Below are 55,721 nucleotides of genomic sequence, written 5' to 3' on the forward strand. Positions count from 1 at the left end.
GGGTTGTCCAGCTTCGCGCCGGCGGGCGGGTTGGACGGCTCGGGGCCAATCTTGGCCGCGGGCGTGTCCGTAGGCGCCCCCTTCGGAGGCGGCTGCGCATCACCGGTGGGCTTCTTCGTGTCGTTGTCGCTCACTGCTCGACCTCGCCGCCGATCATGTTGATGGTGTCAAACGTAGGGATGAGGTCCGCCAGCATCTTGCCTTCGATGATGTGGGGGACGGCCGCGAGCACCGGGAAGCCCGGGGCGCGAACGTGGACCTTGTAGGGACGGCCGCGGCCGTCGCTCACCAGGTACCAGCCCAGCTCGCCGTTGGAGGCCTCGGTGGCGTCGTACACCTCACCGGCGGGCACCTGGATGCCCTCCATCACCAGCTTGAAGTGCGACATCACGCCTTCGATGGTGCCGTAGACCTCGGGCTTGGGCGGCAGCGCGATGCGCCAGTCATCCACAATGATGGGGCCCGCGGGGATGGTGTCCATGGCCTGGCGCAGGATGCGGATGGACTGACGCATCTCCTCGAGCCGGACCAGGTAGCGGTCGTAGTTGTCGCCGTGCTCGCCCACCGGGATGTCGAAGTCGAACCGGTCGTAGACCCAGTAGGGCTTCGTCTTGCGGATGTCGTAGTCCACGCCGCACGCGCGCAGGGCGGGGCCGGTGTAGCCGAACTCGATGGCGTCCTCGGCGCTGATGACACCCGTGCCCTTCGTGCGGTCCACGAAGATTCGGTTGTTCGTCAGCAGGCCTTCCATCTCGTCGAGCAGCGCCAGGCCCTGGTCCAGCGTCTTGTGGACGCGGGGAATCCAGCCCTCGGGCAGGTCGCGGTTGCTGCCACCCACGCGGCCGAAGCTGGTGGTGAGGCGCGCGCCGGTCAGCTCGGCGGTGCGGTCATGGAGCAGCTCGCGGAACTCCATGGCGAGGAGGAACGGCGCGAAGCCGCCCATCTCCAGGCCGGTGGCGCCCACGCACGTCAGGTGGTCCGTCAGGCGGTGGAGCTCGGAGCCGATGACGCGGATGTACTGGGCGCGCTCGGGAATCTCCAGGCCGATGAGCTTCTCCACGGCGTTGAGGAACCCGAAGTTGTTCATCATCGCGGACAGGTAGTTGAGCCGGTCCGTGTAGGGCAGGCACTGCGTCCACGTGACGTTCTCGCAGCTCTTCTGGAAGCCGCGGTGCAGGAAGCCGATCTCAGGGTCGATCTTGACGATCGTCTCACCCTCGAGCTCCACCTTCAGCCGCACGGTGCCGTGCGTGGCCGGGTGGGAGGGGCCCATGTTGATGACCATCCGCTTGGTCTGGAGGTGGGCGTCCAGCTCCGACTCGTGGGCGTACGCGTCGGTGTCGGGGTTCGGCGCTTCGGGCTTGAGGGTGTCAGCCATGGATGTCCTCGCTCAGGAGAGCCCGCTGGTGCCGGGACCGCGGAAGATGTCCTTGATGGGGCGCTCGGGGATGAGCGGCTGCCGGTCACGCAGCGCGTAGTCCTTGCGCAGGGGGTGCCCCTCGAACTCGTCGTAGAGGAGGATGCGGCGCAGGTCCGGGTGCCCGTCGAAGCGGATGCCGTAGAAGTCGAAGGTCAGCCGCTCCCACCAGTTGGCGCCGCGGAAGAGCGGCACCAGGGTGGGCACCACCGGGTTGGCTTCGCTCACCCGCACCTTGAGCCGCACGTGCTCGTGCCGCTTGAGGGAGTAGAGGAAGTAGACGACCTCGAAGCGAGGGTCGTTCTCCGCCAGGTGCAGCCGATCCACGGCGTCGATGGAGCCGAACAGCTTGAACTCCAGCTCCGGGTCGTTCTTCAGGAACGCGGCGACCTTCGGGAGCGAGTCTGCATGGATGACGGCCCAGGCGCCTCCGGTCCGATCCACGTAGCGATCCGCCACCGCCTCTGGGAGCTGGGCGGAGACCCTGTCCAACGCGAAAGTGCTCAAGGGTGCCCCAATGACTAAGGGAGAAGAATCCGCGGCTTTATAAGGAGCCCTCGGCGGGTGCGTCAACGTAAACCCTCAACCATGTAGCCCACTTAGGAGGCCCAGAAGCGGGCGTTGCGCGAAACCGGGTGGGAGGATGGGCGGCGGCCCGGACAGGGGGTGGATCAGCCGGCCGCGAGCGCGACTCCGGGGTGTCCTACACTGGGCGCAAAGGTGGCCACGGGCAGTCGCTAGCGGGGCACCAAGGTGGGGGCCGCCGGCATCCAGGCGAAGGTCCCGGCTGTCATCGGGATGAGCACCGTGAGGTGATGCAGGGCCTCGCTGGCTGCCCGTCGAGGCGGAGTCAAGGCCGTCCATTCTGCAAGGCCCTCGCGCGGAGCGCACGTTGGCGAGGGGCGGTCGTCCGACCGGCACACGCCTGTTTCAATCGGGTATAGAAGAGGAGGTCATGCCCGAATCCCCCCCTTCCGGCATTCTCCGTTCCTGGTGGCCGCGCCTGCTCGTGGGGGCCGTGCTGGGTGTGTTGCTGTTCGCCGCCGAGTCGTGGCTGCTGCTGCGCTCGGGTGTCGTGGGCATGGACATCCCGGTGGATGGCCCCTACGCCGCGTTGATGGCGGCCGTGCGGCCTGTCCTCCCTGGCCTGCTGTTGCGGATCGCGGCCGTGTATGCCGTGGCCGGCATGGTGCTGGCCGTGGCGGGGACATTGCTTGCGCGTGCCTGGGGACGGGGCGGCGCGTGGGCGACGTTGGGGCAGGGGCTGCTGCTGTTCGTGCTGCTGGCGTGGGACCGGGCCATCGCGCGTCCGGCCCTGTTCGATGACCTGCCCGCGCTCCGGTCCCTGCTGGCCTGGCTGGTGGATCATGGCGAGCCCTGGCATCCCCGCGCGGTGCTGGCGGCCTGGCTGGTGGCGCACGCGGCGGTGTGGGTGGCGCGCACGCGGCAGTGGCGACGCGCGGGATGGGCAGGCGCGGCGCTGGCGGGCATGGCGGGGCTGCTGGCGGTGGGGAAGGGGATGGCTGGACGCGGCGCGCCCGAGCATCCGCTGGTGGTCGTCATCGGCATCGATGCGTTCCGGCCGGACCGGCTGAAGTCGCAGGGGGGCTCGGGCGAGGTGGCGCCCCATGTGGAGCGCCTGCTGGAGGAGGCCACGCTCTTCACCCGCGCGTACACACCCATTGCTCAGACGGAGCCCGCGTGGCGTTCGCTGCTCACCGCGCGGTGGCCGCACGAGACGGGCGTGCGCTACTCGCTGACGTCCGACTCGCGGATGCAGCTCCAGCGAACCTTCGCGGAGTCCTTCTCCCAGGCGGGGTGGCGCACGGTGTTCGCCACCGACTGCTCGCGCTTCCACGCGGAGGGGCCCGCGTCCGGCTTCGAGACGCGCCTGCAGCCGCCGCGCGGGGCGGTGAATTTCCTCCTGGAGAAGCTGCGTTACCGCGCGCTGGGCATGTTCGCCGACCACGCGTTGGGCGCCGCCTGGTTGCCCGAGTTCATCGACAACCGCGCGCTGGCCGGCATCCATGACCCCATGGGCTACGCGGAGCGGCTGGCCTCGCGGCTGGTGGACGAGGCGAGCCAGGGCCCCACGTTGTTCGCCTTCCATGCGACGGCGGCGCACTTCCCGGGCGACCCGGTGCATCCGTTCTATCGCCGCTTCGTGCCCGCCTCGGAGCCGCTGGAGCGCCGGCTGCGCATGCACTTCGCCCCGGTGTCTCCAGGCGCGAAGGGCGGCTGGAACCGGGCGGGCGCGGAGGCGCTCTACGACGAGCTGATTGCACAGGCGGACGCGCAGGTGGGGACGCTGCTGGACGCGCTGCGCCGCTCCGGGCGCTATGACGATGCGCTCATCCTCCTGCTGTCGGACCATGGCGAGAGCTTCCACGCGGACCGCGAGGACCTCGCGGGCGCCACGCCGGTGCATGGCGCGCGGCTGTCGGAGGAGGAGAACCGCATCCTCCTGGCGGTGAAGCCGCCCAAGGGGCGGGGGACGACGCCAGCCCTGGTGGATTCGCTGGTGCGGTTGGTGGACGTGGGGCCCACGCTGCTGGAGCTGTCCGGGCTGCCGGGCCTGTCGGATGTGGACGGCGTGTCGCTGGCGCCGCTGCTGCGCGGCGAGGACCTGGGCCCACTGTCGCTGTACGCGGAGACGGGCTTCACCCATGTGCTGCCGGAGGTGTTCGACCCGGGGCACTGGCCGGGGGCGCCTCGCTCCTTCGACGCGTACCGCATCCGTCCGGATGGCGTGGTGGAGATGGGGCCCGCGGCCCACGCCCGCATCCTCCAGGAGAAGGACGTGGGCGCCTTCGACGGCCAGCGCTGGTGGGTGGACCGGCCCCAGGCCAACGGCACGGTGCTTCGCGCCTGCCAGGGCGACTGTGAAGGGCCGGACGCCCTGGCGCTGGAGGCGTGGTTCGACCGCGTGCAGGGTCGGACGGCGGCGGGAGGCTGGCGTAAGGTGGCCGGCCATGTCGACGACTCCGGACACCCAGAGCCTTCAGGAACGCTACGCGCCCCAAAACAGCTGCTTCGGATGCGGCCCGGCCAACGCCCAGGGCCTGCGCATCCGCAGCCGCGTGGAGGGTGATGCCGTCGTCGCGGAGTGGACGCCGCAAGAGCACCACCACGCCTTCGACGGCGTGCTCAGCGGCGGCATCGTCGGCACGCTGCTGGACTGTCACTGCAACTGGACAGCGGCCTACCACCTGATGCGCGCGCAGGGCGGGGACGCGCCGCCGTGCACCGTCACCGCCGAGTACGCCATCACCCTCAAGCGTCCCACGCCCATGGCCGGGCCGCTGCGCCTGGAGGCGAAGCCGGTGGACATCCAGGGGGACCGCGCCGTCATCGAAGGCACGCTCACCGCGGGAGGGAAGGTGACGGCCACCTGCCGGGGCACCTTCGTCGCCGTGAAGCCGGGCCACCCCGCGTACCACCGCTGGTAGTGGCGCCAGAAATACCAAGGCCCCGGCGCTTCCACCGACTGAGGCGGGAAGCGGGCGGGGCCCTGGCGGTACCGCGCGTGGGGCGCGTTACTTGTTCATGGACAGCAGCAGGTTGTGCCGCGCGGCCGTGGGGTTGGCCTCCTCGCGGTCCGCGATGCGGTGGACCTGGTTGCCAATCTTGTCCTGCAGCAGCATCAGGCCGTCGAGCACCTGCTCCGGGCGCGGAGGGCAGCCGGGGATGTAGACGTCCACCGGGATGATGCGGTCGATGCCCTGGAGCACCGCGTAGTTGTCGTAGAAGCCGCCCGAGGACGCGCACACGCCGAAGGCCACGACCCACTTGGGCTCGGCCATCTGCTCATAGACGCGCTTGAGGATGGGGGCCTGCTTCAGGTTGATGGTGCCCACCACCATCAGCAGGTCCGCCTGGCGCGGCGAGAAGCGGGGGAACTCCGCGCCGAAGCGGGAGATGTCGTGCCGGCTGGCGGCCACGGACATGTACTCCATGCCGCAGCAGGCCGTGGCGTACGGATAGGTGAAGAGCGAGTACTTGCGCGCCCAACCCAGGCCCTTCGAGACGATGGACTGGAGCCAGCCCATGGACTCGTCACGGCGGGTCGTCACGATGTTTGCGAGGTCAGCGTCAGCCATGATGTCTCAGCTCTCCCAGTCCAGGGCGCCCTTCTTCCAGATGTAGATAAGGCCGACCACCAGCGTCACGGCGAAAACCAGCATCTCCACGTACCCGAACCAGCCGAGCGCCTGGAAGTTCACCGCCCAGGGGTACAGGAACACCGCTTCCACGTCGAACACGATGAACAGCAGGGCCACGACGTAGAACTTCACCGCGAAGCGCTGCCGCGCCGGGCCGCTCGACTCGGAGCCGGCCTCGAAGCTGGTCGCCTTGATGGCGCTCGGGCGGCGAGGACCCAGCCGCGTGGTGATCTGGGGAATGAGCATCGCCATGCCACCCGCCAGCAGCAGGACGACGGCCAGCGGCAGGTATGGCGTGAGGGGAGTCGGAGTCATCGCGCGCGGAACCTAATGACACCGTGCTCGCAATGTCAAAGGGAAAGTCCAGGGAGCAGCGCGCCAACCCCTTGAGATGACGGCGAAAAGCGGTGTTCATGGGACCCCGGGGCGCGCCTGGCGTGGATCAGCCGCCCGCAGGGCTCCGGTCTGGTCGGCCGGTTTGACGCTCCGCGAAGGGACGCCTACCGTCCGAGAACCGTCGGTATCCATCCGGCGTGGAACTTTCTCACCGGGGAGATGGCAAGCATGTGGGGCCGGCTCGGCTTGCGGACGCAGGTGGCCATCGCGGTGCTCGTGCCGTGCCTGGCGGTGGTGAGCTTCTGCGTCGTGTACTTCCCCATGCACCAGCGGGAAGTCACGCTGGAATTGCTGCAGAAGCGGGTGCGGGTGGTGGCGCGGCTGATATCGCAGCACCCCGCGCTCCTGTCCGCGGACAGCACGCCGGAATCCACGGCCCGGGTGCGGGACGTGTTGTCGATGCTGGAGGCCCCGGAGGCGCTGAACGAGCGCAGCGGCTTCACCCTGCGCTACCAGGGGCTGGTGTCGGCGGAAGGCACCGTGCTCCATGGGCGCGGCTCCATTCCCACGGCCATCCGCTCGCTCGGCGTGGAGGGGCTGGAGGGCTGCGCCACGTCCACCCAACACGACGAGGTGTCGGTCCGCTGCGCCAGTGGTGAGCGCATCTACGTGGCGGGCTTCGGCGTCCAGGAAGCGCTCAGCTCGGTGGATGACATGCGGGGCGCGGTGCTGGCCGGACTGGCGGGCGCGCTGGTGCTGGGGCTGGCCTTGTCGTTGTTCATCAGCCGCGCCATCGCCGAACCGGTGGCCCGGGTGACGGAGGTGGTGCGGGACGTGGCCCGGGGCGACATGTCGCGCGGGGAGCTGGATGTGCCGGCCACGGGCGAAGTGCGCCTCATGGCGCAGTCCTTCAACAAGATGCTGGGCACGCTGCGCACCTCGGTGATGGAGATGGTTTCGCGCACGGAGCAGCTGTCCGGCGCGTCGCGGGGCCTGTTGGGGGCGTCCGCGGACCAGGAGCACGTCATCAGCCAGCAGGCGGCGTACGCGCAGCAGATTGCCGCCACGTTCGAGGAGCTGAGCCGCACGGCCGAGCAGATTTCCAGCTCCACGGAGGTGGTGGAGTCGAGCGCGCGGCGCACCCACGAGGCCGTGGCGGAGGCCATGGCGGTGGTTGCGCAGGTGGTGGCGGGCATCAACGACATCCGCACCGAGTCCAAAGGCGTGGCGGACGCGATTGTCGGCCTCAACCAGGACCTGCAGCAGGTGTCGAAGATTGCCCAGGTCATCAACCAGGTGGCGGAGCGCTCCGACTTGCTGGCGCTGAACGCGGCGCTGGAGGGCACCAAGGCGGGCGAGGTGGGGCGGGGCTTCTCGCTGGTGGCCGCGGAGATGCGCAAGCTGGCGGAGAACGTGTCCGCATCCGCGCGTGACATCGCCCGCATCGTGGAGAAGGTGCAGGACTCCGGCGAGGAAGCGGCGGCCAAGGCCCGCGTGGGCATGGCCACCAGCGACCGGGGCGTGGAGGTGGCCGAGCAGGCCTCCTCCGTGTTCCAGCGAATCGTCGAGCTGGCGCGCGGCACCAGCGAGGCGGCGCGGCAGATCACCATCGCCACCCGTCAGCAGCGCCAGTCCAGCGAGCAGGCCGTGCAGGGCGCCCGCAACGTCGCGGAGCTGGTGAAGCAAGGCGTGGACGCGACGGGACGCACCACGCGCATCGCCCAGGACCTGCAGGCGGTGGCCGAGGGGCTCACCGCCGTCACCAGCCGCTTCAAGACGACGCGGAACTGAGGCTCACTCCCGCTGCCAGCGCAGCTGGAACTCGACCTCGTCCACGCCGCCCTCGCGCTCGTGCTCGATGTTGAAGAGCGCGTCGGCGGGGATGCGCAGGCGCTCGCCAGCGACCTGGATGTTGAAGGCCTTGCCCTCCTCGATGGCGTCGGCCAACCGCCGCAGCTTCGCGACGAAGTCCTTGCGCGGGTACGTCTTCTCCAGGTCTCGGTTCGCTCGCTTCGCCTTCTTCTGCGCCATCGTTGAGGGCTCTTTCGTCCAGGGTTTCCCTGGATGATGGCATCGCCCGCGATGAATGCGCAGCCTGAATCAGCGCGGCAGTCGAGGCACGCGTCAGCTCATCAGCCGGTGGAGGCTGAGGTCCAGGCGGCTCTGGACCAGGCCCAGGAGGCTCTCCACCTCGCGCCCGTCCAGTTTCAGCCGAGCGGCCAGCTCTCGGTGGGTCTGCTTCAGGAGCCGCTCACGGGCCTGGGCCACGTGGCGTGCCACGCTGGAGCGGGGCTCCGCGTACAGCGTGGCGATGCGGTCCATGGTGAGGCCGTGGAGATGGTGCAGGCGCAAGAGCGCGCGCTCCCGTTCGGACAACGTCGCCAGCGCAGCCTGCAGGGATTCGGACAGGGCTTGCCGGGAGTGGGCCTGGAGCACGTTTCGCTCGGGGTCGTCCCGGGACAACAGCTGCTCCAAGGCCTCCGGAGGTGTGGAGGACTGCTCGTGGCGGCCGGTCTGCTCCAGCAGCTCGCCGCCGATGCGCGAGGCGACGATTCGCACCCAGCCGCCCAGCGAGCCCCGGCCCGAGTACTCCGCGATTTTCGGCGCGCCGCCGTGAACGCCCAGCAGGAGCCGCTGGCGCGTCACCTGGAGCACTTCGTCCACCATCGCCGTGAGGTGCCGGGACAGTCGTGCGGCGGCTTTCTGGAGGACGTGCTTCTCGAAGAGCTGCAACGCCTGGGGCTCTCCCTGGGCACAGGCACACGCCAGGTAGACGTCCGCGGCATGGAGCTGTTTGAGCGCATCCAGGGGTGGGCCTTCCGCGCGCAGGTGCCGGCCCACGTGGTGCAACAGGGCCGCGGGCGCCAGCGCCACGGTGGGCCACGCCGCACGGCCTTGGTCGAGCAGCTCCGTGAGCAGGGCCTCCAGCGCGGGCGCGGAGCGCAGCGTATCGTGCAGTGACTCGGGGGCCCCCGCGAGCAGCAGCGGCGTCAGCGTTTCCGGAGCCTGGCTCATCGGGTGACCTCGCTCACACGGGGCAGGTGCCGCGCCTGCCACGCCTCGAGTTCGTCGTGCTCGCGCCGGGCGCGCAGACCCTGGGCTTCCAGCCACGCTTTCGCCTCGCGGACGAGGGCCGTGGCCTGCTCCCGTCCCTCCGGAGTGGGCCGTTCCCACAGGGCCCGTGCGAGGAGGAAGGACACTCGCGCGGCTTCCTTCCGGTCCAGCCACACGCGAGCATGGATGCGCCGTGCGCGCTCGAGCAACGGGACGGCTTGCTCGGGCGCGCGCAGACTCAGGTGGGCCTCTCCGAGGCAGGCGAGGTCGAGCGCGACGTCCGGGCTGTCGTCCCCCTGCGCGGCTTCATCCAGCGCCAGGGCGCGCTGGCAGCGGGTCAGCGCCGCCCGGAATGCGCCCGTCTCCAGGTCCACCCGGGCCAGGTCCCGCACCACGCCACATGCCACCACGCTGTCGGTGCCGTTCGCCTTCTGGAGGAGGCCAAGCGCCTGCGTCAGGTTGCGCCGCGCCGCCGCCGGCCTGCCCGCGCGCAGGTGAATGAGGCCCAGGTTGCGCAGCGACATCTCCAGGCGCGGCGAGTCCTGGCCCACGCTGCGTTGGATGCGCTCCAGCGCCTGCTGGTTGTGGGCGAGCGCCTCGTCGAGCCGGTTGGAGTCATAGGCCACCATGCCCAGCCCGCCGAGCGCGGTGACGGTGCTGGGGTGGTCCGTCCCCTTGCTGCGCTCGAAGATGGCCAGGGCTCGCGCATAGTGGCTCCGGGCTTCCTCCAGGCGCCCCTCGCGGCGCAGCAGGCCGGCCAGGTTGTTGAGGGGAGCGGCCAGGCTCGCATGGTCCTTGGAGCGCGCGGCCTCCAGCAGCGCCAGCGAGCGTTGGAACGTGTCGAGCGCTTCTTGCGTGCGGCCCAGGGCAAGCAGCTCGGTGGCGATGTTGTTGAGGTTGAGCGCGAGCACCGGGTGCTCGGGGCTCCACTGTCGCTCCTGGAACGCGTAGGCCTGCGCCTCCTGGTAGAGCGCCAGGGCCTCCTCCGCGCGAAGCTGCCGCGAGCGGACGCGTCCCAGTCCGGTGAGGAAGTACGTCACGCGAGGCCGTGAGGGGCCCGCGGTCCTCCGCGCCAGCTCCAGTCCCTGGGTGAACTCCGCGTCCGCTTCGTCCAGCTTGCCCTGCACCAGGAGCAAGCCGCCCATTCGCAGGTGCAGGTCGGTGGCGATGTGCGGGAAGCGCTCGCGGCCCAGCCGCTCCACCGCGGCGCGGGCGTGGTGCACCAGCCGGTTCGCCTCGTCCATGCGCGCCATCTGGTCGCCCACCACCCACAGGAGGAGGTTCCAGACACGGGCCACGGTTTCGTCGTCGCGGCCCGCCTCGGCGGCCCAGAGCGCCTTGTAGAGGTGCTCCTCGGCTTCCTTGGGCTTGCCCGCGAGCCCATGGGCATAGCCGTGCAGCGTGAGGACCTCTGCCTCCAGCGGCCGGTAGTCCAGCCCCTGGATGTCCTGGAGCAAGGCCGTCGTCTCCTTCAACGCGCCGGAGTGGTTGCCCGCGTCCATGTACGCCCGTGCCTCGGCCAGCTTGCGCCGCGCCGCGTCCACGCGAGGCCGCAGGGCATCCGGAGGCTGCGGCCGGTTCGCCAGCTCCGGAGCATCCCGGCAGCCGGAGACGCCCTCCAGGGACGCCACCATCTGCGGCGCGTGCTGCACCGTTCGCGCGTCCGCCTTCTCCAGCACGTCGACGACGGCAGCCAGGTGCCACAGCCGCGTGTCCAGGCACGCGGCCGTCTGCCATGAGGCGTGGGTGTCATCGCGCGAGGCCGTGCACGCATCGGTGCGCAGCTCGCGCCACGTGTCCGCGTGTCCGTCGAGCGTGCTGGCGACGGCTTCCCACGCGGCGGCTGCGAAGGGCTTGCCCGTGGCCAGGAAGGCCGCATGGATTCGCGCGCGACGCTCCGGTCCCCAGATGGTGGTGAGCCGCTCCGCCTCCAACTCGCAGCGGGCCTGCCTCCGATGCGCCGCCACGTAGCCCACGGTGAGCCCTACGAGACACGCCACGGCGGCGGAGGCGCCCACCCAGGCAAGGCGCCTTCCAGCGCGGGGGGCCAGCTCGGTCAGCAGCGCCTCCATCGATGGGAAGCGCTCTTCCGGCCGGGCTCTCAAACCCCGCAGCACCGCGCGCCGCACACGGGCCGGGATTTTCGATTCGCGCTCGGGCGCGCGGATGCGTCCTTCCCGCGCGGCCTGGCCCAACGCCTCCAGCGTCCGGCCCTCGAAGGGGCGCACGCCGTGGAGCGCTTCGTACAGCGCCACGCAGAAGCTGAACTGGTCCGAGCGCGCGTCCACGCCGTGACCTTGAAGCTGCTCGGGCGCCATGTACGCGGGCGTGCCCAGCAGCGCGCCCGAATGGGTCAGCGGCGAGTCCACCAGCGAGGCCGGCGCCGTCACCGTGTCCAGGCTCACTGGCGCGGCGTGGCCCGAGACTCGCCGGTGGGAGGGCCGGGCCAGACCGAAGTCCGTCACCCGCACGCGCCCATCCTTCCCAACCAGCACGTTGCCCGGCTTGAAGTCGCGGTGGACCAGCCCGGCGGCGTGAGCGGCCGCCAGTCCCCGGCCCGCGTCCACGAAGACGCGCACCACGTCCTGCCAGGGCCTCGGCGCCTCCAGCCACTCCGCCAGCGACGCGCCCTCCACCAACTCCAGCGCCAGGAAGACACAGTCCTCGCAGACGCCCACGTCGTAGACGGTGACGACGTGTGGATGGGCCAGCCGGGCCAGGGCTTGAGCCTCGCGCAGCAGCCGCAAGCGCAGCTCCTCCAGGTGTCGGCCCTCGGGGCGCAGCAACTTCAGCGCGACCCTTCGGTCCAGCTCCGGGTCATGGGCCGCGTACACCTCGCCCATGGCGCCCCGGCCAATGCGCTCCTGCACCACGTAGCGTGAGAGCTGGGTGCCCGTGGTCACCAGCGGGCCATCATCGGGCAGGGGCACGGCCTCCGCCGCACTGGCGCCCAGGGCCAGGTGCTCCTGGCAGCGCTCACATCCTTCCACGTGGGCCAGGACGCGCGTGCGGTGCGCGTCCGGGAGCGCCCCTTCGAGGAAGTCGCTCAGTGTCGTCTCGCTCGGGCACCCCATGGAGGCCCGGAGACTAACAAATTCCTGGACTTTTCACTTTTACCCGCCTGGGGCGGTTCAGGCCTGGGCGCGTGACTTGAGGCGGGCGAAGAGCTCGGGAGGCATGGAGGCGGTGCCCAGCCGGTGGTCGGCGGAGATGGCCTCGCCGTGGAAGTCGCTGCCAGCGGTGGGGACCAGGCCCAGCTCCTTGGCCAGGCCGAGATACTTCTGACGCACGCTGGGGTTGTGGTCCTCGTGCAGCACCTCGAGGCCCGCCAGTCCCGCCTGGGCGAGCGCGCGGATCTCCAGTCGCTCCATGCGTGATGAACCCGGGTGGGCGAGGGTGGCCGTGCCGCCCGCGTTGCGGATGAGGCGGATGGCGTCCTCGCCCGCCAGCTTGAAGCGCTCCACCCAGGCGGCGCCGCGCATGCCCAGGAAGCGGTCGAAGGCCTCCTTCACGTCCACCACCCAGCCGCGGTCCACCAGCACGCGGGCCAGATGGGGACGGCCCAACTGCGCGTCGCCGGCCACCGCCCGGACGTGCTCCATGCGCACGGGGTAGCCCAGCTGCCGCATGCGCTCCAGCAGGGCTTCCATGCGCTGCTCGCGCTCCAGCCGGAGCCGGTCGGCGAAGCGAGCGATGTCCTCGTCGTCCGGCCTCAGGAAGTGCCCCAGGATGTGGCACTCGCGTCCATGAATGAACGCGGAGATTTCGATGCCCGGCACCAACTCCACGCCGTGGGCCCGCGCCGCGACCTCGGCCTCGGCCAACCCCGCGACGGTGTCGTGGTCGGTCACCGCCAACACCGTCACCCCGGCGGCGGCGGCCCGCGCCAGCAGCTCCGTGGGCGCATATTGACCGTCGCTGGCGGTGGTGTGCGAGTGCAGGTCAATCACGGCGGGCTCCAGGGTGTGGGGGGAATGTTCCCCATACGCGACCTATGCCGGGTTTCACACCAACTTGCGGCATGGGGGGTGCCGCCGCCACCCTGGGTGTGGCTACTGTCCGAGTCCTATGGGCAAGAAGTCCGATACGACCATCGAGAACCGGGTCTACCTCTTCGAGTCATTGGCGAGCAGCTACGTGGCGTCCGCCACCGAGGTCTTGGCCTCGGAGGACCCCGCGGTGCGGCAGCGCGCGCGCCGGGCCCTGGCGGAGCTGGCCTTCGTGTCCTGTGTCATGGCGGACACTGCTCATCTGCCAGCCGAGCAGGTTCGGGCCCAGGTGCTCGGCGCGCCCGAGCGCGTCCCGGAGGCACCTTCGAAGGTGTCCGGCGGCGCGGCCCGGAAGCGCAACAAGTAGCGGCCCCTGTCGCGGTTCGGGTGGTATGTCGGCGGAGCCCTTTTGCTTCGAGGAGCGCCGACATGAGCCCGCCGCAGACGCCCGCCACGGGCGTGGTGATGACGCTGGTCAGCCAGCCCCAGTTCAAGACGCAGCTCACCCATGGCCCATCGGGCACGGTGAATCAGACGGAGGCGCCGCGCGACAACGGCGGCACCGGTGGCAGCTTCTCGCCCACGGACCTGGTGGGCGCGGCGCTGATGTCGTGCGCGGTGACGACGATGCACCTGTTCGCCTCGCGTGAAGGCATTGCCCTGGGCGAGGTCAGCGCCCGTGTGGAGAAGCGGATGTCGCCCCCGCCGCGCCGCATCGCCGAGCTGGTGCTGGACATCCAGATGCCGGCCGGCCTGTCCGCCGAGCACCGGGCCACACTGGAGAAGGTGGGCCGTGAGTGCCCGGTGGCCCGCAGCCTCCACCCGGACGTGAAGCTGCCGCTGACGTTCAGCTATCCGGACTGAGGACGCCAGGCCGCTTGCCCTCCAGGGGGCCTGCCCGCGAATGCTGCGGGTGGGCCCCTTCGTGTTCATCCTCCCCGGCTGCGGGGCTCGTCCTGGAGGACACGGCATGCATGCGAAGCGGCTGGGCATCTACCTCAATGACCACCTGGCGGGCTCGGTGGGCGGGCTGGAGCTGGCAATCCGCACGGAGGCGGAGAACCACGGCAACCTGCTGGGCCGCTATCTGGTGACGCTCATCCCCGAGCTGAAGGAAGACCAGACCACGCTGCTATCGGTGATGGACGCCCTGGAGCTGAAGCGAGATGGGCTGAAGACGCGCGCCGCGTGGGCCGTGGAGAAGGTGAGCCGGCTGAAGTTGAACGGCACGTTCGTGCGCTATTCGCCCTTGAGCCGGCTGCTGGAGTTGGAAGGCCTGTGCTCGGCCACGGATGGCCGATTGTCCCTCTGGCGCACGCTGGCGCGCGTGTCGGTGAAAGACGCGCGGCTCGCGGTGTTTCCCTTCGAGTCGCTCGTGCAGCGCGGCGAGGCGCAGCGCTCCGTGCTCCAGCGCCTGAGGGCCCAGGCGGCCGACGTGGCCTTCGCGGAGGAGCCGCAGCCCTTCGGGACCGGAGAGCCCCTCGTCGCGGGCCACTGACGGACGCCCGGGCATGAAGAAGCCCCCTGCCGCGGCGAGCGACAGGGGGCGAGGACTTCATTCCGGCGCGGGGCTCAGGTGCCCGACGTTCCCGAAGCGCCGGCGGGCGGCGTCGTGGGCCGGGCGCCCGAGGCGTCCGGCGTGGGCACCAGACGGAGCTGGCTGGCGCTGCTGCCGAAGCTCGCGTCCACCTCGCGCTCCAGGTACGTGTAGCCGGACAGGCCATCCTCGTACATGCGCAGCAGGTTGCGCGATTCGTCCAGGGTGATGCGGCCCTGGCGCAGCGCGGCCTCGGTGAACTTGCGCAGCTTCGCCACCAGGTCGTCCTTGGTGTAGCTGACGTAGTTGAGCACCTCCGTCACCGTGTCGCCGGCCACCACATTGTCGATGAGGTAGCCCCCGTTGGGCCCCAGCGACACCTGCACGGCGTGCGTGTCGCCGAACAGGTTGTGGAGGTCGCCGAGGATCTCCTGGTAGGCGCCCACCATGAAGATGCCCAGGTAGTAGTCGTCATCGTTGAGCGCGTGCAGCTCGAGGGCGTCCTTCACCTCGCGCTTGTCGATGAAGTGCTCGATCTTCCCGTCCGAGTCGCAGGTGATGTCCGCCAGCGTCGCGCGGCGCGTCGGCTTCTCCGCCAGCCGGTGGATGGGCATCATCGGGAAGAGCTGGTCGATGGCCCACGAGTCCGGCAGCGACTGGAACACGGAGAAGTTGCAGAAATACGTGTCGTTGAGCGCCTTCTCCAGGGAGTCCAGCTCCTCGGGAATCTCGCCCTGCTCACGCGCGATGCGCATGATCTTGTGGCAGGTGGCCCAGTAGATGTTCTCCGCCGCCACGCGCTGCTCCAGCGACAGGTGGCCCAGCGAGAAGAGGGTGAGGCTCTCCTCCTTGGCGTCCTGCGCGTCGTGCCACGCCTCCAGCAGGTTCTTGTTGGTGACCTCGCGGTAGGTGGACCAGAGGTTGCGCACCACGGAGGGCGCCTTCTCGTCCACCTTGTCGGGGACCGGCGCCGGGCCGAACTCACTGGTGCCCAGCACATCCACCACCAGCACCGCGTGGTGCGCCACCACGGCGCGGCCGGACTCCGACACCAGCGTGGGGTGCGGCACGCCGGCCCGGTCGCAGGCCTCCATGACGCCGAACACCACGTCGTTGGCGTACTCCTCCGTGGTGTAGTTCATGGAAGAGGCGAAGTTCGTCTGGGAGCCGTCGTAGTCCACGCCCAGGCCGCCGCCCACGTCCAGGTACTTCAGCGGCGCGCCCTGACGGGCCACCTCCACGTAGAAGCAGCCCACCTCACGCAGCGCGTTCTTCACATTGCGGATGTTGGAGATCTGGCTGCCCAGGTGGAAGTGCAGCAGCTCGAAGGAGTTGAGCAGGCCCGCGTCCTTCATGAAGCCGATGCAGTTCATCAGCTCGGAGGAGGTCAGGCCGAACTTGGAGCGGTCGCCGCCGCTGGCCTCCCACTTGCCGGCGCCGCGCGTGGACAGCTTCACGCGAATGCCCAGCCGGGGGGGGATGCCCGTGCGCCGGGCGACCTCCGCGATGAGCGGCAGCTCGCTGGGCTTCTCCACCACCAGGATGACGTTGCGGCCCAGGCGCGAGTAGAAGAGCGCCGTCTCGATGTACTCCTCATCCTTGTAGCCGTTGCAGATGACGAGCGCGTTTTCGTTCTCCAGCAGCGCCATCACCGCGAGCAGCTCCGGCTTGCTGCCGGCCTCCAGCCCGTAGTTGTAGCCCTTGCCCGCCTCGATGAGGGTCTCCACCACGTAGCGGTGCTGGTTCACCTTGATGGGGTACACGCCGCGGTAGCCGCCCTTGAACCCCTGATCGTTCATGGCCTTGCGGAAGGCCTCGTTCAGGTGGACCACGCGGTGGCGCAGCACGTCCGTGAAGCGGATGAGCAGCGGCAGGCCGATGCCCCGGCGGCGCACTTCGTCGACCAGCTCCTTCAGGTCCATGTTCGGGGCCTGGGGACCGTCCGGATGGACGATGACATGGCCCTTCTCATTGATGCCGAAGTAGGGGTTGCCCCAGTTCCGGATTCCGTACAGCTCGTGCGCGTCGGCAAGGGTCCAGCGGTGGGGAGGGGCGTTTACGGGCATCGGCGTCTCGAGGCTCCCTGGGGTAGATGGGGTGGACTCCCGTGAACAACGGACGATCACAGGAATCGCGCGGGAACTATCGGAAAGCCCCTCGGTATTCAACAGCCGCTTGTGCGGAGGGCAGGCAGGCTGGCGGGGCGGCCGCCCGGTGCTCCTCCTCCCGCGGGCCGACCCTCCATTCAATTCCTACCCTTTCCCCGTGAGTCATGAGGGACGCGTGGAAACAAGGGGAGGGTACATGGAGTCGTCCGCACGCAGGGAAGAGGCGCTGCTGACCCCGCGGGAAATCTACGAGCGGCTGGATCGCTTCGTCATCGGCCAGGACGGGGCCAAGCGCGCGGTGGCCATTGCGGCCCACAATCACCTCAAGCGTCTGCTGGCGCGAAGGCTGCGCCGGACGTCGCTCATCAAGAAATCCAACATCTTGCTGATGGGGCCCACCGGGAGCGGCAAGACGCACATCGCCCGCAATCTGGCGGACATCCTCCACGTGCCGTTCACCACCGTGGACGCCACCGAGTACACGGAGGCCGGCTACTACGGGAAGGACGTGGAGGTGATGATCTCCGACCTCCTCTTCAAGGCGAACCACTCCGTGGAGGACACCCAGCGGGGCATCATCTTCATTGACGAGGTGGACAAGATTGCCCGCCGCTCCCAGGGAGCCCGCAACGGTGCGGGCAGCCGCGACATCGGCGGCGAGGGTGTCCAGCAGTCGCTGCTGAAGCTGCTGGAGGGCCGCGAGGTGTACGTGCCCCTCAACGTCACCCAGGCCTGGAACAAGAGCGACTTCGTGCAGGTGGACACGCGCGACATTCTCTTCATTTGCGCGGGCACGTTCAGCGACTTGCACGACTACGGAGATGAAGGGAGCCGCGCCATGGGCTTTGGCGCGGAGGACTCGGCGACGCGCAGCCCAAAGCGCATCAGCACCCGCCAGCTGACGGACTTCGGCATGCTGGCGGAGTTCCTCGGCCGCCTGCCGGTGGTGGTGCAGTTGGAGCGGCTGGGCGAGGAGAACCTGATGCGCGTGCTCACCGAGCCGCCGGACTCCATCGTGCGCGAGTTCCGCGAGCTGCTGTCCATGGACGACCTGGAGGTGGACTTCGCCGAACCGGGCCTGCGTGAGGTGGTGCGCTATTCCGTGGAGCGGGGGCTGGGGGCTCGAGGATTGCGGTCCATCCTGGAGCACGTCATGGCGGACATCATGTTCGAGGCGCCCGAGCGGCGGCGGCGCCAGGTGACGGTGGACGCGGGCTTCGTGCGGGAGCGGCTGCGGGGGCTGGATTCGACGCAGCTGGACGTGTGAGTCAGGGCTCGCGCTCGGAGGCGCGGGCCGCGGCGCCCAGCCGGGCCGCCACGTCCGGGTCCTGGATGAGCTGGAGCACACCGTCGTGGCGCAGCAGCGCGGCGGTGTCTCCTCGGGCCAGGGCCTGCTTCAGCTTCGGGTCCTGCAGCAGGCGCTGGAAGCGAGGGTCCTTGCGCAGGGCCTTGTAGGCCGGGTCGTCCTGGAGCCGCCCCGCGCGCTTCGGATCACTGGCGGCCTTGGCGACCTCCACCAGGTTCTTCACCGGGGCGAACTGCGTCATCTCGAAGAGGTTGTAGCGGCGGGCGACTTCGATGGAGAGCGACTCCTTCGGGGACAGGCCCACGCGGCGGCCCGCGATGACGACGTGCTGTTCGAAGAAGGCGATGGCGCTGAGGACGACCCAGGCGATGATGCCCATCTTCGCGCCACCCAGCACGAAGCCGAGGAAGCGGTCCACGCCCCGGTTCTCATGGTGCTGACCGGTGGAGAGGATGCGCAGCAGCAGCGCGCCCAGGGCGTAGCGCACCGCGAGCCACGTGCAGATGAACAGGAGCACCGTGCCCACGATGGCGCCCAGGAAGAGCGGACTGCCCAGGGCCTCGGCCAGGTGTGGGGCCGCCACGGGGCCCAGGCGGCGCGAGGCGAAGTAGCCCACCGCCAGGCCCACCACGTTGGCGACCTGGCGCGACGCCCCGGTGATGGCGCCGATCATGGCGAAGAACAGCACCAGTCCGAGGATGATGAGGTCGATGACCATGGGCGCCGCCGCCGTCAGCGGATCTTGAACGAGCCGCCCTTGTCGCGAGCCTCGTCCTGGGACTGCTTCTGGACCTCCGCCAGCCGCTCCTTGTAGCGGGCGTTGGAGGGCTCATAGGTGAGCGCCATCTTCAGGTTCCGCTCGGCGGCGGACCAGTTGCCGGCGTCCGCGTCCTTCTGCGCCTGCTGGAAGAACTGGCGTCCCTTGGGGTGGGTGCCAATCTGCTCTTCCTGCTCCTTCTTGGCGGCGGCCTTGGTCTCCGCTTCGGAGGCTTCGGTGAAGCGCAGCTTCTGGGCGCGCTCGGGGCCCGTCACGTCGACGACGTACTTCTTGCGCTTCGTGTCGTCGCGCAGCACGTAGTAGGCCTCTGTGACGCGCTTGTAGAGCTCGTTGATGCGCTCCTTGAGCTCCTTGGAGTCCACGTGGAAGAAGCGGTCCGGGTGGTAGGTGCGGCTCTCCCGGTAGAAGGCGCGCTTGATGTCCGCGGGGGTGGCGGTCCTCTCCAGCATGAGCACTTCGAAGTAGTCGAGCTGGTCCAGCTTCGCGCAGCGCGATTCCAGGTCGGCGAGCTGCTGGATGTCCAGGCCCAGGTCCGTTGACTCAGCAGGCGACGGCGGTGGCGTGACCGCCGTGGCCGCGGCCGGGGCGACGGGCGGGACGATGGGTGCCACGGAAGGAATCGATGGCACCGCGCCGGATGGAGTGTGTGAGGCCGGCGTCAGCGGTGCGATGCCTGGGACGGCGGGCGCCACGGACGGGGGAGGGCGCGGCGGCGTGGCGCCAGCGGGCACCAGCGCTGGGAGGGACATGGTGGGCCGGGCACCGGGCTTCTGCTGTGGAGCCGTGGACGGCGTCACGGGAGGGACAACCTGTCCCAGCGCGAGTACGGGAGGCGGCCTCGGCGTCGGTGCTGTTCCTTGGGCGCGCGCCGGTGCGGAAGGTCCGGCGCTTGCCTGCGGCGCGGCTGCGGGGATTGCCGGGGCGACGGGCGGGACAGTCCTCGTCTGGGCCGGAGCGCGGGGCGCTACCGGGGCCACGGAGGGGACGGCGCCTGTCGATGAGGGCGCAGCCGGAGCGCCAACGGGGGCGATGGAGGGCACTGCGCCTGCGAGTGGAGCGGAGGCCCCCACGGGAGCGATGGAGGGCACTGCGCCTGCGAGTGGAGCGGAGGCCCCCACGGGAGCGATGGAGGGCACTGCGCCCGCGAGTGGAGCGGAGGCCCCCACGGGAGTGATGGGGGGAACGACACCAGTCGAGCTTGGCGACGCTGTTGCACCCATGGGCGCGATGGCAGGAGCAACGGCGGGGATTGCACCCATGGTGGGTCGCTGCGCCGGAGGAACTGCACCGGCCGGGCGAGGCGCGGGCGTCGATGCTCCCGCCGCATTGGGATTCGAGCCCTGGCGCGGGGCGGAAGTGTTGGCTCCAGTGGCAGTGGCGCCAGCCGTCGCGACGCGTGGCACGGGCGTACTCGCGCCAGCGGCGGGGGAGGCCGGTGACGGTCGCGAAGCGGGCGTGGTGGTGCCCGCAGGGGGCACGCGGGGGACAGGTGTGTTGGCGCCTGCGCCCGTCACCTGGCTCGGTACCGGCGTGGCGGCCCCCGCCGCTCCGGCGGCCGGATGCGGTACGGGCGTGGCGGCCCCCGCTGCTCCGGCGGCCGGACGCGGTACGGGCGTGGCGGCCCCCGCTGCATCGGTAGGCGGACGCGGAACAGGTGTGGCGGCTCCCGCTGCACCGGTTGGCGGACGCGGAACAGGTGTGGCGGCTCCCGCTGCACCGGTAGGCGGACGCGGTACAGGTGTGGCGGCTCCCGCTGCTCCCGCGGCCGGATGCGGCACGGGCGCGGCAGCCCCCGCTGTTGCGGCGGCCGGATGCGGCACGGGCATGGCAGCCCCCGCTGCTCCGGCGGCCGGACGCGGCACGGGCGTGGCAGCCCCCGCTGCTCCGGCGGCCGGACGCGGTGCGGGTGTCCGCGCGTCAGCTCCGCTGGTGCCCTGCGGAGCCGTGGGCCCCTGCACGCCAGGGTTCGCGAGCGCCGAACGCGGCACGGGTGTCCGAGCGTCAGCACCCGTTGCACTCGCGCTAGCCGCCGTACCCGGCGCGGACGCCGAGGTCCCTGTGCCAGCTCCCGCCGGGCGCGGCACCGGCGTCGTGGCGACCGCGGCGGATGGCGCATCTCCAGCAGCACTGCGTTGCCCCGGCACTGCGCCAGTTGCCGGCTGCCTCGCGGCAGGGCTCGTCGCGGCACCCACGGCAGGAATCGCAGGCAGCGTCGTGGGCGTGCCTCGCGGCGCACTCCCCGAACCCGGCACGGACGGCACCGCACCCGACGCCGGACGTGCCGGCGCCGCCGTGGGACTCGCACCCGGCGCCGTCGCACGTCCGGGCGTGGAAGGCGCACCCTCTCCAGCGCCCGTCCGCACCGTGGGAATGCCCGTCGTCGTGGCCCGGGGCGGCGGCACCGGGGGCGTCACGCCGGTGGGACGTGCGACAGGTGTTCCCTGGGGCCGAGGCGGCGGAGTCGGCGCGCTGGCGGCGGGCGACGACGGAATCGTCCCGGGCGTGACAGGGCCGGGGACGGCGGCCGTCACGCGCGGGACTGCGGGCCGGGCGGGCGTGGCCGGTGTCCCGGGCGTGGCTCCCGGCGGTTTGCCGGCGCTGGGGTCTGAAGGCTCGGACATCGGCGTGGTCGAGTCGCGGCCTTACTGCGCCGCGGCGGGCAGGTCGTCGCTGTTGTGGCCGGCAAGCCGGATGTTCCGGTTGGCCTGGATGGACTGCTGGATATCGGCCTCGCTCATGCCGGAGGACAGGGTGATGGAGGTCGACGTCTTCTGACCCGTCGCCGTGTCGCACGCGGACACGTGCACCAGTCCATCCGTGTTGATTTCGAAGGTGACCTCGATCTTCACCTCGCCGCGGTAGCCGATGCGGAAGCCCGCGAACTCGAACTCGCCGAGCATCTCGCACTCGTCGGCGCGGTTGGACTCGCCCTGGTACACGCGAATCTTCACCTTCTCCTGGCCGTCGCGGCTGGTGGTGAACGTCTTCGAGCGGTCGATGGGAACCGGCGTGTTCTTGTCGATGATCTTCTCGGTGTACCCACCCACCGTGCCGATGCGCAGCGACAGCGGCGTGACGTCCACCAGGAACGTCTGCGTCTTGCTGTCCAGCAGCGCGTGCGACTGGAGCGCCGCGCCCATGGCCACGACCTGGTCCGGGTTGATGCCTTCCAGCGGTTCCTTCTGGAAGTAGTGCTTCACCGAATTGCGAATGATGGGCAGCCGCGTCGGGCCGCCCACGAGGATGACCGCGTCGATGTCGGCGGCCGTCAGGCGCGCGCTCTGCAGCGCCTCGTCACACACCTTGAAGGTGCGCTGCACCAGGTCCATCACCATGCGGTTGAACTGGTCCTGGTTGAGCTGCCCACGCAGGTCCATGACGTTGCCGTCCGCGTCCTGGCAGATGCCCTGGCAGAGAATCTCTGCGGAGCCCGTCTGGCCCACGTCGATCTTCGCCTTCTCCGCGGCCTCCTTGAGCATCTGCAGGCAGAACTTGTTCTGCCGCACGTCCAGGCGCGTGCGGGCCAGGAAGTCATCCGCCAGCCACGTCATGATGCGGTCGTCGAAGTCGTCGCCGCCCAGGTACGTGTCGCCCGCGGTGGCCAGCACCTCGAAGACGTCCTTGCCAATCTCCAGGATGGAAACGTCGAAGGTGCCGCCGCCCAGGTCGTAGACCACCACGCGCTGGTTGACGTCGCGCCCGAAGCCGTACGCGAGCGCCGCGGCGGTGGGCTCGTTGAGGATGCGCAGCACCTCCATGCCGGCGATGCGGCCTGCGTCCTTGGTGGCCTGGCGCTGGTTGTCGTTGAAGTACGCGGGCACGGTGACCACGGCCTTGGTCACCTCCTGGCCCAGGTACGTCTCCGCCACCGCCTTCAGCTCCTTGAGCACCAGCGCGCTGATCTCCGGGAGTGAATAGGAGTGCTCGTTCATCGCGATGCGCACCGAGTTGTTGTCGCCCTCCACGATGCGGTACGGCATCACCGCCTGCGCCTTCTTCACCTCGTCGGAGAAGTAGTAGCGGCCGATGAGGCGCTTGGCGGAATAGACGGTCTGCTCGGGGTTGGTGATGATGTTCTTCTTGGCCGCGTTACCGACCAGGACCGAGCCATCCTCGAGGAACGAGACGCAGGAGGCGTGAGTCGTCTCTCCCCACTCGTTGGGGATGACGGTGGGCTGGCCGTCCTGGACCACCGCCACGCATGAGAATGACGTGCCCAGGTCGATGCCGATTGCGATGTCGTCCGCCATTCCATCTCCGGTGAAGACCTTCAGCAGAGGTCCGTCGGTGAAGGGCACGGAGGTTAGGCACCCCCAGAAGCGGGTGTCAACGTTCCCGTGTCAATAAAGCCCAGCCATTTCAAGGGCTTAGCGAGGGTGCAAGGGAGCACGCCCACCGGCTTGAGGGGGCGCTCCGAGGCCATTATCTCTCATGGCGAAGGGGGTTTACTCATCCATGTCCGTCATCCTCGCCGCTCTGACGTCCGACCCGAACCTGCTGCGCTGTGAGCTGCACCGCCTCCAAGGCCAGGTCCTGCTCCAGGGAGAGCCGAGGGCGAACGCCGTGGGGGTGGGAGCCTACGCCCAGGAGGAGGTCCTGTTGCGGCGCTTCTCCAGTAGCGAGGCACTGTCCCTGGACTCGCTCGTGCCCCCGCATGAATCGGAGGCACTGCTGTTCCACGCCGGCCAACTGCCCGTGGGCTTGTCGCTGGAGGAGAATACGCAGCCCTTCCGCTCCCGGCGCTGGTTGTTCGCCCTTCACGGCGGCGTACAGGGTTTCGAGCTGCTTCGTGCTCCGTTGCTGGCGTCGCTGCCGGACCACCTGCGGCGTCAGGTGCGTGGCGGCACCGAAGGGGAGCTGCTGTTCGCCGTCTTCCTCAGGCGCCTGCGCGACCTGGGCCGCACGGAGGATCCACGGCTGGAGGCCGAGGTCGCTGGACGCGTGCTGGCGGACACGGCGCGCGAGGTGGCGCAGGCCGCGGCCCAGGCCGGCGTGACACGCACGCCCACGCTCAACCTGGTGGCCACCAACGGCATCCTCCTGGCGGCGACCCGGTACGGCGAGCATCCCTTGTACTGCACGCGGCTGGAGGGGGCGGCCGAATGCGAATTGTGCGAGGTGACGCCCTCGACACCCGATACGCAGCCTGCGGTGGGAGCGCACCGCCGCCGCCGCACGGTCGTGGTGGCCAGCGCGCTCAAGCGCACCGCGGGATGGGTGGAGCTGGCTCATGGCCACACGCTGGCGGTGGGGCCGGATCTGCAGATGCACGAGCTGTCCGGCACGTGAGCGACGTACGCGAGGCAGGCGCCTGGAGGCCGCTCCCGAAGCGGATGCGGGCCTCGGCGCCACCTCGTGGAAGTCCCGGCGGTCCCGGCATGAAGCGCTGAACTCCCGACCGCGCTTCACGAATACCCCTCATTCACACCCAGGCTTTCCCGAGATGGGCGCTCCGGGTCCAGGATGACTGCGAGCCGCTTTACATCCCCGGAGGGGAAGTGCTTCCATTGAGGGTGCTTCATTGAAATATTGAAGATTCGCTGGATTTTCGGTGCTCGTGTCTCCCATGCTCTCAGAAGTTGAGCCGATGTTCAGCATCGAGATCCGCTTGAGGTCGGATACGGCGGTCGCCGCCGCGTTGAGCCTCCGCTACGCCCGTGAGCATGGCCTGACGGCGCAAGCCAGCGCCGAGGTGGCGGTGGTGGTGAGCGAGCTGGCCACCAACCTGGTGCGCCACGCGGGTGGCCGGGGCTGGGTGGAGCTGTGGCGCGAGGCGGAGTGGCTCTTCATCCGCTCCCGCGACCGCGGCCCCGGCATGGAAGACCCATCCCGATTCTTCGCTGGCAGGGAAGGGCGTCCGAGCCCGCTGCCCGGAGAAAGCCTGGGCGAAGGCGGGGCCGCGGTGCGACGGCTCACCGACGACGTCCAGGTGGCCAACCGCGAAGGTGGAGGGTTCGAGGTGCTGGCGCGCAAGCGGGTGGTGGTCCAGGCGAAGAAAAGGAGGCAGGGGTGAGCGGTGGTTGGGTGTGCTCGGCGCTGTTTCGCGTCTTGCGGCAGTTCATGTCGGAGACGGCCGCGCAGTTGGTGCTGCGAGGCACCGTGGAGTCCCTCCGGCTGTCCCTGGACACGGCGACCACGGCGGACCTGCCGCGCATCATCGAGGCGCTGGAACCCGCCACCCGCCACTTCGTGGACCCTTCTCGTCGGCAGCAGATGATGGCGCAGCTTCGCGCGCAGCTCGCGCCCTCAGCGGGGCCGGAGGGCACGGCCACTTCCGCCCCGGCGGAGGTCCGGGCGACCACCTATCTGGTGCGCACGGAAGCGGACGCCAGTCACGCGCGGCTCGCCGCCCGGATGCTGTGTGAATCCCTGGGCGGGCGCGGCTACGAGTGCCAGAAAGTGGATACGGCGGTGAGTGAGCTGGCGCGCAACCAGATTTCGTATGCGGGGGGCGGAACCATTCAGCTCGCGCCGCAGCTGACGCCCAAGCGGCTGCTGCGTGTCAGCGCCGAGGACTCCGGGCAAGGCATCCCGGACCTGGAGCGCGTGCTGTCGGGGACGTACGAGAGCAAGACGGGCCTGGGCCTGGGCTTGTTGGGCGTGAAGCGGTTGGCGGACCGCTTCGACGTGCGCACCGGCCCGAAGGGCACGCAGGTGGACTTCGAGGTGTGGCTGTGAGGTTCGCGGTCGCCCACCGCTCCCGTCCCAAGGTGGGGGCGCTGGAGAATGGCGACGGCGTCGTGGTGCGCCAGGAATGCGCCCGGACGCTGGTGGCGGTGGTGGACGCGTTGGGGCACGGGCCCGTGGCCGCGCAGTTGCCCGCGCCTACGAAGTCCTCTGTTTGATCGCCGGAGCGTGCGTGTGCCGGCACGTGCCGCGAGGTGTGCGGCACTGCTCTCGCTCCCACGCGTGGCGCATCGACGACTGTGTGTCCATGCCGCACAGTCGGGACATTGTACGAACATGGGCCATGGGAACTACGCTAGGGCTCCGTCCCACGTGGGGGCTGTGTCCACCTCCGCGCAGATGCTCGCCGTTGACGAATCGCCGTGGTGGCATTCCATTGGGTGAGGTCTGATGGTGCGGCTTAATCGGGACCGGATGGAATCAAGGAGCGGGTCGATGGCCGGCAACTCAGGGGAAGACAACGCCAACCCGGGAAACGCCCGGGAGGTGGCCCCAGAGCGCCCTGAGGAGGGCGATTCGCCCGTGTTGGATGGCGTGTCGGATGCGGAGCTGGACGCCATCGTGGGCCAGCTGCGCACGGACAAGAGCCTTCGTACCCGGCCCAGCGCGCAGCCGCGCTACCGCGAGGCCACGCAGTCGGAGCGACTGCACCGGGGCGCGGGCCGTTCACGGGCGTCCACCCTGGGCGAGGAGGAGGCGCCGCCGAAGGAAGCCGCGCCTGTCGTGAAGCATGCCTGGTACTTCGTTGCGGGCGGCTCGGCCTACGGTCCTCACGACCTCGCGGACCTGAAGGCCCACGTGGAGCGGGGTTTTCTGGGCTTTGATTCCCTGTGCTGGCGCGAGGGGTTCAGTGAGTGGCTGCCCCTGGGGCACATCCCGGAACTCGCCTCCGTGCTGCTTCCGCCGGCCGTGCCCGCGGGACCTCCGCCCATTCCGCCGGAAGCGTCCGGGGCCTTCATGCCCCAGGCCGCGCGCGCGGTGGACGTGTCCGAGGCCACCACGGAGCGGGTGATCCTGAACGCACCAGGCACGGTGGTGCCCCCCTTCGCGGCCATTGCTCCCGCCGCCGTCGTGGCCACTCCCGCGGTGAGCGCTGTCGCCATGCCGCAGACGCAGGCGTCCGACCCACCACTTTCCGTGGAGGCCCCAGGGGCTCCGGCCGCGGGCGTTGTCGTCGGGCCTGCTCCAGAAGCTGTTGTCGCGACGCTCGCACCGGAACCTGTCACCGCGCCGGCCGCGAGTGACCTCGCCGCGTACGGAGCCCCGGCGTCGGACCCGATGCCCGTGGCGGAGCCCGTGGGAACCCACGCGGTGCTCGCGTCGCCGTCCCCCGAGGAACGCGCGCGTCGCAAGCGCCGGCTGGGTTTCATCCTGGCGGGTGGTGCCATCGGCGGCGTGTCGGTGGCCCTGGCGCTGAGCGTCCTGGGCGTTGGGGGCGGCCGTGGTGCCGCGAACCCCGGTGAGCCCGTGGACACGACGCGTGGCACCGGTGCGCCGCCGCCCGCGGAACAGCCGGTGGCCGCCGCGCCCTCGCCGGAAGCGGCCGTGGCTGCGAGCCAGGGCGGCGCGGCGTCGGGTTCCTCCACGTCAGCGGGCGGCACGGGCAGCGCGAGCCTGGGCATCCGCGGCGCGGGCGTCGCGACGTCGGCCGCCGAGGGCGCACGCGACCCGAGCCCGGTGCAGGAGCCCACGCGCCCATCGACGCCCTCGCTCTCGGCCGTCTCGGTCGAACGCGGAGGCCGCGTGCCGGAGCTGACCGGCACGGAGAGCACGGCGCGCGCCGCGACCGGCGGCGGACGGCCGTCGCCGGAGGAGCGTGTCTTCGAGCGGCCCACGGGCAGTCTCTCCTCGCGAGACGTCGCCGTGGCCTTCGTCATCGGGAAGCACTCCGTGGCGCCTGCTCCGGAGCCGGCGCCCGCCAAGCGGCCCGCGACGACGGTGGCGGAAGCCGCGACGGCTGGCAGCTCGGAGGACGACCTGGGGCCCGACGCGGACTTCGACCGCATGCTCTCCGGCCCAGGGCCCAACGCCACCAAGCACCACAAGCCGACCGTCTACGTTCCGCCCGACCCGACGGCGCCGCGCGAGTCGCTCGACCTGGCCACCGTCTTCGCGGTGGTGCATGCCCGGCGTTCGGAGCTCGCGGCGTGTGCCCGGGAGCAGTCCTCGCCGCCGCAGGAGGGGGACCGGGCAGTGCTGCGCTTGAGCGTCCTTCCGAGCGGGAAGGTGGAGTCCATCACCACCGAGACGCCGTGGCTGCGAGGCACGTCGCTCGTGCGTTGCATGCAGCAGAAGATAGGCGCCTGGACGTTCCCCAGGCATCGAACGCAGGGAGCGCCCGTCGTCTTCCGATACGAGTTCTGAGCCGCGCGAGGAGCGCCCATGCCTGCTTACGTCCTGATCGAGGTCTCGGTGCACGACGCGCAGACCTACGAGCGGTACAAGCAGCTCGCGCCTCCGTCGCTCAAGCCCTACGGGGGCCGCTATCTTGTCAAGGGTGGCCCCACCCAGGCCCTGGAAGGCAACTGGCAGCCCCCGCGCTTCGTCCTGCTGGAGTTCCCCAGCGTGGAGCTCGCCAGGGCCTGGTGGGCATCCCCGGAATACGCCGCCGCCAAGGCGCTCCGCCACGAAAGCGCGCACTCCATCATGTTGCTGGTGGATGGCGTGCCGGCCACGACGCCCGTCACCGAAACAGGGGAGTCGCCGGCCTGAGTGGCCGCTGGAAAGCCGAAGCCCGGCGCCAGTCCGCGGTGTGTCGCGGGCCGGGCCGGGCTTGGGTGTCTTCAGTGAAGCGGGAGGACTAGTTCACGCCGACGGCGGTCCAGCTCTCCTTGACCTTCGCCACTTCAGCGGAGTCCGCGCCGTAGAGGTCCGTCGCCGCGTTGATGGTCGCGGTGCGGGCCTGGGCGAACGTGGTGCTCGGCGTCATGTAGTGAGCCAGGGCGCGGTAGTAGATCTTCAGGCCCTTCTCCATGCCGATGGCGTCCTTCACCTCGATGCCGGACGTGCGGTTGGTTCCGCCGTTGGTCAGCAGGTAGAAGGCGTTGTTCGCGATGCCGCTGGAGCCGTGCACCTCGGTCTGCTTCGGGTAGTTCTTGTAGTTGTCGACCGAGTAGTTGTCCTTCGTCGGATCGTCCATGTAGCGCAGACCGTCGGTGGGGTCGCCGTCCTTCGGCGTCCAGGCCGTCTCGCCCACCGTCCAGTTGAACTTCACGTCGGGGTTCTTCTGGGACGCGTACCACTCGAGGCCAGCGCCCATGATGTCGCTCATCGCCTCGTTCAGACCACCGGACTCGCCGCGGTAGATGAGGCCGGCGGTGCGCTCGGTGAGGCCGTGGGCGATCTCATGGCCCGCGATGTCCAGCGCGGTGAGCGGACCGGAGTTGCGGCCGTCGCCGTCGCCGTAGCTCATCTTCTCGCCGTCCCAGTACGCGTTCACGTAGTTGTTGCTGACGTGGACGTAGGACACCAGCTTCTCACCCGCGCCGTCGATGGAGTCACGGCCGAGGATGTCCTTCATGTAGTCGTACATCATCTGGCCGCCGTAGTGCGCGTCCACCGCGGCCTTGTTGCGCTCCGGGTCCGTGGCCTCGCCCCAGACGTCGTTGTTGTCCTTGATGGGCGTCTGGCCGCTGGCGCGCTCGCGGTTCATCGCGTCGTAGGTCGCCACGCCCTTGCCGCGCGTGCCGTCCTCGAGCGTGTACGTGCCGTCCGCCTGCTTCTTCGTTTCCAGCGCGACCTTGCCGCTGTACATGGACGTGTCGTCCGCGATCTTCTCGCCGGGACCGGGCTCGTTGGGCTCAACGGCCTTCGGGGTGATGGTCAGGCCCCAGCTGTTCAGCGTGCCCGTGTCGCGGCGCGCGTTGTCCTTCACCGACAGCGTCCACTCGCCCTTCGCGGACTCGCCCGCGAAGGCGCTCAGGTCGAAGCTGCCCTTGATGTGGTCCGCGCTGCCGCCCTTGCGGTTGTGCACCGTCTCCGACTTGCCGGAGGGGCTGGTGAGCGTGACCGACAGGTCGCCCTTGAACGTGTGGTCGATGTCCAGGTCCAGCTTCAGCTGGTCCACGGTGCCGTCCTGGGTCACGTTGATCTTCGACGTGACGGTGGCCAGGTCGGCGATCTCCGCCTTCGGCGTGGCCGAGGCCTTGATCTCGGAAGCCGTCGCGGCAGCGCCGTGGGCGTGGTCCGCGCCGTGGGCGTGGTCGGCGTGGTCCGCGCCTTCGGCGTGGCTGTGGCCGTGCGCGGCGCCGTGCTGGCGGGCGAAGCCGTCAATGGTGTTGAACTGCTCGAAGAGCTTCCCGGTGTTGGCGTCCACCAGGTAGTTCATCTTGCGCGGATTGTCGGTGCCATCCACGTTGGTGACTTCCACCCGGTAGGCGGAGTGGTACTCACCGGAGATGTCCTTGTAGATGACGCGCTCGGAGTTCGGCTGGCGGTCCGGCTTGCCGTCGAACGCCTTCATCGCGATGTCCAGCGCCTGGCTGTGCGACACCTTGGGCTTCTCCTTGCCCAGGCCGGCCGGGATCTCAGACTGGTCGCCGGTGGTGCTCTTGACCTTGCCCTCGGCGTCGAGGTGCGTGACGACCTGCTCGCCGAAGACCTTCACGCCCTCGTGCTGGCGGTCCAGACGCACGTGCGTCATGCCCAGCGAGTCACGCTCCACGCTCTTCGGCGTGTACGCCGGGAACTGCACGCCGCCGATGATGCCGGGGTTGCGGATGGAGGTCTGGGTGGAGGGGGCCAGGTGCGCCAGCGACGTCTGGATGGCGGTCTGCGCCTCGCGGCTCTCCAGGGAGAGCCGGCCCACGGGAGGCGGCAGCGGCTTCAGCGTCTTCTCCGCGCGCGCCAGGTCCGACGTCTTGGCCGCGGGACCGAACCCGTCCTTGATGACGTTCGGGGCGATGGTCGCGGGCTTGGCGGCCGTCTTCGACTGAGCCTCGGAAGCAGCAGTGGAGCGAATCGTGGGCTTCGGACCTTCGGTGCGGCGAATCGTCATTGGGGGTCTCGAACTCAGTGCAAGGGGGTTGAAGAGTTATCGCCGCAGTGTGGTGCAGAGTTTCTTGCGATATTTTCGACGCAATAAGCCATTCTCGGAAGGCAAGTAAAACCTTGTCGAGATTCCGTTGAAATCAGGTTACGGGCGCGTAAACACGCCCATTTTTCACGGGTGGTGCGCTCGGTGCTGCTGCATGGAGTGGGGGGCGCGGCGAAACTCGGCAGAAATCAGCCGAAAAAAGAAACCTCGAGAAACCGCACATAGAGGTTGCAAGCCGCGTGAAACAGGGCGGCGCCGATGACGGTGCCGGTGCGCTCCCGCATCCACCCGAAGATCAGCGCTGGGAAGAACACGGACAGCCGCCACGCCTGGAAGATGGCCAGGTGGCCCAGGGCGAAGAGCAGCGCCGTCAGCCAGAAGGCGGGGCCCAGCCGGCCCCCCAGGAACTTACGGCCCTGGGGCCAGGCGTCGCGCAGCCGCGTCTGGAGGTAGCCCCGGTAGAAGAACTCCTCTGGCAGCGCGACGACGAAGAGCTGGTCGATGAACCACTCGCCGAAGCGCGGGGGCAGGCGGGGCTGGAAGCGGGCCTCGCCCATCAGCGGAGTGAGGTGCTTGGCCAGCGCCGGGGGCAGGTGGGGGAGCACCTCCACGAACGCGGCGAACCCCAGGAAGAAGAGAGGGCCCACCACCGCGGACAGCAGGAGGAACAGGCGCAGGTCCTCGCGCCACGCGCGCAGCGACAGGCCGTAGTCCCCGTAGTCCTCGTCCCGCCAGCGCATGGGGATGAGCGGCAGGTAGAGGAAGCCCACGGTCGCGACCAGCTTGGGGACGCTGGTGCCGCCCAACAGGAGGAACGCGGCGACGATGGACAGGAAGCCCACGGCCCACAAGCCCACCGTTTCCTGCACGGCGTTCGGTCGCCAGGGCGTCGTCACGGCCTGGGTCATGGCATGTCCACCGACGCCAGCTCCACCTTCACGGCGCTCAGCGGAAGCACCCGGCAGCCGCGACGGTGCTTCTTCACCACCACCGCCACCAGCCGCGCCTCCGCGTCGAAGACGGGGCTGCCCGCGGGCAGGGCCAGGGGGACGTCATAGAAGGGGGCCTGGGTCGCCCGGGCTCGCGCCGGCACGGGGCGCGCGGGCTGGCCCTTCTTGGCGGGGAGGACGCCCACCAGCCAGAGGCCCTCAAGGCTGTCGCCGTCCCGAAGCACCTTCACGGGCGCCGCCGGGTACGCGCCATCCGGAGCGGCGAGCACCGCAATCTGGAGGTCCTGGCTGGCCATCACCACGCGGGCGGGCAGCGTCTTTCCGTCGTGCTCCACCGTGGCGGCATTCAGGCCGGTGAAGCTGGCCCCCACTGGAGTGACGGAGGTGAGGACCTGCCCCGCGGACCCCACGAAGACGCCGGGCCCCGCGTTCCGAGGCCCCTTGACGTGCACCACCGAGCGCCCGTGTCGCTCCAGCACCCGTTGGAGGTCGGCGCGCGAGGGCTTGTCGGCCTCCGCCGCGGCGGAGGCGAAGGGGAGGAGGCAGAGGAGGAGCAGCGGCGGCAGGCGGGACATCGGCGGGTGCCGCAGCCTATCACCGGCGCTCGCGCAGCGCGGTGACGAAGCGGTCCGCCGGGAGCGTGTTGAGCACGTCCCGCTTCCGGGCCCAGCCCCGGCGCGCGGTGGCCACCGCGAAGGCCAGGTTCCTCAGGTCCTCCTTCTGGTGCGCGTCGCAGCTCACCACCAGGCGGACGCCCTGCTTCACGGCCTGCCGGACATATTCAGCCTTGATGTCCAGGCGCGCGGGCTTGCCATTGACCTCCACGGCCACGCCGCGTTCGGCGGCCCGCTCCAGGACCTCGTCCATGCGGACGGGGTAGGGCTCCCGGCTGTTGATGAGCCGGCCGGTGGGGTGCCCCAGAATCTGGAGGCAGGGGTTGTCCATCGCGGTCAGCAGCCGGCGCGTCATCTGGTCCTCGTCCATGCCGTGCCGGACGTGGATGGAGCCGATGACGACCTCGAGCTGCTCCAGGACGCTGTCGGCGTAGTCGAGCGCGCCGGACTCCAGGATGTCGACTTCGATGCCCTTGAGCAGCCGCACGCCGGAGACGGCCGCGTTGATGCGGTCGATCTCCTCCCACTGGCGCTTGAGGTCATCCACCTTCAAGCCGCCTGCGTAGATGGCTGCCTCGCTGTGCTCGGTGATGGTCAGGTACTTCAGGCCCAGCGCCCGCGCCGCGAGCGCCATCTCCTCCAGGCTGTTGCGCCCGTCGGACCAGGTGCTGTGCGCGTGGACCGCGCCCTGAACGTCCTCCAGCGTGAGCAGGTCCTGGGGAAGCTTTCCCGCGCGTGCGGCCTCCACCTCGCCGTTGTCCTCCCGCAGCTCGGGGGGCACGTACTGCATGTCCAGCAGGGCGTAGAGCCCGGACTCCTCCGTCACGGGCACCTTGGTGCCGTCGTCCCGGTGGACGCCCCATTCGGAAATCTTGAGGCCGCGCTCCTGCCCCAGGTTGCGCAGGCGGATGTGGTGCGCCTTGGAGCCGGTGAAGTGGTGCAGGGCGGTGGCGAAGTCCTCGTCGGGGAGCACGCGCAGGTCCACCTGGAGGTCTCCGGCCTCCAACCGCACGGAGCATTTGCTTTCGCCCTTGCCCAGCACCGTGGCCACGCCGGGGGCGTTCGCCAGGGCATCCAGCACCGGTTCAGCCTCCGGCGCGGAGGCGATGATGTCCACGTCCGCCACGGTCTCCGCCTGCCGGCGCACGCTGCCGCCCAGGCTGGCGCGCACCACGCCCGGCGCGGCCTTCACCCGCTCCAGCAGCGCCGTGGCCACCGGCAGCACCTCGCCCAGCAGCTTGCGCTCGCCGCGCGCGCGGCGGTACAGGGCGATGCCTTCCAGCATCTTCGCTTCGCTCTTCGCGCCGAAGCCGCGGACCTGCCGCACGCGGCCCTCACGGCAGGCCCGCTCCAGCTCCTCGATGTTGCTCACCTGGAGCTCACGCCAGAGCGTGGCCACCTTCTTCGGCCCCACGTCGGGCAGCTGCGTCAGCTCCAGCAGCCCGGGAGGAAACTGCGCCCGCAGCTCCTCCAGGTAGCCGAGCCGGCCGGTGGACACCAGCTCGGAGATCTTCTCGGCGAGCGCGCGGCCGATGCCTGGGAGGCTCTCCAGCCGGCCTTCCGCGACCAGGGGGCCCAGCTCCTGGGGCAGCCCGGCGATGCGGTCCGCCGCCATGTCATAGGCGCGGACGCGGAACCCGCTTTCGCCCTGGAGCTGGAGCAGGAGGGAGATGTCACGGAGGACCTGGGCGACGGTGGCCTTGTCGACAGCGGTGGGGATGGTCACGTCGGGAGTCACTGGGAGAAGGTAATGCCCGGGCATCGGGAGTGCAGCCAGTCCTGCGTTGTGGGAAAAGGGGCCGCGATGACGAAGATCAAGCTGGGACCGGCGGACTTCGCCGAGAGAGAAATGCGGGGCTACGAGGTCGGCAAGCGCAACGTGTGTATCGCGAAGATCCACGGGCGCTACAAGGGCCTGGATGACTGGTGCAACCACGCTGGATGTCTGCTGTCCGGCGGTCGCATCGAGGACAACATGGTCGTCTGCCCGTGTCATGAGGTCGGTTTCGACATGGACACCGGGCGCAACGCGACCTCGCCGGGGGTCTGTGACGACCAGCCGACGGTGCAGGTCGCGGTCGAAGACGGCACGCTCGTCATCGACTGGCCCGACACGCCCTGAAGTCCATCTCGCACTCCGGAGCACCTGTCATGGCACACGACCACGACCACGACCACGACCATGGGCCTCACGGGCACCATCACCATGACCACGGGCCTCATGGGCACCACGGTCATGACCACGACCACACGCATCATCACCACGACCACCATCATCACCACCCGCACGGCCACGACCACGGTCCGGCGGAGGAGCACAAGGCGCGAGCGCCGGTGCATGTCAGCGCCTTCATCGTGACGTGCTCGGACAGCCGCGATGCGGCGCGCGATGACAGTGGCCGGGTCCTGCGCGAGGGACTGGAGGCGGCGGGCCACGGCATTGCTGGCACCATCGTGGTGAAGGATGAGCCGGAAGCCATTCGCGGCGCGCTGGAAGCCGCGCGCGAGGCGGGGGCCCGGGCCGTGTTGTTCACCGGAGGCACCGGTATTGGCCGGCGCGACTGCACGGTGGAGACGCTGCGTCCGCTGTTCGAGAAGGAACTGCCAGGGTTTGGTGAACTCTTCCGGATGCTGTCCTACCGACAGGTGGGGAGCGCGGCGATGATGTCCCGCGCCACGGCGGGCACCTATCAGGGGATGATTCTCTTCGCGCTGCCAGGCTCGCCCAAGGCCGTACGGCTCGCGCTGGAGGCGCTCATCCTCCCTGAGCTGGGCCACGCCGTGCGTGAGCTGTCGCGTTAGCGTCCGCTCCGCGTTTGTCTCAAGCCATGAGAATGGCTGAGGCCGGCGTGTTTTGTCGCGAGCAGTGTCCCCTGTTTTCGCCGGAAGTGTAAGTTGACGGTGAAGGCAGGGACTTCTCTTCCTGCCATCTCAACCGCACGTCCCCGCCTGGCAGTGGAGAAACGTATGTCCATGAAGCGCCTCGCTTCAGTCCTCCTGGTGCTCTGTAGTGTCTCGGCGTTCGCGAAGGCGCCCCCGGCGAAGGCGCCGGACCGCGAGGTGTGGATCACCCTCGGTTCGGATGCCCTCGAACACGTCAACACCGCTTTCGCCAACGCCGGACATGCGGCGCCGTCGATGAGAGGGCAGAAGGCGGACGTCACCGCGCTGCGCGTGCGTGAGTCCCAGCTCAACCTCATCTCGCGGATGATGCACGAGAAGCTCAACCGCTGTGGTGGCTTCATCTACCACGACACCGAAGCGGCCGCGCTCGCCGCCCTGGACCCGTCGGTCGCGGCGAAGGCCGCCAAGGCCACCGCCGTCACGTACAGCCTCGACAACGCGTCGACAGTCAACGCGTTGCAAGCGGGGGTTCAGGAACTCTCCATCCGAGGGGTCATCGACCATCTGTCCAGCTATGCGACGCGTTACTACACGTCGACGACGGGCGTGGCGTCCGCCAACTGGCTGAAGGGCTACTGGGAGTCGCTGGTTCCTGCGACACGCTCCGACGTCACCGTCGAATTCTTCAACCACGCCTTGTGGGCGCAGCCTTCCGTCATCTTGACGATTACCGGCACCACCCTGTCGGAAGAGGTCGTCGTGCTCGGTGGCCACCTGGACTCCACCAGCAGCGGCAGCACGGCTCCCGGCGCGGACGACGATGCATCGGGAATCGCCACGCTCACCGAGGTGATTCGCGTGGCCATGCTCCAGAACTACCGCCCGGAGCGCACCGTGAAGTTCATGGCCTACGCGGCCGAGGAAGTGGGCCTGCGCGGCTCTTCGGCAATCGCCGCCAAGTACGCGGAGGATGGAGTCGACGTGGTGGGCGTGCTCCAGCTCGACATGACGAACTACAACCTGCGGTCGAACATCGACGTGGCCCTGGTGAGCGACCGGACGAACGCGGCGCAGAACACGTTCGTCACCAACCTCATGGACACGTATCAGCCCGAACTCGAATGGACCACGACGACGTGTGGCTACGCGTGCTCGGACCATGCGTCGTGGACGAGCGCGGGCTTCGCGGCCTCGATGCCCTTCGAGGCGCCGCTGAGCGCGTCCAACCCGTACATCCACTCCGTCAATGACACGCTCCACAACAGCGGGGGCGATGCCCGTCACGCGCTCAAGTTCGCGAAGCTGGCCGCCGCGTATGTGGCGGAGCTGGCGAAGGGTGGGGTGACGATTGACGAGACGCCGCCGGAGGTCGCCATCACCGCCCCGGCCGCCGGCAGCACGGTGACTGGAATTACGACGGTCACCGCCTCGGCCACGGATGCTTCCGGTGTGAACCGCGTGGAGTTCTTCGTGGACGGTGAACTGAAGGCGACGGACACCACGGCGCCTTACGCGTTCGACTGGGACACGGCCGCGGTGCCCAATGGCAGCCACACCGTGACGGCGCGGGCGGTCGACCTCGTGGGCGTCGCGGCGACCAGCGGCGGGGTGTCCGTGACGGTGAGCAATGCGACCAGTACGGCTGGATTCGATTCAGTCCTGGGGGCGCCGCGGTGTGCCTCGGCATCCAACGCGTGTGATTCCGGCACGCTGCTCAATGGCCGCGGCGGCTACGTCGGGCCCGAGATGAACGCGCCGAACACCATCAAGAACTCCTGCAAGGACGGCTTGTCGGGTGTGCACCTGGTTGACCAGTCGAATGAGCGCATCGTGGTGTCCTCGCTGGACGGGACGAACTTCGCGCCGGGCAAGCTGGTGCGCGTCGATGCAACGGTCTTCGCCTACAACAAGCTCAACGACAAGCTGGACCTGTTCTACGCGGCCGACGCCAACAACCCTGTCTGGCAGCTCATCACCACGATGCCCGTTCCGTCCAAGGGCCTCCACACGCTGTCCGCCACCTACACGCTGCCGGAGGGCAGCGCCGCCCAGGCCGTGCGAGCGGTCTTCCGCAACCGCGGGAGCACGGCACCTTGCGTGGAGGGCAACTACAACGACCACGACGACCTCATCTTCGCCGCGCAGCCGTCCGCGTTGCTGCGCTGACGCTCTTGGTGCATCGGGTCCCCAGGCTTCGTCGCTGTCTGGGCCTGGGGACCTCTGACGGAGCGCGCACCTTGAGTCGCCCCACGCGCGTCGATAGGGTGCGCGCATGCGAACGGTGGATGAGTGGAAGGCGGTACTGCGCGCCGCATTGAAGGAGGCCATGCGCTCGCGGAGCTCGCAGGCTTCAGCGGTGCTTCGCGAGCTGCTCGCGGCCATCGACAACGCGGAAGCACCGGACATGCGCGTGGCGCCCACCGCCGTGGGTGACGTGTTCGCCGGAAGCGCTGGTGGGCTGGGGCATGGCGAAGTGTCCCGGCTGGCCTTGACTCCGGAGGCCGTGCAGGCCGTCATCGACCGCGAGCTTCAAGAGCGGCGCGACGCGGTGGCCCTCTACGAGAAGCTCGGCAAGCAGGACGAGGCGAGTGCCGTGAAGGCCCAGCTGGATGTGCTCCTGGCGCTATGAGGCGCGAAGGCGCACGAATGCCCGCGGCGAGCATCGGGAAGACGGGCGGGCCGCATGCCGTTCCTGGACTCTGTGGGACTGCCTGACGTGACACCGCGCTCGAAGAGACGCACTGCCCTGGTTGCTGGACTCTCGCCCCGAGCCGCCGAGCACCTCCGGCCACGGCTGGAGGCCGTGCTGACGTCCACCGACGCGCGCGCCCGCATCGCCTTCGATCCGGTGGAGTTCCCGCACCGCTACCAGGACCCCCGAGACATCGAGGTCAGCGCGCTGCTGGCGGCCGGGTTGGCGTACGGCCGCGCGGACCTGTTCCGTCCCAAGGTGGATGCGCTGCTGCGCCGCATGGGGCCGTCTCCCGCCGCCTTCGTCACGGCGCTCGACGTGCGAGGCGCGCGGGCGCTGCTCGAAGGCTTCGTGTACCGCTTCAACGTGGGCACGGACGTGGCGGTGCTCCTGCTGGGCATGGGGCGTGTGCTGCGGGAGCAGGGCAGCCTGGAGGCGCTGTTCCTCCAGGGGCTCCAGGCGCGTGACACCCTGCACGGCGCGTTGGACCACTTCACGACGGGCCTGCGTGCCATCCCCATGGACGCCTTGCGAAAGGCCCTGGGGCCGGAGCGCGGCCTGCATCACCTGCTGCCCTCGCCGCTGGGTGGGGGAGCGGCCAAGCGGCTCAATCTCTACCTCAGATGGATGGTGCGGGGCCCGGACACCGTGGACTTCGGCATCTGGAAGCGCGTGCCACCTTCCGCGCTCCTGATTCCTTTGGACACCCACATTGGTCGCATCTCGCGGCACCTGGGACTGACTCACCGCAATGATTTGACGTGGCGCACGGCGGAGGAGGTGACAGCCGCGTTGCGCGTGTTGGACCCGGCCGACCCTGTCCGTTACGACTTCGCACTGTGCCACTACGGCATGAGTGGGGCCTGCCCCGCCCAACCCGTACCGGAGAATTGCGGTCGCTGTCCGCTCTTGCCGGTGTGCGCCGTGGGGCCACAGGTGGTGGCGACGGCGACCCGCCGGGTCCAAGGAGCCACCGCTCGGAAGCGCAGGGAACTGTCGGCGACGCGACGACGTTGACCGTGGAGCGCCCGGGCGCTGCAATGGGCAGGTGGCTTCGGCTCCTGCGCGCGGAACCCGGGGCTCATGGGGCCGGAGGATTGACGCCGTGTTTGTGACGCTGGTGGCATTACCTCCCGAGGTGTCGGAGGAGGTCGAGCGAGGGATTCTCGAGTCCGACGCGGGGCGGAACTGCCAGATCTTGCGTGTGCCCCTGGCGGGTACCTTGCCCGGGGCCATCTCCGAGGGACTCATCATCCTGTGGGACGACGGCGGCCCGCTGTCGGAGCTGTGCACGAGCTGTCAGCGATTGAATGCCCTGCGCGGCGTACCCCGCACGCATCTGGTCGTGCTCACGGGCCGCGCGCCTGTTGAAGCCGACGCCCTGGCCGCAGCCGGTGCCGATGAGTGTCTGCCCGCGCCCGGGACACACTGGGGCGTGCGGCTCGCGAGCTTGCGCCGGCGCCTGTCGGCGCTGTCGGATGGGGATGCCCTGCCCACGCCGAGCCTGCTCGAAGCCTCGGACCGCGCGCGGCTGGAGTCGCAGTGGGTGCTGGCGGATCGGATGGCGTCGATTGGCACGCTCGCCGCGGGCGTCGCGCACGAAATCAACAACCCCCTGTCCTACGTCAGCTCCAATCTCTCGTACCTGCGCGAGCTGCTCGCCCAGCCGGAGCTGTCCCACGACCAGCTCATGGAGCTGCGTGAGGTGGTGGCCGAAGCGCAGGAGGGCGCTGGACGCGTCAGCGCGATTGTCCGTGACCTGCGCACCTTCTCCCGCGCGGATGAAGAGCTGCATGGTCCGGTGGACATGGTGCACGTGGTGGACGGCGCGCTGCGGCTGCTCCGCAACCAGATTGGGTTGGTCGCCCGGTTGACGTGCACGTTGGAGCCGGTGCTGCCCGTTCATGGCAACGAAGGGCGCCTCACCCAGATTGTCGTGAACCTGCTGTTGAACGCGCTCCAGGCGCTGCCGGACCGTGCGCCCGAGGAGAACCGGGTGCGGGTGTCCCTGCGCGCCAGCAGCAGCCGGCACGTGGAGCTGGAGGTCTCCGACAACGGACACGGCATGGCGCCGGACGTGCAACGCCGCATCTTCGACCCGTTCTTCTCCACCCGTCCTGTCGGAGAGGGCACGGGGCTGGGGCTGTCCATCAGCCTGACGCTGGTGCAGGCCATGGGTGGACGCATCGAGGTCTCCAGCGCGCCCGGCTGGGGCAGCACCTTCCGCATCGTCCTGCCCGCGCAGTCCGCGGGCTGGACGGATGGCGCGGAGCAGACGCAGGTTGTGGAGCCGGCGCCCGCTCGCATCCGTCGACGTCTGCTGCTCATCGATGACGAGCCCTCCGTGGGCAACTCGGTGAGCCGGCTGGTGCGTGACGTGTATGAGATTCACGTCGTCCAGGACGCGCGCGAGGCCCTGCGCTTGCTCTCGATGGGAGAGCGATTCGATGCCATCCTGTGCGACGTGATGATGCCGGGCATGAGCGGGCTGGACTTCGTGGTGGAGCTGGAGCGGCTGGCGCCGGACCTCGCGCTGCGCACTGGGCTGATGACGGGGGGCGCCTTCACCGCGCAGGCGCGTGAGTTCGTGGGCCGCCGCACGCGCGGGCTGCTGGAGAAGCCCTTCGAGCGCGAGCGCCTGTGCACCTTCGTGGAGCACCTCTTCCAATGATTCGGGTGGTGCGGCGGAGTCTGGCGGCGACGCTGATGGCGCTGCTGGCCGCGGGCTTGTTCGTGGTGCCGGGGTGGCTGCAGGGCTTGTCGCTGGTGGTGCGCGCGGCGGGCATGCAGGGCCGCGTGGAGACGGCGCTCGCGGACTGGCGCACCGGGCCCTTCGAGGTGAGTGACGTGCAGGTGCCCACGCGTCACGGCCCGGTGCGTGCCCGGTTGTTCCGGCCGGTGACGCAGCGCGGACGCACGGTGGTGCTGACCTCGGGCGTCCACGCGGATGGCATCGACGAGCCTCGGCTCGTGAAGCTGGCGGAGGACCTGGCCATGGGCGGCCAGGCGGTGCTCACCCCGGAGCCGCCGGACCTGCTGCGCTACGAAATCACGCCGCGCCTGCCGGACATCATCGAGGACGCCGCCGTGTGGGCCGCGTCGCAAGCGGACCTGGCGCCCGACGGCAAGGTGAACCTGTTCGGCATCAGCTTCTCCGGCGGCCTGTCGGTGGTGGCGGCAGGACGGCCCGCCTTGCAGGACCGGGTGGCGGCCACGCTTTCCTTTGGCGGCCATGGGGACTTGCCGCGCGTGCTCACCTTCCTGTGCTCGGGCGAGCTGCCGGATGGAAGTCACCTGGCCCCGCATGACTATGGCGTGGTCATCATCCTGCTCAACGTGGCGGAGAAGCTGGTTCCTCCCGAACAGGTGGAGCCCCTGCGCGCGGGCATCCGGACCTTCCTGCGCGCATCCCATCAAGCCATGGTGGATGGCCGCCTCGCGGCGGAGACGTTCGCCAAGGCGCGTGACCTCCAGGCGGGGCTGCCGGAGCCTGCGGCCACGTTGATGGGCTACGTGAACACGCGCGACGTGGCGGCGCTGGGCCCACGCTTGCTGCCCTTCGTGAAGACGTTCGCCGCGGACCCGGCGCTGTCGCCGGAGCGCTCGCCGCCGTCCACCGCGCCCGTCTTCCTGCTGCATGGCGCGGGGGACACGGTGATTCCCGCCATGGAGTCCAGCCGGCTGGCCGCGGCTCTGCGTCCCCACACCGAGGTCCACGCGCTGGCCACGCCGCTCATCACCCACGCGGAGATGGACGGGCCACAGGCACTGATGGACGTGTTGCGGCTGGTACGCTTCTGGGCGGACCTGCTCGACGCCTGAGCGGCGCCGGCCTCCGCTTCGCGAGGCGATGCTCGCGGCGGTGCGCCTCCCTATACCTTCTTGGCCCTGGGCGCGCGTCTGGGCTTGGGAGCAGCACGTGGGGCCGGAGCTGCCGGTTCGGCCGAGGCACCTCGAGCCGGAGCCGCCACGGGCGCCTGAGCCGCCGAGAGCTGCTGTCGCGCACGGGAGCTGAAGTTGGGGTTGGTCGTCCACCAGTCCAGGCCCATCTCCTGCGCCCGCTCCACCGAGCAGATGATGAGTCGGATCTGAATGGTCAGCAGCTCGACGTTCGTCAGATTGATCTTGATGTCCCCGGTGATGACGATGCCCTTGTCCAGCACCCGCTCGAGGATGTCGGCCACGGAGCTGCTGCGGGTCGAGGTGGGCGGGTAGTGTCGCTGAGGGGGCGGCGTCACGCGATCGTCGATTTGGGCCATGGCTCCTCGCTCTCTGTCCGCTGCTCGGCCAGCCTCACAGCGTCGTGCCCAGCGGCCCGAGGTCCAGATTCAGGTCCTCGTCCGTCAGGTGGAATTGCTTCTTCAAGTCATCCATCTGCTCCTGCAGGCGTAGGAAGGTGACGCCCAGCCTTTCAATCTGCTCCTCGCTCAGTGAGCCGCCGTCAATCCGTCGCAGCGCCTGCCTCTCCAGCAACTGGCGGATGAGCTCGACGACGGCGAGCACCAGCCGCACCAGCCCGGCCTGGACGTTCTCCTCGTCCAGTTCCAGCTTGGGCGGCTTCGTCGGCTCCAACGCTCGCGCGAGCTCCTCCACCGCCTGTGGTGCGCCCTCGACTGCCATGGTTCACCCGTCTCCCATCCCGCGCGTGGGCGGGTCCTCCTCCCGCCTCACTGCAAGCGTTGCGGATGTTCGGGAAGGGTGCCCACCTCCAGCGCCGTCTCCACCGAGGTCAACAGCAGCCGCAGGCCCAGGTAGATGAGGTCCACGTCGGCCACCGAAATCACCAGGTCACCGCTGATGACCACGCCCTTGTTGAGCACCCGGTCCAGCAACTCCAACACCGAGGCGCGCTCCTGCTGTGCCTCGGGTGTCGTCGCCTGCCCGTTCATCTGTTCTCATCTCCAGGGCCTGTTTCAGGAGTCGCAGGCCCTGCCTCCTTTTGCGCTGCCTTCAACGCGTCCAGGCGGTCGAGCAGTTGCGACTCCTGCTCGTCGAACTGCTCCTCCGTGATCTCGCCGCGCTCGAGCTCCTGGTACAGGTCGCTCAGGCGGGTGCGGAGGTCGGTCTGCTCCTGGGCCTGTTCGTCCTGCACGGCCTTGTGCACCGAGCGGAAGATCCACGCGATGCTCCGGACAGGGGCCATCAGGATGTCATCCAGGACAATCACGGCGCCCCCTGCGCTGCCTCCTCCACCTGCTCGAAGTGGATTCGCAGCTGGGTGAAGTGGTACGGCGGCCAGGGGCCGGTCACGTCCACCTGGAAGTTCTCGGGCAGCGTCGCGCCCAGCTTCTTCACGGCCGCGTTGAAGGCGCCGACCTTCTTTCGTGGCACCAGCGCGGCCAGATTCACCACCTCCGACTCATTGCGCGGCTCGTTGAGCACGGTCTGGCTGGCCACGGACTCGATTCCATCGAGCACCTTGTCGGCGGTCGCCTCACGGAAGCCGTTGAGCAGGTCGACGAAGTACTTCCCCAGCTCGATCTTCTCTTCGCGCGACGGTTCCCCCTCGCGGTAGAGGTCGTCCCGCATCGCCGTGAGCTCGGGGAAGGCGTTGACGTAGTACCCGAACGCATCGGGGTCGCTCAGCCGGATCCGAAGGCCCAGCTCCACGTTCCCTTTCACCTCACGGAGCTGCGTGAGGAAGTCGTTCGCGTGCTCGGCCAGCAGATTCCGGACCTCCCGCTCGCTGCCGGCAATGATGCCGAACGCGACCGGCAGCATGGGCGCCTGGTCCATCACCTGGCCCAGCACTGCACTGTGGGTGCTGAGGAGTTTGCGCTCCGGCCGAAGCGTCTGCTGCTCGATATTGCTGACGATGGCCGCCAGCTTTCCGGACGTCACCGGGTGCACGTCCGCACCCTGGATGCCGGGCGTGTCGAGGTTCAGCGAGTCGACCACCTCTATCGGAACCACCGCGTACAGGTAGCGCCCCTCCGGGGTGGACTTCTCGTGTCGAGTCTTGGCGCGTGGCATGACGTTGTCCTTTCCCGTTCAGGTGGAGCTTCAGACCGCGGCAGGCGCAGCCGCAGCGGCGGTGAGGCCGATGGCGTCGGCGTACTTGAGGTAGGTCTCGACCGAAGCGATCACGACGCGTGCCTCGATAGAGAGCACCTCGATGCCGACCAGCGAGACCTTCACCCAGGCATCGACCACGATTCCCTTGTCCAGGATCCGGTCGATGACGTCGCCCAACGAGGACGTCCCGGTAGAAGTTGAGACATTTGCCATGACGTATTCATCCTTTCTCTTGGAGGTGCTCCAGGTCGGCGAGGGCCGCGAGGGCAGGCTTTGCCAGGTCTGCCACGAAGCCGTAGGGGGGCCACGGGCCGCTGCACATCACCTTGCCGGGGCCGTCTTGCTGGAAGCGAAGGAAGGCCCGCCGGAACTCGGCGAGCTTGGGGCGCTCCACCAGGAAGGCCATGGAGAGCAGTTGCCCGTCTGGGCGAGCGGCATGGTCCCAGGTGCAGCGGACGAACAGCCCGGAGAAGGCCGCCTGCGCCCGCTCCGCCATGCGCCGGGCCGCGCGGTCCACACGTGTCTGCTGCGCGTAGAAGCGACGCCGGTTGTCCAGGTAGGCCCGTCCGCGGGTCTGGGCGTCGGCCTCGGTGGGCGCCCCTGTCTGCTCCGGGGGCTCGGCCACATCCGACTCCTGGAACAGGATGCGCAGACCCATCTCCTCACAGCCCTCCACCTGGGCCAGCGCGTCCGAGAACTGCTGCTCGTAGCGGTGCAGGAACTCCACCACCTGTTCGGGGTGATGGACGAAGCAGCCGTAGCGCATGGGCAACACCGCCAGTCGTCGGTGCAGCTGCTCGACCACCCGGGCGTACTCCAGCGCCTGCTCGATGCCGGCCGAGGAGGCCAGCTCCTCCGCCACCGGCGAGATGGCCGCAGCCAGGTTGCCGTGCTTCACCGCCATCAGCGGCGCCTGGTTCAGCCCCGGCGGCAGCGCCTCCTTCGTAGCCTGTCGCGCGTCCAGGATGCCGTACACGATTGACTTCACGGCCGCTCCTCCAGGCTGGGGCAGAAGCTGTAGGGAGGCCAGGGGCCAGTCGCCTCCACCGTCAACCCTTGCGGCTGGTACCGGGCCGCGAGCTGCTGCACGCGCTGGGTGAACCGCTGCACCTGCCCGGCGTGCACCAGGAACGCGGAGTTCAGCACCATGTCGTCCTGCCGGCCGGAGAGCCCGTGATCCGCCAGGCGCAGCGGTTTCACCGAGATCGCCCCCGGGGCGAGCTCCTCGCGGATGTGGGCCGCCAGGCTCTGTCCCTCGTTGCGGCTGCGCACGTCGAGCTCGCGCTGCATCTTCTTCTCGTGGAAGTAGCGCGCGCCGGGAGACTCAGGGAGGTGCTGGAGGCGCTGGCGGAACTCGGGCGCTCGCTCCAGATGCGCGCGCAGGCGCTGGGCGTTGGCGTAGACCTTGACTGCCCATTCCTCCTTGTCGGCGATGTCGTCGAGGAAGCTGGAGATCTCCTGCCGGTGGGCGTCGACCGCCTTGGACAGCGCTCGCGGTGAGGAGAAGATCGCCCCGAAGCTCACCGGAAGCACCGGCGAGGACTGCATCACCTCCTCGAGCACGCCCTCGTGCCTGACGGCCCGGGGGGCCACCCACTCCAGGTCCTGGGTGTGGTCCGCACCCTCTGGCCCCAGGAACTCCTCCATCGAGAGAGGACTGTAGATGGCGGCAAGGTTCCCCAGCTTCAGCGCCCGCACGTCGGCGGCGCCGCTGACACCGGGAACGGAGAAGCGCTCCACCGCCCCTGCGCGCGTGAAGCCATAGACGTACAGGGCCTGCTGGCCCTTGCGGCGCCCCTGCACACGGGGATTGCTGTGGGCTCTCATGGCCGGCGTGCCTCCTTGTGCCCACGGATTGCCTTGAGCAGGCTCTCGGATGTGATGACGAGGCGCTTTCCCTTGCCGCTGATGACGTGACGCACGGCTTCCCAGGCGGCCTGGTTGCACACGGCCTGGATGTCGGCGCCGGAGAAGGACTCGCTGCGTGTAGCGAGCACGCCCAGGTCGAGATCCTTCTCCACGGGCTTGTCGCGCAGGTGGACCTGGAAGATGTCGCGCCGCGCCTCGCGGTCCGGCAGCGGCACGTCGACGAGCAGGTCGAAGCGTCCCGGGCGCAGCAGCGCAGGGTCGAGCAGGTCCGCGCGGTTGGTGGCCGCGAGCACCAGCACGCCGGTCAGCTCCTCGATGCCATCCATCTCGGCCAGGAACTGGCTGACGACCCTCTCTGTGACGCGCTCGTCCATCCCCCCGGCGGAGCGCGTCGGCACGAGCGAGTCGATCTCATCGAAGAAGACGATGCAGGGGGCCGCCTGACGGGCCTTCTGGAAGGTCTCGCGCACCCCCCTCTCGGACTCCCCCACGAACTTGCTGAGCAGCGCCGGGCCCTTGACCGAGATGAAGTTGACCTGGCTCTCGTGGGCGGCGGCCTTGGCCATCAGCGTCTTGCCGCAGCCGGGAGGGCCGCTCAGCAGCACGCCCTTGGGAGGGCGGACCTTGGCCCGCGCGAACTCCTCGGGATACCGGAGCGGCCACTCCACCGCCTCGATGAGCCGCTGCTTGAGCTGCCCCAGTCCGCCCACGTCCTTCCAACCCACGTCCGGGGTCTCCACGAACACCTCGCGGATCGCCGATGGCCCCACCTCGTGCAGCGCCGCCTGGAAGTCGGCCATCATCACCTGGACCTGCATCAGCTCGTCGTAGGGAATCTCGGCCGAGGCGAAGTCGATGTGGGGAATCAGCCGGCGCAGGCAGAGCATCGCCGCCTCGCGGCACAGGGCCTGGAGGTCTGCACCTACGAAGCCATGCGTCACGGCCGCTAGATGGTCCAGGTCCACGTCCTCTGCCAGCGGCATGCCCCGGCTGTGGATGGCGAGGATCTCCTTGCGCGCCGTACGGTCGGGGATGGAGATGGCGATCTCACGGTCGAACCGCCCCGGGCGACGCAGCGCCGGGTCCAGCACGTTGGGGATGTTGGTGGCAGCCAGCACGATGACGTGCCGGCGTTGGGCCAGGCCGTCCATCAGCGACAGCAGCTGCGCCACCACGCGCTTCTCCACCTCGCCCTGCACGTTCTCGCGCCGGGGAGCGATGGCGTCTATCTCGTCCACGAAGATGATGGCCGGGGCCCTGCGCTGGGCCTCGTCGAAGATCTGCCGGAGGTGGGCCTCACTCTCTCCGTAGAACTTGTGCATGATCTCCGGGCCGGTGATGGTGAAGAACGCCGCCGCCGTCTCGTGGGCCACCGCCCGGGCGATCAGCGTCTTGCCGCAGCCCGGCGGGCCATACAGCAGCACCCCCTTGGGGGCGTCGATCCCGAGCCGCTCGAACACCTCCGGATACCGCAGCGGCAGCTCCACGATCTCGCGGATGCGGCCCAGCTCCCGCTTCAGCCCACCCACGTCCTCGTAGCTGACGGCGCGCGCCCGCTCGTGCGCCACCTTCTCCTTCTCCGGCGCCTTGGCGACCTCCAGCAGGGTGTTGGGGTGAATCACCACCGCCCCCACAGGAGCGGTCTCGACGACGCGGAAGTCGGCCGTGCGGCTGCCGAACAGCAGCGCCCGGACCCGGTCTCCCTTCACCACCGGCAGTCCGTCCAGCAGCGTGCCGATGTAGGCCAGGTCACGCTGCGCGGGGGTGAACTCCAGGGGCGCCAGCACGACCTTCTCGGCGTGTCGGGCGGGGGCCAGGGTCAGCTTCACCGGTTCGTCCAACTGCACCCCGGTGTTGGCCCGGGTCACACCGTCAATCTGGAGGATTCCGCGCCCCCGGGCGTCCGGGTACGAGGGCATCACCTTGGCCGCGCTGCGGCGCTTGCCGGACAGCGTGACGATGTCGCCGACATGCGCCCCCAGCCGCTTCATGTCGGCGGGGTCCATGCGGGCGAGGCCACGGCCCAGGTCCTTGCCGAGGGACTCGGCGGCGCGCAGCGTCCGCGTATGTTCCCGTGTCGCGACGGTCACGAGCGGCGCTCCTCCTGGGCGGTGAGGCGGATCTCGAGGACGCCGTTGCGGCAGCGGGTGTGCATCTGCCGGCGGGTGAAGCGCCTGGGGAGCAGGACCTCCTTGTGGTACTTGAGCGCCTCGTGCTCGGCATGCAGGGTCAGGATGTCTTCGCGGAGCTCCAGCGTGATGTCCTTGCGGTCGACACCCGGCAGCTCGGCCACCACCAGCACGTCCGGCCCCTCTTCGAAGACATCCACCAGGGGCTCGCGGATGGGGTGGACGACCGCCTTGCCGGTCTGGTGATCCTGGCGGATGTTCCCGAAGGGCTCCACGCGCGGAATGCCGCTCGGTTGACCGGGTGTGCCTCCTCCGATCCGCACGTTGAAGCCATAGACGCCCCTGAGCCCCTTGTCGGAGGCTCCAATCTCTCCGGAGCGTTGGAGCTGTTCGCCCTTCTCCGCGAGCTCCGCCAGTTTCGTGACGAGGGTGGTGATTCCTTCGAGGAACCCTCCACCGCTGATGCCAGTCTTCTCTGCCATTGCTCCACCTGTCGTGATTCAAAGCTCTGGCGTCCCCCCCTCCATGCCCAGCGGCAAGACGCGAAGGAGGGGATTCCGCCCGCCCCATGACCGGCGAGGAGCGGCACGGATAGGGGCCGGCTGGTGATGCCTGGTGGTGGATATCGGCGCATCGCCTGAGGGGGCTCGTCAGTCATGGCGTCCCCCCTGCCCATCGCCCGGGAGGTGGCAGATCGACCTGGCAGGGGCGGGAGGGGCGGGGCCGCCTCACCTCCCTGAACTTCGCCGCCTGTCGTGTCTACGTTCTCCTCGGACAACGCATGCGCGTCCGGCACGCGTGTGCGTCAGCGGTGTGAGCACCCATGGCCTCGGTCAAAGGAATTGCGAACGGGGGGAACACGCGCAAGCGCGTCCAGCAAGAGACGCTCCCCCAGGATGTACAGGCGCAGGAATTGGAACGCTTCCACGCGCAGCGCGAGGCGCTCATCGCCAACGTTGCGCAGTCCGGAGCGAGGCTCCTCACGGTCGCGGCCAGGCGGTTGCCGACCGTGCTGACGCGGCCCGTGCTCGAGGGGGGAAGCCGCATTCTCCAGGACACCACCCTCTACCTCCAGGAAGCGTCGATGGAGGAGTGGCTCCGCGCCGCGCAAAAAAAGCTGAAGGCGAGTCCGGGGAGCTCCATCCTCGGGCTGCTGGGCATTGGACTGCTCGCTGGGCGGCTGCTCCGTAAGGTGGCGGAGAAGGGGGGAGCCGAGTCCTTCCAAGACCGATTGCGCGAAAGCATGTTCCTGGCGACCCATGGTGGAGTGGGGCGGCCCCCAGCCGCCGCACGTCAGCGGTTGCTCAGGGGTGGCGCGGGTGGAGCGCCGACGCAAGGAGGCGTGGCCGAGGGCTTCAAGGAGCGATTGCGCGAAGGCATGTCCATGGCGACTCATGGTGGTGGAGTGGGTCGGCCCCCGGCCGCGACGCGCCTGCGCCTGCAGAAGGCTGGAGGGCCGAAGCAGGGGGCGGGGGCGCCACGCAAGCGCGAAGTGAAGGAGCGAGCGCCGCGCGAGCCCGCGGTGAGGGCGAAGGAAGTGGCGCGAGACGTCGCCGAGGGCGCCCGGGACGCAACACGCGCCTTCGACGAGGTCACCAAGAGCGCCCAGGGTGCAACACGCGCGTTCGCAGAGGCGACCCGGGGCGCAGCGCGCAAGGGCGGTGAGGCTGCGAGCGGCGCGCGCAAGGCGATGAAGGACACAAAGCGCGAGGTCGCTCGAGGGGTAGCGAAACCAGGGGGGAAGAAGTCGCCGGCCAGCACCGAGGCCACGTCCACGAAGGCGCCCTCACAAGCGCCGAGCGGCTACCTCGGGATGGGGGCCTTCCCCGTCCGGCTGCCGGAGAAGCTCGCGAAGACCCATGGCACCCAGAGCGGCCTCAAGGTCGCGAGCGTGGAGCCGGATGGCCCGGCCGAGGAGGCGGGGCTGCATCCGGGTGACACGCTGCTCACGCTCGAGGGGCAGCCATTGCGAGAGGTGGATGACCTGGTCGCGCAACTGCCTCCGGAACGTGTGGGCCAGACCGTGCACGCCAAGGTGCTGCGCGCCGGGGCTGCCAGGGACATCGACCTCACCGTTGGCGCGCACCCCTGAGCCGGAGGAGGACCTGCGGCGCGAGGAGGATGTGCGGGGCCTGGGCGCTCCCTGCGACCCCTTTCAAGCCACCTCCGAAGTGCTTGCCTGACGGTGGACATCTCCCAGCCGAGGAGGCTCGGGACGTGTCGATGTGTTTCGAGGCTCCGGATGGAGGAACTCCAGGGCATAGACTGGTGCCCGTTGTCCTCGCATCCTTCGAAGGGGCCCTCGCGCGTGCGTCCATTCTTCATCGTCCTTGGTTGTTCCTTCGTCCTCGGGTGCGCGTCCACGCCGAAGCCCGTCCCAGCAGCGCCAATCGAAGCCACCGAGACGTCCCAGGCGGAGCACGAGACACCGGCGTACCTCTCGCCGTCCGAAATCGTGAAGGTGCTGGAGGACTCCAAGGTCGCCTATCGGATCGAGGGCAAGGACTCACCCCCGGGCGGGTGGGGCGACCAGTTGTGGCCTCAGCGCGTGGCCCTGATTGACGTCCCCCAGGTGAAGGTGGAGGACGGCCGCCGCACCATCCGCGAGTGGCCCACGCCCGCCGGGATGAAAGCCCTGCTCGATGAGGCCGAGCCCCACTTCCAGGCGAAGCGCTACGACGAGGCCGCGAAGCTGTACGCCCAGGCCACGGACCTGTGTCCCGAGTGCTACGTGGCGTGGGTCTTCCGGGGTGACGCGGACTACTTCGCCGGAGACGCGGCCACCGCGCTGGAGCACTACAGCCGTGCCACCACCCTCAACCCCTATGACCACCGTGCCTGGTTCTTCAAGGGCAATGCCCTGGCGAAGCTGGGGCGCTTCGAGGAGGCGCTGGATGCCTGGGCGCAGTGCCTGGCGCTGAGCCCGCGCTACCCCGTCATCCGCCAGTTCTTCCGCACCAACGCCCACCTGGGGTTGGTCATCCGCAGTGACACCATTGTTCCGCGCGGGTACGCCGAGCGCGACGCGGAGGGTGTCTCCATCCAGTTCGACCCCAACCACGACCCTGCCTGGCTGGCGTTCGCCAACTGCAAGGCCCTGTGGCTGGGTGAGCCGTCACACCGGAAGAAGATGACGGGCTCCACCGAGGAGCAGTTCACCTCCGTGGAGGAGATGGAGTGCCTGGCATCGGCGCTGGCCGTCCATGAGAGCCAGAAGGCGGAGGGCAAGACGGATGCCTCGGACCCCACGCTGGACCGCCTCTTCGCCATCGCCCAGGAGGGGCTGCTGCTGGAGGCGGTGTTGTTCGAGGTGGGCGCGCGCGTCCACCCTCAAATCGCGCTCACCCTGGAGGATGAGCTCCGCCAGCGCATCAAGAAGTACGTCCTGACGCACGTCCTGGTACCGGCGGGAGGCCACGGGGGCTGAGCGCCCTAGACCAAGGATCGTGATTCTCGAACGGCCTCAGGGTGTGCGCCTGAGGTCGACTCGTCGCAAGGATGGACTAGCGGAGCGCTGGGCATTGCGAGCGGAGAAGTAGGGATGCACTCGGATCATGAGCTGATCCAGCTGGTCCTCGCCGCGCTCGACATGGCGCTCGCGGGGCGGGCGGCCCCTGCGGTGTACCACTTGCGTTACGCGACGGAGGCGTTGAAGCGAGGAGTATCGCGAGTGACGGCGGCGGCGCGGTTGGGGATTGGCGCCGACGGGCTGGCGGGTGGAGGGGCCGACCGCGTGGCCGGTAGCCACTGGCCGAGGTCTTGTGGGAATGAAGGCAAACCGCTGGCTGGTGTTATGGGCCTTGTGTGTCGTGGCTTGTAGCAGTGGAGACATCGACAAGCCGCCTAACCTCCCGCCAGTCACTGTGGATGCCGGAACGGACGCGGGGCAGCCCCTGCCCGACGCGGGGCCCGGCTCCCAGTGCCTCGGCGAAGGCACGGCGTGCAGCCGGGACTCGGGCGCCCAGTGCTGTACCGGCCTCTGCTCTGATACGGGCGTCTGTCCTGCTCCTGGTGCCCAGTGCACCGCCGCGGGTGAGACCTGCACCAGCGGCATTGAGTGCTGCACGAACAGCTGCCTGGACGGCAAGTGCTCCACGCTGCAGTGCCTGGACGTGGGCAGCATGTGCGCCAGCGCGGAGGCGTGCTGCACGAAGCTCTGCGGAGCGGACGGCAAGTGCGAGGCGCTGCCTTCCACCAGCACCGACAGTTGCAAGGTGCCGGGCCAGGCCTGCACCGGCGCGGGGGACTGCTGCTCCAACAACTGCCAGGGGGGGATCTGCAAGCCGGCGTACTCGTGCCAAGCCAATGGCGATCTGTGCATGAAGGGCGCGGACTGCTGCGGAGGTGTGTGCACGCAGGAGAACACGGGCACCCCGGGCCGCTGCGTGGCGGTCAGCGGTGGCGGCGCGGGCAGTTGCCTCCAGGACGGCAACCCGTGCTCGGGCTCCAGCAACTGCTGTTCGCGCACGTGCGTGGACCTGGGCTACGGGACCACCGTGTGCCAGCCGGTGGGCGGCTGCCGTCCCACGGGCAACTACTGCACCAACGACGGCGTGTGCTGTGGAGGTGAGAAGCTGTCCAACGCGGTGCACTGCCGCGAGAGCCGCTGTGACAAGCCGAATGGCTGCAACCCCGTGGGCAACATCTGCGGCAGCGGCCAACTGCCTGATGGCGGCATCATCGACGTGAACGCCCGCGAGGCCTGCTGCGACGGCATGAAGGCCGTGTGCAAGGTGGACTCCGTCGGCGTGCCACGCTGCTTCGGCGGCTGCCCCAACAACAACTGCCCGGCGGGCTGTCCCACGGGCTACACCGGCGAGGAGCCGTGCTGCATCGCGCAGGACCAGCAGTGCCAGTTTTCCGACCAGTGCTGCGGCGGCGCGCGCTGCCTGCCCGGCGCGGATGGCGGACTGACCTGCCAGAAGGTGACGTGCGATCCCGTGGGCACGCCCTGTGATCCGCAGGATTCCAAGTGCTGTGCTGGCACCACCTGCTCCCTCACCTCCGAATTCGCCTACGCGTGCCGTGCCGGGACCGTGCCGGGCGGTGGCGGCACGGACGGCGGCACGGGGGGGACGGACGCGGGCACGTGCGCCGCGAACGGGACGGCCTGTGCCTCGGGGGCCGCCTGCTGCTCCGGCATCTGCAGCAATGGCACCTGCTCGACCCCCGACGCCTGTCAGCCCCAGGGCCAGGCTTGCACCTCGCCCGCGGACTGCTGCGTCGGGCTCGGCTGCAACATCCCGGGTGGGAGCATCGTCGGCACCTGCGAGACGGGTTCGACCTGCTCCGCCGGCGGTCAGGCGTGCTCGCCCACCAGCCCGTGCTGCCCGCGGCTCAACTGCCAGACGGTCGACGGGGAAGCCTGCACCGGCACGACGCCCTGCACGTGCCTCAGCCCCATCGGATGAAAGGCGACACCCATCATGCTCACACCACTTCCGCGTACCGTGACCGCTGTCGCGTGTTCCCTCTTCCTGTCCCTAGGCCTCACGGCTTGCGGTGATGACGAACTCAGCTCTGACGAGCAGGCTCGCCGCGCGTACCTCGGACTCGACCCGTCCGTGGGCAAGGCCCTGCAGTTGGGCTTCGCCGGCTTCAACACCGCGTCCACTGCGAACATCCCGCCCCAGTCCACGACGGGCGCCGTCTCCGGGACGCTGCTCGTCACCGGGCAGGTGGACCAGGGCAGTTCGGCCAACAAGGGCATGCGCCTGCGCATTGGCATGACCGGGTACTCCGACGGCGAGATCATCCTGGGCGGGGACGAGGACCCGGTGAACATCACCTACACTTCGAGCACGGACACGGCGGCGCAGCCGGAGCTCACCCTCCAGTTGCGCGGCATCCCAGACGGCACGTTCACCGGGACACTCAAGGGGCCCTTCCAGATGACCGGTGACCTGGAGGGCAGCGTCACCCTGGACCTCGCCCTCACGGGTGAAATCGAGCCCGACGGCACCGGCCAGGTCCTCCGCACGACAGGCAGCACCCATGTGACGGGCACCGCCACGTCCAGCGACGGCGTCTATACCGTCGACGTCACGCTGTAACCGAGGGGCCCACCGCTACGCCGCGAGGGAATGCTCCCGCCGCTCCATGCAACAGGCGTCGGGAACGGGAGGACAGGCGTGGCTCCTGGGGCGCGCGGATTCAGTCACCGCACGGGAAAAGCCCAGCAACCCGGTGGGGTTGCTGGGCTTCTGAATGCACCCACGGTGTTTCGGCTCCCCCTCGGCCTCCGGCGCGAGGATGTAAGAGCTCGCCGTGCCCCCTCCCGGCGCGTAGCGCTGACCATGCCGGCGCGCGCTGGACGGCCAGCGGTCAGTCGTGGCTCTTCGGCAACGTGACGGTGCCGGGGTTCTCAATGGCGGCGAGAGCGGCGCGCAGCAGGTACTCCCCCCGGGCCTTCGCCGCTCAGCTTCGCCGTCTCAATCAGCGAGTAGAAGAGGGCGGCCACCTGGGGGCCTCTCTCGGACTTGCTGCCGTAGTGGTTCTTCCTGCCGAGGACGACGTCGCGCATCTGGCGCTCGACGGGGTTGTTGTCCAGTGGCACCAGGGGGTTGGAGAGGAAGAGAGTCCGCCCGGGAGGAGTGGGCCCTCATCTGCGCCACCCACAACCTCCTCGAGCTCTTCCGCATGATGGCGGCGTAGCGGCCTGCCGCACCCAGCGGCGGACCGGCGTCTCTCGTCCGGTCTCGCTCTCAACCCCACTACCGCGACACGCTCCTAGCGGGGCAGCTTGAGCCGCAGCGTGAACACGTAGGACACGCTCACCGTCCGGCCCTGGTACTGCACCGGGGTGTAGCGGCGGTTGTGCAGCGCATCGAGCACGGCCTCGTTCATGTGCGGCAGGCCCTTGATGATGCGGCAGTCCGTCACGTCGCCGCGCACCGTGATGACGCACTTGGCAATCATGGTGCCTTCCACGCGGGCGGCGAGCGCCTGGTGCGTGTATTCGATGCCCGGGTTTCCCATCAGTCTGGGCGGCGACATGCCCTGGCCAAAGGGCATGACGTCGGTGCCCGTGGCTTCCTGCCCGGGGACCAGGCCGGGCACGTACTGCACGCCAATCACGTCGCTATCCTCGTAGCCCTTCGGATGCCCACCCGGCACGCCCGTCCCCGGATCCACCTCCTCGTCCGTCGAGGTGCTGGTGTCGGTGCTCGCCACCGCTTCCACCGGCTTGGGCGGCGCATCCACCACCGGCGGCGGCACGCGCGCGGGCACGCGGTCCCGGTTGCGCGGGCGAGGGCGTGACGCGGTGGCTGCCTTCGGCTGCGCGGGGGCGGGGGAGCCCTTCGCCACGCGCGGGGGCTGCGCCACGCGGAGCACCAGCTCCTTCGGCTCCGGCGGCTCGCTGGGCCCCGGCGGCCTCGCGGAGATGACGAGCACCGCCCCGAACAGGGCCGCATGCAGGACGATGGACACCCACACGCCCGTGCCAAGACGTCCAGCCCGCTGCCGCTCGATGACCGAATTGAACATTCCGGATGGCCTCCCTCAGCGTCTGGCGCTCCCGGTGACGGCCGTGCAAGACGGACGGAACCGACGGGGACGGGTGGCTGCGGAGCGCCCTGTCCACGCAAGAGTCAACCTACGGAGTCGGCGTCTTCGAATGGCGGTGGGTCGGCCATCGCTTCGTCATGGTTGTGTCATGACGAAGCGACCTCCATGCGGTAGCCCACGCCCCGGATGGTGTGGATGGAGAATCCAGAGGTGCTCGTCCACCCCAGCTTCTTCTTCAGGCTGGAGACGAAGTTGTCCACCGTCCGCGGGTCCACCACCACGTCGCGGCCCCAGACGGCGTCCAGGATTTCGCCTCGGGGCAGGGCCCGGTCCTGGTGCCGCAGCAGGAAGGCCAGCAGGTCGAACTCCGTGCGCGTCAGCTCCACCACCGAACCGTCCGCGCGCGACACCTGCCGCCGGCCCAGGTCCAGGGTGAAGCCGCTGAAGCCCATCTGTTCCGGCGGCGCCGTGCCGGAGCGGCGCACCAGGGCGCGTACCCGGGCCAGCAGCTCCCGCAGCCGGTAGGGCTTGGTGAGGTAGTCCTGCGCGCCCACCTCGAAGCCCCTGAGGATGTCGTCCTCCAGTGAGCGCGCGGTGAGCATCAGCACCATGCTCTTGTTGCCCTGCGTCCGCAGCCGGCGGCAGAAGCTGTAGCCGTCCTCGCCGGGCAGCATGACGTCCAGGATGAG

52 protein-coding genes and 1 pseudogene (1 of these 53 running past the window's edge) are annotated in these 55,721 nt (G+C 69.4%); 24 read left to right on the forward strand and 29 right to left on the reverse strand.

What is annotated here, in order from left to right:
* Nucleotides 1-130: 130 nt before the first annotated feature.
* Both nuoD and FMP39_RS10350 read right to left on the reverse strand, forming a co-directional pair.
* On the reverse strand, nucleotides 131-1,378 hold the full coding sequence (gene nuoD, locus FMP39_RS10345) for an NADH dehydrogenase (quinone) subunit D (RefSeq protein WP_090488985.1): 1,248 nt from the start codon (nucleotides 1,376-1,378) through the stop codon (nucleotides 131-133).
* Between the two features lie 12 nt (nucleotides 1,379-1,390).
* Nucleotides 1,391-1,909: an NADH-quinone oxidoreductase subunit C gene (locus tag FMP39_RS10350; RefSeq protein ID WP_020478794.1), complete on the reverse strand. Its 519-nt coding sequence runs from the start codon at nucleotides 1,907-1,909 to the stop codon at nucleotides 1,391-1,393.
* Between the two features lie 463 nt (nucleotides 1,910-2,372).
* Between FMP39_RS10350 and FMP39_RS10355 the strand changes: the two genes are divergently transcribed.
* Nucleotides 2,373-4,508 carry a sulfatase-like hydrolase/transferase gene (locus FMP39_RS10355; protein ID WP_141589761.1) on the forward strand — a complete coding sequence of 712 codons (2,136 nt, stop codon included), beginning with the start codon at nucleotides 2,373-2,375 and terminating at the stop codon, nucleotides 4,506-4,508.
* Nucleotides 4,498-4,866 carry a PaaI family thioesterase gene (locus FMP39_RS10360; RefSeq protein WP_194858335.1) on the forward strand — a complete coding sequence of 123 codons (369 nt, stop codon included), beginning with the start codon at nucleotides 4,498-4,500 and terminating at the stop codon, nucleotides 4,864-4,866. The genes FMP39_RS10355 and FMP39_RS10360 overlap by 11 nt, the downstream gene beginning before the upstream one ends.
* 87 nt (nucleotides 4,867-4,953) lie before the next feature.
* Here the strand turns inward: FMP39_RS10360 and FMP39_RS10365 are convergent, their stop codons facing one another.
* Together FMP39_RS10365 and FMP39_RS10370 are read right to left on the reverse strand one after the other, a co-directional pair.
* Entirely contained in the window at nucleotides 4,954-5,517 is a 564-nt protein-coding gene (locus FMP39_RS10365) for an NADH-quinone oxidoreductase subunit B (RefSeq protein WP_013939311.1), read from the reverse strand.
* A gap of 6 nt (nucleotides 5,518-5,523) precedes the next feature.
* Entirely contained in the window at nucleotides 5,524-5,895 is a 372-nt protein-coding gene (locus FMP39_RS10370; RefSeq protein ID WP_011552801.1) for an NADH-quinone oxidoreductase subunit A, read from the reverse strand.
* 249 nt (nucleotides 5,896-6,144) lie between these two features.
* Here FMP39_RS10370 and FMP39_RS10375 point away from each other — a divergent pair, with 249 nt between their 5' ends.
* Entirely contained in the window at nucleotides 6,145-7,707 is a 1,563-nt protein-coding gene (locus FMP39_RS10375; protein ID WP_194858336.1) for a methyl-accepting chemotaxis protein, read from the forward strand.
* 3 nt (nucleotides 7,708-7,710) lie between these two features.
* Here FMP39_RS10375 and FMP39_RS10380 read toward each other — a convergent pair whose 3' ends face one another.
* From FMP39_RS10380 to FMP39_RS10395, 4 genes are all read right to left on the reverse strand, one after another.
* Nucleotides 7,711-7,947 carry an amphi-Trp domain-containing protein gene (locus tag FMP39_RS10380; RefSeq protein WP_090488968.1) on the reverse strand — a complete coding sequence of 79 codons (237 nt, stop codon included), beginning with the start codon at nucleotides 7,945-7,947 and terminating at the stop codon, nucleotides 7,711-7,713.
* Nucleotides 7,948-8,040: 93 nt separating this feature from the next.
* Entirely contained in the window at nucleotides 8,041-8,931 is an 891-nt protein-coding gene (locus tag FMP39_RS10385; protein WP_141589764.1) for a sigma-70 family RNA polymerase sigma factor, read from the reverse strand.
* A complete protein-coding gene (locus FMP39_RS10390; RefSeq protein ID WP_141589765.1) occupies nucleotides 8,928-12,044 on the reverse strand; it encodes a tetratricopeptide repeat protein in 3,117 nt (1,038 codons plus the stop codon). The genes FMP39_RS10385 and FMP39_RS10390 overlap by 4 nt, the downstream gene beginning before the upstream one ends.
* A gap of 57 nt (nucleotides 12,045-12,101) precedes the next feature.
* Entirely contained in the window at nucleotides 12,102-12,920 is an 819-nt protein-coding gene (locus tag FMP39_RS10395) for a PHP domain-containing protein (RefSeq protein ID WP_141589766.1), read from the reverse strand.
* Between the two features lie 118 nt (nucleotides 12,921-13,038).
* On the opposite strand from FMP39_RS10395, the gene FMP39_RS10400 reads away from it, so the two are divergent.
* The 3 genes from FMP39_RS10400 to FMP39_RS10410 all read left to right on the forward strand — a co-directional run bounded on the left by FMP39_RS10400 (nucleotide 13,039) and on the right by FMP39_RS10410 (nucleotide 14,457).
* Nucleotides 13,039-13,326, forward strand: a complete 288-nt coding sequence (locus FMP39_RS10400; RefSeq protein WP_141589767.1) for a hypothetical protein — start codon at nucleotides 13,039-13,041, stop codon at nucleotides 13,324-13,326.
* Nucleotides 13,327-13,388: 62 nt separating this feature from the next.
* Entirely contained in the window at nucleotides 13,389-13,823 is a 435-nt protein-coding gene (locus FMP39_RS10405) for an OsmC family protein (protein WP_011552807.1), read from the forward strand.
* A gap of 106 nt (nucleotides 13,824-13,929) precedes the next feature.
* Entirely contained in the window at nucleotides 13,930-14,457 is a 528-nt protein-coding gene (locus FMP39_RS10410; RefSeq protein ID WP_228557852.1) for a hypothetical protein, read from the forward strand.
* Nucleotides 14,458-14,531: 74 nt separating this feature from the next.
* On the opposite strand, the gene speA is transcribed toward FMP39_RS10410, so the two are convergent.
* A complete protein-coding gene (speA, locus tag FMP39_RS10415; RefSeq protein WP_194858337.1) occupies nucleotides 14,532-16,562 on the reverse strand; it encodes a biosynthetic arginine decarboxylase in 2,031 nt (676 codons plus the stop codon).
* Between the two features lie 238 nt (nucleotides 16,563-16,800).
* Between speA and clpX the strand changes: the two genes are divergently transcribed.
* Nucleotides 16,801-17,871 (forward strand): ATP-dependent Clp protease ATP-binding subunit ClpX, encoded by a 1,071-nt coding sequence (gene clpX, locus FMP39_RS10420; protein WP_141589769.1) that lies wholly within the window; start codon nucleotides 16,801-16,803, stop codon nucleotides 17,869-17,871.
* Nucleotide 17,872: 1 nt separating this feature from the next.
* Here the strand turns inward: clpX and FMP39_RS10425 are convergent, their stop codons facing one another.
* The 3 genes from FMP39_RS10425 to dnaK form a co-directional block, all read right to left on the reverse strand.
* Nucleotides 17,873-18,628, reverse strand: a complete 756-nt coding sequence (locus tag FMP39_RS10425) for a CvpA family protein (RefSeq protein ID WP_141589770.1) — start codon at nucleotides 18,626-18,628, stop codon at nucleotides 17,873-17,875.
* 14 nt (nucleotides 18,629-18,642) lie between these two features.
* Nucleotides 18,643-19,437: a J domain-containing protein gene (locus FMP39_RS10430; protein WP_141589829.1), complete on the reverse strand. Its 795-nt coding sequence runs from the start codon at nucleotides 19,435-19,437 to the stop codon at nucleotides 18,643-18,645.
* Nucleotides 19,438-21,330: 1,893 nt separating this feature from the next.
* Nucleotides 21,331-22,938: a molecular chaperone DnaK gene (gene dnaK, locus FMP39_RS10435; RefSeq protein WP_011552814.1), complete on the reverse strand. Its 1,608-nt coding sequence runs from the start codon at nucleotides 22,936-22,938 to the stop codon at nucleotides 21,331-21,333.
* A 205-nt stretch (nucleotides 22,939-23,143) separates the two neighbouring features.
* Between dnaK and FMP39_RS10440 the strand changes: the two genes are divergently transcribed.
* The 6 genes from FMP39_RS10440 to FMP39_RS10460 all read left to right on the forward strand — a co-directional run bounded on the left by FMP39_RS10440 (nucleotide 23,144) and on the right by FMP39_RS10460 (nucleotide 28,087).
* The gene (locus FMP39_RS10440) at nucleotides 23,144-23,977 is read left to right on the forward strand and encodes a class II glutamine amidotransferase (protein ID WP_194858338.1); all 834 of its coding nucleotides are present in this window, start codon (nucleotides 23,144-23,146) and stop codon (nucleotides 23,975-23,977) included.
* A gap of 298 nt (nucleotides 23,978-24,275) precedes the next feature.
* The gene (locus FMP39_RS10445; RefSeq protein WP_194858339.1) at nucleotides 24,276-24,701 is read left to right on the forward strand and encodes an ATP-binding protein; all 426 of its coding nucleotides are present in this window, start codon (nucleotides 24,276-24,278) and stop codon (nucleotides 24,699-24,701) included.
* The gene (locus FMP39_RS10450; RefSeq protein ID WP_141589773.1) at nucleotides 24,698-25,366 is read left to right on the forward strand and encodes an ATP-binding protein; all 669 of its coding nucleotides are present in this window, start codon (nucleotides 24,698-24,700) and stop codon (nucleotides 25,364-25,366) included. The genes FMP39_RS10445 and FMP39_RS10450 overlap by 4 nt, the downstream gene beginning before the upstream one ends.
* Entirely contained in the window at nucleotides 25,363-25,533 is a 171-nt protein-coding gene (locus FMP39_RS37385) for a hypothetical protein (protein WP_194858340.1), read from the forward strand. Before FMP39_RS10450 ends, FMP39_RS37385 begins: the two co-directional genes overlap by 4 nt.
* 277 nt (nucleotides 25,534-25,810) lie before the next feature.
* Nucleotides 25,811-27,739: a GYF domain-containing protein gene (locus FMP39_RS10455; RefSeq protein WP_228557853.1), complete on the forward strand. Its 1,929-nt coding sequence runs from the start codon at nucleotides 25,811-25,813 to the stop codon at nucleotides 27,737-27,739.
* An 18-nt stretch (nucleotides 27,740-27,757) separates the two neighbouring features.
* The gene (locus FMP39_RS10460; protein ID WP_141589775.1) at nucleotides 27,758-28,087 is read left to right on the forward strand and encodes a DUF1330 domain-containing protein; all 330 of its coding nucleotides are present in this window, start codon (nucleotides 27,758-27,760) and stop codon (nucleotides 28,085-28,087) included.
* Between the two features lie 88 nt (nucleotides 28,088-28,175).
* On the opposite strand, the gene FMP39_RS10465 is transcribed toward FMP39_RS10460, so the two are convergent.
* The 4 genes from FMP39_RS10465 to polX all read right to left on the reverse strand — a co-directional run bounded on the left by FMP39_RS10465 (nucleotide 28,176) and on the right by polX (nucleotide 33,700).
* Entirely contained in the window at nucleotides 28,176-30,371 is a 2,196-nt protein-coding gene (locus tag FMP39_RS10465) for a M4 family metallopeptidase (protein ID WP_141589776.1), read from the reverse strand.
* Nucleotides 30,372-30,598: 227 nt separating this feature from the next.
* Nucleotides 30,599-31,318 (reverse strand): myxosortase MrtX, encoded by a 720-nt coding sequence (gene mrtX, locus FMP39_RS10470; RefSeq protein WP_141589777.1) that lies wholly within the window; start codon nucleotides 31,316-31,318, stop codon nucleotides 30,599-30,601.
* Complete coding sequence (locus FMP39_RS10475) at nucleotides 31,315-31,935, reverse strand: serine protease (RefSeq protein WP_141589778.1); 621 nt, start codon at nucleotides 31,933-31,935, stop codon at nucleotides 31,315-31,317. The genes mrtX and FMP39_RS10475 overlap by 4 nt, the downstream gene beginning before the upstream one ends.
* Before the next feature lie 19 nt (nucleotides 31,936-31,954).
* A complete protein-coding gene (gene polX / locus FMP39_RS10480; RefSeq protein WP_141589779.1) occupies nucleotides 31,955-33,700 on the reverse strand; it encodes a DNA polymerase/3'-5' exonuclease PolX in 1,746 nt (581 codons plus the stop codon).
* Nucleotides 33,701-33,778: 78 nt separating this feature from the next.
* Here polX and FMP39_RS10485 point away from each other — a divergent pair, with 78 nt between their 5' ends.
* The 7 genes from FMP39_RS10485 (at nucleotide 33,779) to FMP39_RS10515 (ending at nucleotide 41,332) form a co-directional block, all read left to right on the forward strand.
* The gene (locus FMP39_RS10485; RefSeq protein ID WP_090488932.1) at nucleotides 33,779-34,096 is read left to right on the forward strand and encodes a Rieske 2Fe-2S domain-containing protein; all 318 of its coding nucleotides are present in this window, start codon (nucleotides 33,779-33,781) and stop codon (nucleotides 34,094-34,096) included.
* Nucleotides 34,097-34,308: 212 nt separating this feature from the next.
* Nucleotides 34,309-34,776: a molybdenum cofactor biosynthesis protein B gene (locus tag FMP39_RS10490; protein ID WP_141589830.1), complete on the forward strand. Its 468-nt coding sequence runs from the start codon at nucleotides 34,309-34,311 to the stop codon at nucleotides 34,774-34,776.
* A gap of 165 nt (nucleotides 34,777-34,941) precedes the next feature.
* Nucleotides 34,942-36,984, forward strand: coding sequence for a M20/M25/M40 family metallo-hydrolase (locus FMP39_RS10495; protein ID WP_141589780.1), 2,043 nt, complete (start codon nucleotides 34,942-34,944; stop codon nucleotides 36,982-36,984).
* A 106-nt stretch (nucleotides 36,985-37,090) separates the two neighbouring features.
* Nucleotides 37,091-37,447, forward strand: a complete 357-nt coding sequence (locus FMP39_RS10500) for a GatB/YqeY domain-containing protein (protein WP_141589781.1) — start codon at nucleotides 37,091-37,093, stop codon at nucleotides 37,445-37,447.
* A 174-nt stretch (nucleotides 37,448-37,621) separates the two neighbouring features.
* Nucleotides 37,622-38,527: a TIGR02757 family protein gene (locus FMP39_RS10505; RefSeq protein WP_141589782.1), complete on the forward strand. Its 906-nt coding sequence runs from the start codon at nucleotides 37,622-37,624 to the stop codon at nucleotides 38,525-38,527.
* 88 nt (nucleotides 38,528-38,615) lie between these two features.
* Nucleotides 38,616-40,181, forward strand: a complete 1,566-nt coding sequence (locus FMP39_RS10510; protein WP_194858341.1) for an ATP-binding protein — start codon at nucleotides 38,616-38,618, stop codon at nucleotides 40,179-40,181.
* The gene (locus tag FMP39_RS10515) at nucleotides 40,178-41,332 is read left to right on the forward strand and encodes a hypothetical protein (protein WP_194858342.1); all 1,155 of its coding nucleotides are present in this window, start codon (nucleotides 40,178-40,180) and stop codon (nucleotides 41,330-41,332) included. The genes FMP39_RS10510 and FMP39_RS10515 overlap by 4 nt, the downstream gene beginning before the upstream one ends.
* A 50-nt stretch (nucleotides 41,333-41,382) precedes the next feature.
* Here FMP39_RS10515 and FMP39_RS10520 read toward each other — a convergent pair whose 3' ends face one another.
* From FMP39_RS10520 to hsp20, 10 genes are read right to left on the reverse strand one after another with little or no spacing between them, the layout of a single operon-like run.
* Nucleotides 41,383-41,769 (reverse strand): gas vesicle protein, encoded by a 387-nt coding sequence (locus tag FMP39_RS10520; RefSeq protein ID WP_141589784.1) that lies wholly within the window; start codon nucleotides 41,767-41,769, stop codon nucleotides 41,383-41,385.
* A 34-nt stretch (nucleotides 41,770-41,803) separates the two neighbouring features.
* The gene (locus tag FMP39_RS10525; protein ID WP_141589785.1) at nucleotides 41,804-42,130 is read right to left on the reverse strand and encodes a gas vesicle protein K; all 327 of its coding nucleotides are present in this window, start codon (nucleotides 42,128-42,130) and stop codon (nucleotides 41,804-41,806) included.
* A 47-nt stretch (nucleotides 42,131-42,177) separates the two neighbouring features.
* The gene (locus FMP39_RS10530; RefSeq protein ID WP_011552834.1) at nucleotides 42,178-42,399 is read right to left on the reverse strand and encodes a gas vesicle protein; all 222 of its coding nucleotides are present in this window, start codon (nucleotides 42,397-42,399) and stop codon (nucleotides 42,178-42,180) included.
* Nucleotides 42,396-42,677 carry a gas vesicle protein GvpG gene (locus tag FMP39_RS10535; RefSeq protein ID WP_141589786.1) on the reverse strand — a complete coding sequence of 94 codons (282 nt, stop codon included), beginning with the start codon at nucleotides 42,675-42,677 and terminating at the stop codon, nucleotides 42,396-42,398. The genes FMP39_RS10530 and FMP39_RS10535 overlap by 4 nt, the downstream gene beginning before the upstream one ends.
* Nucleotides 42,674-43,483 carry a GvpL/GvpF family gas vesicle protein gene (locus FMP39_RS10540; protein ID WP_141589787.1) on the reverse strand — a complete coding sequence of 270 codons (810 nt, stop codon included), beginning with the start codon at nucleotides 43,481-43,483 and terminating at the stop codon, nucleotides 42,674-42,676. Before FMP39_RS10540 ends, FMP39_RS10535 begins: the two co-directional genes overlap by 4 nt.
* 30 nt (nucleotides 43,484-43,513) lie before the next feature.
* A complete protein-coding gene (gvpA, locus tag FMP39_RS10545) occupies nucleotides 43,514-43,738 on the reverse strand; it encodes a gas vesicle structural protein GvpA (protein WP_141589788.1) in 225 nt (74 codons plus the stop codon).
* Between the two features lie 7 nt (nucleotides 43,739-43,745).
* A complete protein-coding gene (locus FMP39_RS10550; RefSeq protein ID WP_141589789.1) occupies nucleotides 43,746-44,513 on the reverse strand; it encodes a GvpL/GvpF family gas vesicle protein in 768 nt (255 codons plus the stop codon).
* Nucleotides 44,510-45,352: a GvpL/GvpF family gas vesicle protein gene (locus tag FMP39_RS10555; protein WP_228557854.1), complete on the reverse strand. Its 843-nt coding sequence runs from the start codon at nucleotides 45,350-45,352 to the stop codon at nucleotides 44,510-44,512. The genes FMP39_RS10550 and FMP39_RS10555 overlap by 4 nt, the downstream gene beginning before the upstream one ends.
* Nucleotides 45,349-47,484 (reverse strand): CDC48 family AAA ATPase, encoded by a 2,136-nt coding sequence (locus FMP39_RS10560; RefSeq protein ID WP_141589790.1) that lies wholly within the window; start codon nucleotides 47,482-47,484, stop codon nucleotides 45,349-45,351. Before FMP39_RS10560 ends, FMP39_RS10555 begins: the two co-directional genes overlap by 4 nt.
* Entirely contained in the window at nucleotides 47,481-48,005 is a 525-nt protein-coding gene (gene hsp20 / locus FMP39_RS10565; RefSeq protein ID WP_141589791.1) for an archaeal heat shock protein Hsp20, read from the reverse strand. Before hsp20 ends, FMP39_RS10560 begins: the two co-directional genes overlap by 4 nt.
* Before the next feature lie 341 nt (nucleotides 48,006-48,346).
* On the opposite strand from hsp20, the gene FMP39_RS10570 reads away from it, so the two are divergent.
* The 4 genes from FMP39_RS10570 (at nucleotide 48,347) to FMP39_RS10585 (ending at nucleotide 53,576) form a co-directional block, all read left to right on the forward strand.
* Nucleotides 48,347-49,615, forward strand: a complete 1,269-nt coding sequence (locus FMP39_RS10570; RefSeq protein ID WP_141589792.1) for a PDZ domain-containing protein — start codon at nucleotides 48,347-48,349, stop codon at nucleotides 49,613-49,615.
* Between the two features lie 216 nt (nucleotides 49,616-49,831).
* Nucleotides 49,832-50,950, forward strand: coding sequence for a tetratricopeptide repeat protein (locus FMP39_RS10575; protein WP_228557855.1), 1,119 nt, complete (start codon nucleotides 49,832-49,834; stop codon nucleotides 50,948-50,950).
* A 436-nt stretch (nucleotides 50,951-51,386) separates the two neighbouring features.
* Complete coding sequence (locus tag FMP39_RS10580; protein ID WP_141589793.1) at nucleotides 51,387-52,934, forward strand: hypothetical protein; 1,548 nt, start codon at nucleotides 51,387-51,389, stop codon at nucleotides 52,932-52,934.
* Nucleotides 52,935-52,973: 39 nt separating this feature from the next.
* Nucleotides 52,974-53,576, forward strand: a complete 603-nt coding sequence (locus FMP39_RS10585) for a hypothetical protein (protein ID WP_194858343.1) — start codon at nucleotides 52,974-52,976, stop codon at nucleotides 53,574-53,576.
* Nucleotides 53,577-53,887: 311 nt separating this feature from the next.
* On the opposite strand, the pseudogene FMP39_RS10590 reads toward FMP39_RS10585, so the two are convergent.
* From FMP39_RS10590 to FMP39_RS10600, 3 genes and pseudogenes are all read right to left on the reverse strand, one after another.
* Nucleotides 53,888-54,091: pseudogene (locus FMP39_RS10590) on the reverse strand (transposase); the annotation flags it as partial.
* A 161-nt stretch (nucleotides 54,092-54,252) separates the two neighbouring features.
* Nucleotides 54,253-55,011: an energy transducer TonB gene (locus FMP39_RS10595; RefSeq protein ID WP_141589796.1), complete on the reverse strand. Its 759-nt coding sequence runs from the start codon at nucleotides 55,009-55,011 to the stop codon at nucleotides 54,253-54,255.
* A gap of 167 nt (nucleotides 55,012-55,178) precedes the next feature.
* Nucleotides 55,179-55,721: the 3' portion of a response regulator transcription factor gene (locus FMP39_RS10600; RefSeq protein ID WP_141589797.1), read on the reverse strand. 174 nt of this gene lie beyond the right edge of the window; 543 of the gene's 717 nt are visible here — the last part of the coding sequence; its start codon lies off the right edge, out of view; its stop codon occupies nucleotides 55,179-55,181.

The organism is Myxococcus sp. AB056 (genome assembly GCF_006547365.1).
In the GTDB taxonomy this organism is placed as follows: domain Bacteria; phylum Myxococcota; class Myxococcia; order Myxococcales; family Myxococcaceae; genus Myxococcus; species Myxococcus virescens.

Bases quoted from the DNA above. Each gene is read 5' to 3' on its own strand.
- nuoD (WP_090488985.1), bottom strand. From the start codon at position 1,378: ATGGCTGACACCCTCAAGCCCGAAGCGCCGAACCCCGACACCGACGCG.
- FMP39_RS10355 (WP_141589761.1), top strand. From the start codon at position 2,373: ATGCCCGAATCCCCCCCTTCCGGCATTCTCCGTTCCTGGTGGCCGCGC.
- FMP39_RS10365 (WP_013939311.1), bottom strand. From the start codon at position 5,517: ATGGCTGACGCTGACCTCGCAAACATCGTGACGACCCGCCGTGACGAG.
- FMP39_RS10370 (WP_011552801.1), bottom strand. From the start codon at position 5,895: ATGACTCCGACTCCCCTCACGCCATACCTGCCGCTGGCCGTCGTCCTG.
- FMP39_RS10375 (WP_194858336.1), top strand. From the start codon at position 6,145: ATGTGGGGCCGGCTCGGCTTGCGGACGCAGGTGGCCATCGCGGTGCTC.
- FMP39_RS10380 (WP_090488968.1), bottom strand. From the start codon at position 7,947: ATGGCGCAGAAGAAGGCGAAGCGAGCGAACCGAGACCTGGAGAAGACG.
- FMP39_RS10385 (WP_141589764.1), bottom strand. From the start codon at position 8,931: ATGAGCCAGGCTCCGGAAACGCTGACGCCGCTGCTGCTCGCGGGGGCC.
- FMP39_RS10390 (WP_141589765.1), bottom strand. From the start codon at position 12,044: ATGGGGTGCCCGAGCGAGACGACACTGAGCGACTTCCTCGAAGGGGCG.
- FMP39_RS10400 (WP_141589767.1), top strand. From the start codon at position 13,039: ATGGGCAAGAAGTCCGATACGACCATCGAGAACCGGGTCTACCTCTTC.
- FMP39_RS10405 (WP_011552807.1), top strand. From the start codon at position 13,389: ATGAGCCCGCCGCAGACGCCCGCCACGGGCGTGGTGATGACGCTGGTC.
- FMP39_RS10410 (WP_228557852.1), top strand. From the start codon at position 13,930: ATGCATGCGAAGCGGCTGGGCATCTACCTCAATGACCACCTGGCGGGC.
- speA (WP_194858337.1), bottom strand. From the start codon at position 16,562: ATGCCCGTAAACGCCCCTCCCCACCGCTGGACCCTTGCCGACGCGCAC.
- clpX (WP_141589769.1), top strand. From the start codon at position 16,801: ATGGAGTCGTCCGCACGCAGGGAAGAGGCGCTGCTGACCCCGCGGGAA.
- FMP39_RS10425 (WP_141589770.1), bottom strand. From the start codon at position 18,628: ATGGTCATCGACCTCATCATCCTCGGACTGGTGCTGTTCTTCGCCATG.
- FMP39_RS10430 (WP_141589829.1), bottom strand. From the start codon at position 19,437: ATGTCCCTCCCAGCGCTGGTGCCCGCTGGCGCCACGCCGCCGCGCCCT.
- dnaK (WP_011552814.1), bottom strand. From the start codon at position 22,938: ATGGCGGACGACATCGCAATCGGCATCGACCTGGGCACGTCATTCTCA.
- FMP39_RS10440 (WP_194858338.1), top strand. From the start codon at position 23,144: ATGTCCGTCATCCTCGCCGCTCTGACGTCCGACCCGAACCTGCTGCGC.
- FMP39_RS10445 (WP_194858339.1), top strand. From the start codon at position 24,276: ATGTTCAGCATCGAGATCCGCTTGAGGTCGGATACGGCGGTCGCCGCC.
- FMP39_RS10455 (WP_228557853.1), top strand. From the start codon at position 25,811: ATGGCCGGCAACTCAGGGGAAGACAACGCCAACCCGGGAAACGCCCGG.
- FMP39_RS10460 (WP_141589775.1), top strand. From the start codon at position 27,758: ATGCCTGCTTACGTCCTGATCGAGGTCTCGGTGCACGACGCGCAGACC.
- FMP39_RS10465 (WP_141589776.1), bottom strand. From the start codon at position 30,371: ATGACGATTCGCCGCACCGAAGGTCCGAAGCCCACGATTCGCTCCACT.
- mrtX (WP_141589777.1), bottom strand. From the start codon at position 31,318: ATGACCCAGGCCGTGACGACGCCCTGGCGACCGAACGCCGTGCAGGAA.
- FMP39_RS10475 (WP_141589778.1), bottom strand. From the start codon at position 31,935: ATGTCCCGCCTGCCGCCGCTGCTCCTCCTCTGCCTCCTCCCCTTCGCC.
- FMP39_RS10485 (WP_090488932.1), top strand. From the start codon at position 33,779: ATGACGAAGATCAAGCTGGGACCGGCGGACTTCGCCGAGAGAGAAATG.
- FMP39_RS10495 (WP_141589780.1), top strand. From the start codon at position 34,942: ATGTCCATGAAGCGCCTCGCTTCAGTCCTCCTGGTGCTCTGTAGTGTC.
- FMP39_RS10500 (WP_141589781.1), top strand. From the start codon at position 37,091: ATGCGAACGGTGGATGAGTGGAAGGCGGTACTGCGCGCCGCATTGAAG.
- FMP39_RS10515 (WP_194858342.1), top strand. From the start codon at position 40,178: ATGATTCGGGTGGTGCGGCGGAGTCTGGCGGCGACGCTGATGGCGCTG.
- FMP39_RS10520 (WP_141589784.1), bottom strand. From the start codon at position 41,769: ATGGCCCAAATCGACGATCGCGTGACGCCGCCCCCTCAGCGACACTAC.
- FMP39_RS10525 (WP_141589785.1), bottom strand. From the start codon at position 42,130: ATGGCAGTCGAGGGCGCACCACAGGCGGTGGAGGAGCTCGCGCGAGCG.
- FMP39_RS10530 (WP_011552834.1), bottom strand. From the start codon at position 42,399: ATGAACGGGCAGGCGACGACACCCGAGGCACAGCAGGAGCGCGCCTCG.
- FMP39_RS10540 (WP_141589787.1), bottom strand. From the start codon at position 43,483: ATGCCACGCGCCAAGACTCGACACGAGAAGTCCACCCCGGAGGGGCGC.
- gvpA (WP_141589788.1), bottom strand. From the start codon at position 43,738: ATGGCAAATGTCTCAACTTCTACCGGGACGTCCTCGTTGGGCGACGTC.
- FMP39_RS10555 (WP_228557854.1), bottom strand. From the start codon at position 45,352: ATGAGAGCCCACAGCAATCCCCGTGTGCAGGGGCGCCGCAAGGGCCAG.
- hsp20 (WP_141589791.1), bottom strand. From the start codon at position 48,005: ATGGCAGAGAAGACTGGCATCAGCGGTGGAGGGTTCCTCGAAGGAATC.
- FMP39_RS10570 (WP_141589792.1), top strand. From the start codon at position 48,347: ATGGCCTCGGTCAAAGGAATTGCGAACGGGGGGAACACGCGCAAGCGC.
- FMP39_RS10595 (WP_141589796.1), bottom strand. From the start codon at position 55,011: ATGTTCAATTCGGTCATCGAGCGGCAGCGGGCTGGACGTCTTGGCACG.